Raw genomic sequence first — 56,908 nt, 5'->3', positions numbered from 1 at the left:
GCCGATCCTGGGCAACGTGCCGGGCTCGTACGCGCTGACGGTGTTCCGCGACCGGCACCCCGTCCTGATCGAGCAGGTCAGGCAGGCCCTGCCCTGGACGCCCGACCGGCACGGCGCGCTGGACCGGCTGCTGGACGAGGTCGTGTGCGACGTCATGAAGCCGCTCGACCCGTCGGAGCACGACCACGCCGCGTGGGCCGAGTGGGGCCGGGGCAGGCTCGGCGGCCGGTACGTCGACGCGCCGTTCCTGTGGGCCGAGAGCTACTTCTACCGCAAGCTGCTCGACGCCACCGGCTACTTCGGCGACGGCCCGTGGCGCGGGGTGGACCCGTTCGGGCCGATGAAGCAGGCCGAGCTGGCCGGTTCCGTGGTCGACGGCGAGCTGGCGGCCCTCGACGAAACGGCCGCGCTGCCCGCCGCGGAGCGGGCCGCGGCGCTCCTGCTGGGCTCCCTGTGGGGCAACCGCGCGGACCTGTCGTTCGCGGTCACCCTGACGGACGACGACCACGACGAGCGCGCCGACGGCCTCGTCGTCGACGACACCGAGCTGCTCTGGTCGCTGCTGCGCGGCCGGCCGCCGGGAACGGTCGTCATCGTGGCCGACAACGCGGGCCGGGAACTGCTGCCCGACCTGCTGCTCGCCGACCACCTCCTCGCCGAGGGCCTGGCGGAGCGGGCGGTGCTGCACGTCAAGCCGCAGCCCTACTTCGTGTCGGACGCCACGCCGGCCGACGTCGCGGCGGGCCTGCGGCGGCTGGCCGACGCCCCGGGCGAGGCGGGCAAGGCCGGCGGCCGGCTGTGGGCCGCGACGGGCTCGGGGCGTCTCGCGCTGCGTGCCCATCCGTTCGCGTGCGCCCCGCTGCCGTACCGCGACATGCCGGACGACCTGCGTGCCGAGTTCGCCGCGGCGTCCCTCACCATCACCAAGGGCGACCTGAACTACCGGAGGCTCGTCGGCGACCTGATGTGGCCGGCCTTGACTCCGTTCGCCGAGGTCACCGGCTATTTCCCCGGACCCCTGGTGGCGCTGCGCACGCTGAAGTCGGACGCGCTCGTCGGTGTGCCCGAGCCTGTTCTCGCGGCCCTCGACGCGGCCGGCCGCCCCTGGCGTACGACCGGCACCCACGCCATGATCCAGGGACGGCCTTGATCACGGCGGGTCAGCCGTCGCCTCAGGGCCCCAGCAGGTCGGCGGCGAGCTCGTCGAGGCTCCGGATGACGGTGATCCCGTCGATCCCCGCGATCTCGTCGAGCCCGTCGAGCCCGTCGATCACGCCGAGCGCCGTCCGGTCGATCCAGTAGGGCCGCAGCCCCGCCGCCAGCGCGCCGAGCGCGTCCACGTCGAGCCGGTCGCCGACGTACGCCACCTGATGGGGCGGCAGCCCGAGCAGGGCGCAGCCGGTCAGGAAGATGCCGGGCTCGGGCTTGGGCACGCCGTGCTCGATCGAGCAGACGATCGCCTCGCCGAAATGGCCGAGCAGCCCCACCGTCCGCAGCTTGCGCCGCTGGTGGGCGAGCGAGGAGTTCGACACGACGCCGAGCCGGAAGCGCGTGCCGAGCTTCCGCAGAACGGGCTCGGCGTCCGGGAACGCCGCCCACGCCGCCTCACGGAACCCCACATACCTGGCGAACCAGGCGGCCGCCTCCGCGTCGGACAGCCCTCCCTCGGGCAGCCGCCCGATGTGCGTGAGAAAACGCCTGGTCCGGACGAGCTGCTGCTCCTCGAACGTCATCTCGCCGGCCAGGCATCGGGTGTACTCCTCGTCCATGATCTGCCGCCAGATCACGACCGCGTCGTCCGGCGTGGGGAACCACTCCAGCAGTCCCTCGGCCGCCAGATGGCCGACCAGGCCGGTCCGCTCGGAGGCCGAGTAGTCGAAGATCGTGTCATCGATGTCGAACAGCACCCCGCGGATCGTCACCGTCCCACTGTGCCATCCCGGCGGAGCACCGGGTCCGCCGGCCTGTCAGGCGTAGGCCTCCGCGAGCGCGTGGAAGACTTTCTTCGGCTCCTGCCGGCCGTCCTTCCCGATCCGCACGACGCCGTACGAGGCCATGTCGAGGTCGAACCGCGCGTCCGGGTCGTGGGGGAGGCCGAACCCGGCGAAGGTGAACCAGAAGGCGGCGTCCACCCCCTCCTCGTCGAACACGGCGAGCGACTCGCGCAGGTAGCGCACCTGCTCGTCCTCGTCGCGGACGTAGTCGCCGTTCAGCCGCGGCCGGTCGGCGGCCCAGTCGACGATCGTCCAGGCCAGCCCGCCACGTGTGCCCGCCCCTGTGTAGGCGCACGTGCCGAACTCGGTGACCGCGAGCGGCTTGCCGTGCCTCGTCCGCGACCGCAGCTCATCGCCGTAGGTGGCGGCATTGCGCTCGTCGCGGTACGCGTCCACCGACACGATGTCGAACGGACTCCAGTCGATCTCCTCCCACTCCCCGGAGGCGTACGTCACCGGCCCGCCGAACACCCCGCGGACCGCGCCGGAGGTCTCGGCGAGGAAGGCGTTGAGCCGGGCCGGGAGGTCGGCGAGCTTGGCGTACACCTCCGGATTCCCCGACAGGGCCGCCTCGATCCGGTCGAAGGACGTCTCGCCCGGGATGAACCCGGAGGCGAACAGGCTCATCTCGCAGCCGGTGACCAGCACCACGTCGGCGCCGTCACGACGGATCGCCTCCGCGCGCTCGGCGCAGTCGGCGAAGAACGGGAGCAGCTCGGCGGGGGTCATCTCGCAGGGGAACGGCGCGAACCACACCTCAAGTCCCGCGTCGGCGGCGTGCCGGGCCGCCACGGCGATCCTCCCGGGGTCGCCGCCGGTGATCCGTACCGCGGTGCAGCGCAGGTCGCCGGCGATGACCCGCATCTCGCGCCGCACCGCGTCCGGGTCGAACTCCTCCCGGGTGTTCCGGCCGCCGGGGAAGAACCCGGTGTCGTAGTTGATGCCCTTCGCGCGCATGTGCCTTCCTTTCCGGCCGGCGGTCTCAGCGGCGCTCGGCCCTCATCATGGCCAGGATCGGGTTGACCGCGAATCCGCTCACGACGAGCCCGAACGCGGTCGCGACAACGAGGATCACCGTCGACATCCACACCATGGTGGACACCGGCAGGACGTAGGCGAGGACGATCCGGGCGCAGCACTCCACCGTCAGGGTCACCCCCCAGATGCCGGTGTGGAGCCGCGTCATCCGCAGGAAGCGCGAAGACTCGGCGGACAACCGGTCCCAGGCGTCCTCCCGCGCGGGGTTCCCCCTGGTGATCCAGAGTCGCAGCGCCGTTCCCATGAGGGGACGCGCGGTGAACGCGGAGCCGAGCATGCCCAGGCCGACGATGCACGTCAGGGCGGAGTCCTTGGCGATCATCATGCGGGCGTCGCCGGTGACGAAGCTGAGCGCGATGCTGAGGACGTTGACCGCCAGCACCAGTCCGGCAAGTCCGTTGACGCGACGGTTCCAGACCAGTTCCGTCACCGTGCGGACCGCCGGGACGAGCGAGGTGAGGGCCAGGGCGAGCACCTCGCTCAGCCCCAGGGCGCCGTGCAGGAGGTAGTAGCCGCCGATCGGCAGGGCGATGTCGACCGCCAGCGCCGCCAGCGTGCGGCCCGGCCCGCCGCCCGTCCGGACGGCCCGCGGAGTGGCCGGGGAAGCGGCCGGGGGAGCGGCCGGGGGAGCGGCCGGGGGAGCGGACAAAGGAGCGGTGGCGGAGGAGGAGGTGGTGGTCGTGGTGCTGTCGGCGGTGGCTGCCTGCGCCATCGGGGGACCTCCTGAACGGACTCGGCGATGTGTCCAGACTCCCCGAGACCCCGGCGATCGGGTAAGGATCAGGCATCCTGTTCTCGCCGGTACAAATGTCATGCCTAGAGCTTCTTGGCCCCCTCGGTGGTGAGGGCGGCCACGGCGCCCAGGCCGAGGTAGACCACGCCGCTGCCCACGTCGAGCCGCCTGCGGACCCGGGCCGACGAGCGCATCCAGCCGGCCAGCGCCGAGGACAGCAGGGCGTAGGAGCCGTCGCTGGCCATTCCGAGGATCACCCAGATCAGGCCGAGCAGCACGATCTGCGGCGCGAGCGGGCCCCTGGACGGGTCGGTGAACTGCGGCAGGAACGCCAGAAAGAAGATCGCGGTCTTCGGGTTGAGCACGTTGACGACGAAGCCCTCGCCGAACAGCCGGGCGGACGAGGCCCGGCTGATCTCGGCCGGCTCCGCCTCCTGCCTGGTCATGAGCTTGCGGACGCCGAGGTAGACGAGATAGGCCGCGCCCAGATACTTGACCAGGGCGAACGCGGTGGCCGACGCGGCGAGCAGCGCGCTGACACCGAGGGCGGCCGCCGCGATGTGGACGAGTGACCCGGTGTGCACGCCGAGGACCGATACGAGCCCGGCCGTACGGCCCTGGGCGACGCTGCGGGTGACGATGTAGATCACGGCGGGCCCGGGGACCAGCAGGAGCGCGAGTGTGGCGATCGCGAACAGCGCGAGACTCGTGGGTGAGGGCATGCCGCGATGGTACGAACGCGTCCGGTCGTCGCGCCACGCGGTTTTCACCGCCCGGCCGCGGGCCGCCGGACGACGTCGGGAGACCCGGCCACGAGGGCGGCGACCAGGGCGGCGGTGGGGGGCGGGTCGGGTGGCTCGCCGTACGTCGCGGCGAAGACCCGCCGCGTCGATCCCGGCACCTCCGTCACCCGGAGGCCGGGACGCAGATGGGCCGACAACGCCAGCCCCGGGAGGAAGGCCACGCCGAGGCCGGCGGCCACCATCGCCTGCACGGCCACGTAGTCGTCGGTCGTGAACGAGATCCGCGGCGTGAAGCCCACCTCGGCGCACACGTGGAGCAGGTGAATGCGGCACCGTTCGCAGCCCGCGATCCACCGTGACGACGTGTGCCCGGCGAGCCCCGCTCTGTCCTCCTGCGCGGGCCCGTCGGCGGGCGTGACGAGATAGCCGGGATCGTCCAGCAGCGCGGTCATCCGGACGCCATCCTCTTCGGGGCCGGTCTCGCCGTACGAGAACACGACGGCCACGTCCACCTCGCCGTCGCGCAGCATGCGCAGGGCCTCGGGCGGCTCCGCCTCGGCGAGCCGCAGGTCGAGCCCGGGGTGCGCGGCGGCGAGCCGCACGGCCGCGGTGGGCACGAAGGTGCCGAGGGCCGACGGGAACGCCGCGAGCCGCACCCGTCCCGCCCGCAGCCCGGCGTGCGCGGCGAGCTCCGCGGCGGCGGAGTCGAGCCGGCCCATGATCTCGGCCGCGCGCTCGGCGAGCAGGAGCCCGGCGTCGGTCAGCCGGATGCCCCGGCCGGCCCGCTGGACCAGCTTGGCGCCCGTCTCCGCCTCCAGCCGGGCCAGGTGATGGCTGACCGACGGCTGGGAGTAGTGCAGTTCCCGCGCCGCCGCGGTCACCGAACCGGTGCGCGCCACCGCGACCAGCACGCGCAGCCGTCCCACATCCAGCATGTCCGCAATTTATCAATCACGTCTATGGGTTGACGAGCGAAGTTGAGTTGGACTTATGGGCCGGGCGGAAGCAGGCTGAACGGCATGACGGACATGCGTGACGTGCTTGAGGCCCGGCGGCTGCTGGCCTCCCACCTTCCCGAGACGCCCATGTGGTCCTATCCGGTGCTGAACGCCGTCGTCGGGGCGCGGGTGCACGTGAAGCACGAGAACGTCCAGCCCACCGGGGCGTTCAAGGTCCGCGGCGGGATCACCCTGCTGGCCCGCATGCCCGATCGCGAGCGCGGCGTCGTCGGATACTCGACCGGCAACCACGCCCAGTCGCTGGCGTACGCCGCCCGTCTCTTCGGAGTGCCCTGCTCGATCGTCATGCCCGAGGACCCGAACCCGGCCAAGGTCGCCGCCGTCGAGGCGCTCGGCGCCGAGGTCGTCATCGCGGGCGCCCACCTGGGCGAGTGCGCCGGCCACGCCCGCGAGCTGGCCGAGCGGCGGGACATGCGGCTGGTCAGCCCGGCCGACGAGCCGGAGATCATCGCCGGGGTGGCCACGCTCTACGCCGAGATCCTCGCGGCCAGGCCCGGCATCGAGGCGGTGTTCGTGCCCATCGGGAGCGGCAGCGGGGCCATGGCCGCCTGCCTGGTGGCCCGCGCGATCGCGCCGTCGTGCCGGGTGATCGGCGTCCAGTCGGCCCAGGCGCCCGCCGCGTACGACTCGTGGCGGCTCGGCGAGTTGGTGACCCGGCCGGTGAAGACCGTGGTGGACGGCCTGGCGACCGGGGCGGGGTTCGCGTCCACGCAGGCGGTGCTCCGCGGCGGTCTCGACGACTTCACGCTGGTGGACGACGACGAGATCCTCCGCGCCCAGCGGATCCTGCTGACCGAGGCGCACACCCTGGCCGAGGGGGCGGGCGCCGCCGCCCTGGCCGCCCTGCTGGCCCGCCGCTCGGAGTTCGCCGGGCGCGAGGTCGCCGTCGTCTGCACCGGCGGCAACGCGGGCCCGGCCGAGCTCGACCGGCTCCTGGCCGCCTGAGCGGGCCTGGGCAGGCGTTCGGCACACACCCTCCCCGACCACGACGGCGACGTGCCGTCATCGCCGCATCGGCGGCCCCTGGAACCGGCTGGGAAGACTCCGACGATAGTCGGATCGTCCAGCCGGTTCGCCGGTTCCACCATTCCTGTCACCTCCGAGCTGGGCTCATAGTTACTTCACGCGAGCGGTCGCGTCTCAGTGAAGTCCATTCCTCTCCCCAGCCGGAGGCCAGATGTCGCACGGTTCAGGGCGACGACGACTCCCGCCCACCCCGTCGGTGATCACCGAGACCCGGGTGGCGGATTCCGGCACGGCACCGCCTGCCCCTGTCGTCGAAATGTCACTGCGAAAGCCCATATGGCCACTTATGGTCTGGCCGATACCGTCATCGATATGTGGCGGTCGCTCGCCACACACGCATGCCCGCCGCACCCGATGGAGAACCAGGTGACCGACGAAGCAGCTTCCGGGCCGGTGACGGCCGAGGGCGCGGTGAGCGCCTGGATCCGGAACGCGGACAACGGTGTCTCGCTCACCGTCACCTGGAACGGGACGCGCGTGCTCGACGAAGTGCCGCTCGGCTTCGTGGCCGGCGGCACGGAGTTCGGCGCCGATTCCGAGCTCGTACGGGTCGCGGAGCACACGGTCCGCGACCGCTTCCGCGCCCACTCGGGCAAGGCCGTGGGCGAGCACGGTTACGAGCACCGCGAGGTCGTCCACGCCTTCCGGGAGGCCGGCGGCGCCGAGTGGCAGGTCATCATGCGGGTCGCCCGCGACGGAGTCGCGATCCGCTACGCGTTGCCCGCGCTGGACGGCACCGTCCGCGTGACCGGTGACCGCACCGCCGTCACCCTGCCCGCCGGGTCGAGGAGCTGGGTGCTCGACTACCAGACCTGGTACGAGACGCCCCGCTACGGAGCGGGAACGGCCGAACTGTCCGCCGGCGCGTACGGGCTTCCCCTCCTCACCCGGCTCGACGCGGAGCGGCACGTCCTGATCACCGAGTCGGCCATCGACGGGCGGTTCGCCGGGGCGCACCTCCGGGCGGGCGAACCCGATGCGGACGGCGGGCGGACACTGCGGTTCACATTCGCGGACGACGCCGTCGAGGTGGCCCGCGGCCCCGTCACCCCCTGGCGGGTCTTCCTCGTCGGGACCCTGCCGCGGCTGGTGTCCTCGCTGCTCGTCGAGGAGCTGGCGCCGCCCGCCTCGCCCGAGCTGGAGGAGGCGGCCTGGGTCCGCCCGGGGCGCGCGGCGTGGTCATGGTGGTCGGACTTCTACTCGGGCGCGCAACTGGAGAAGCAGAAGCACTTCGTCGACGTCGCCGCCGGCCTCGGCTGGGAGCACCTGCTCATCGACTGCGGATGGGACGAGACGTGGGTGCCGGAGATCGTCGCCTATGCCGGCCGCCGGGGCGTCCAGGTGCATCTGTGGGCCGTCTGGCGTGACCTCAACGGCCCCGAGGCTCTGCGGAAGCTCGCGCTGTGGCGGTCGTGGGGCGTCGCCGGGATCAAGGTCGACTTCATGGAGTCGGAGTCCAAGGACCGCTACCGCTGGTACGACACGATCCTCACCGAGACCGCGCGGCTCGGACTCATGGTGAATTTCCACGGTTCGGTCATCCCGCGCGGCTGGGCGCGCACGTGGCCCCAGGTGATCGGGTACGAGGCGATCCGCGGCGCCGAATACTACGTGTTCTTCGAGAACCAGGCGCTCACCGCCGCGCACAACGTCATCCAGCCGTTCACCCGCAACATCGCCGGGGCGATGGACGCCACGCCGGTCGCCTTCGGCGCCGGGAACCGCACGACCAGCGACGGCCACGAGCTGGGACTCTCGGTGGCGTTCGAATGCGGGATCACCCACTTCGCGGGCCACGTCGACGCCTACACCGCCCGCCCGCCCGCCGCCCGGTTCCTGGCCGAACTGGCCCCGTACTGGGAGGAGACGGTGCTGTTGTCGGGCGACCCCGACAGCCACGCGGTCGTCGCGCGACGGTACGGCGACCGGTGGTTCGTGGGAGGCATCGCCACCGGGCCGGCCAGGACAGTCCACGTGCCGTTCGCCGAGCTCGGCGTGGGACCGGCCGCCCAGGTCTGGATCGTCGGCGACGCGTCACCGGCCGGCGACGAGGTCCCGGCGACGGGGCTCGCGGAGACCACGACGACCGCCGGCCACGGGGTGGACGTCGAGGTCGCCCGCGACGGCGGCTTCGTCGCCATCGTGGCGCCGGCGGACGCCGACCTGTTCCGGTCCGCGGCGCGGCCGGTCCGTCCGGCGCCGGCCGTGCGACCGGCCGTGGCCGAGGTCGGACCGGACGGGGTGGCGTCGCTGACCACCGACGCCGACGCCCGGCTGCGCCTTCCCCCCGGATGGACGGCGCGGCGCGCCGGCGACACCGGATGGGCGGTCCGCCCCGCCCCCTCTCTGCCGCCCGGCCACCTCGGCGTCGTGACCGTCGAGCGGGACGGCGACGGCGTGGTTCCGGTGATCGCGCACGCTCGGGTGGTGCGCCCGCTGGAACCGGGGAGCCACGCGCTGTCCGGCCTGCCGATGCTCGCCTTCGTCAACGACGACGGCCCCGTCGAGCGCGACCAGTCGAACGGCGGCGGCAACCCCGGGGACGGACGGCCCCTGCGCGTCGCGGGTCAGGGATTCGACCGTGGTCTCGGCACGGCGCCCTACTCCGAGGCGCGATTCCATCTCGGCGGGCACGCCACGACGTTCACGGGCGCGGTCGGCGTGGACGACGAGTCGGCCGGCCGGGCGGCGGTCGCCGTCCTGGCCGACGACCGCGAGATATTCACCGCCGTGGTCGAGGCGGGCAAGCCCGTCACCGTCTTCCACCTCGACGTCCGAGGTGCTCAGACCCTCTGCCTGCGGAGCGAGTCGGCGACCCCGGCCGACACCGGTGTGCACGTCGACTGGGTCGACACGACCCTGCACGTCACGCCCCCAATCCGGTAACCCGCGCCGGTCACCGCGACCGGCGCGCAGCACGATCAGAGGAACACCATGAAAAGCAAGTGGACGGCCGCCGCGGCGCTGGCCGCGGCGACGGCACTCCTCACCGCCTGCTCGGGTGGCGGGTCCGGCGCCCCGCCGACGGAGAAGATCACCCTCACCTACGCCAACTGGAGCGAGGATCAGTCTCCGGCGATGGAACAGATCGCGGCGGAGTTCGAGAAGGCCAACCCGAACATCGACATCAAGATCCAGACGCTGCCGTGGACGGAGTACTGGTCGACGCTCCAGGTCGGCGCCGCGGGCGGCACCGCGCCCGACGCGTTCTGGATGCTCGCCGACCACTTCCGCGAGTACGCGAAGGGCGGTCAGCTCATCGACCTGTCCGGCACGGTGAAGGCCGCCGGGATCGACATGAGCGTCTATCCCAAGGCCGTGTCCGACTCCTACACCTACGAGGGCAAGATCTTCGCGCTGCCCAAGGACTTCGACACCAACGGCATCTGGTACAACAAGGCGCTGTTCGACGCCGCCAAGGTCGCCTACCCCGACGACACCTGGACCTGGAAGAACGTGCAGGACGCCGCGAGGAAGCTCACCGACAAGGCCAAGGGCGTGTGGGGCATCGCGGCGCCGATCGACCCGCAGGGCGGCTACTACAACACGATCCTCCAGGCCGGCGGGCAGATCGTCGACTCCCAGGGCACCGCGTCCGACTTCGCGAGCCCGGCCGGCGTCGCCGGTCTGAAGTTCTGGACCGACCTGCAGGCGGCCGGCGTCTCGCCGACGCTGAAGCAGTTGTCGGACACCGAAGCCGTCTCGATGTTCGAGAACCAGAAGGTCGCCATGTACTTCTCCGGCGCCTACTGGGCGCTGCGCTTCCACAAGAACCCCGACCTGCAGGGCAAGATCGACGTCGCGCCGCTGCCCCAGGGCGTGAAGCGCGCCACGGTCACCAGCGGCATCGGCAACGCCGGGTACGCGGGCAGCAAGCACCCTGAGGAGCTGAAGAAGTTCCTGGCCTTCCTCGGCGGCACCCGGGCCGCCGAGATCCAGGCGGCCACCGGCACCGTACTGCCCGCCTACAAGGGCACCCAGGAGCCGTGGCTGAAGGCGATGCCCGAGTTCCACCTGCAGGTCTTCATCGACGCCGTCGACTACAGCGTGCCGCTCCCGGTCGCCGGCAACGCCTCCGAGTGGCAGGGCCTCGCCGCCCAGTACCTCACGCCCGCGTGGAACGGTGAGAAGCCGGTGGAACAGGCGGCCAAGGAATACCAGGACGCGGTGGACAAGGTGCTCGCGGAGAAATGACGTCCCCGACGACTCCGCCCGCGCGGCGGCCGGCCGGCCGCCGCGCGGGCGCCAGCGAACCAAGCGGCTGGTGGGCGGCCGTGTTCGTCGCCCCCGCGGTGCTCGGCCTGGCCGCCCTCTACGTGTGGCCGTTCCTGTCCACCTTCCTGAAGAGCTTCGAGGACGTCCCGGCGTTCGGGCCCGCGACCTTCGTCGGGATGGACAACTACACGGCCCTGCTGCACGACGAGGAGTTCTGGAAGGCGTTCGGCAACTCCGCCCTCTACACCGTGATCATCCTGCTCGGCGTCCCCCTCGCCGTGGTGCTGGCCGCTCTGATCGAGCAGGCCGGCCGGGGCCGTGCGATCTACCGGGTGCTCTTCTTCCTCCCGGTGGTCACCTTGCCGGTCGCCGTCGGCATGGTCTGGCGGTTCGTCTACAACGGCGACTTCGGGCTGCTGAACACCGTGTTGTCGTGGTTCGGCGTGTCCGGGCAGTTCTGGGTGGCCGACCCCCGGTTCACGATCTACGCGTTCGGCGTCGTCGGCCTCTGGATGAGCCTCGGCATCAACATGATCATCTTGGGTGCCGGGTTGCGGGCCATCCCCAAGGACCTCTACGAGGCCTCCGCCCTCGACGGCGCCGGCCGCGTCCGCCAGTTCGTCCACATCACCGTGCCGCTGCTCACCCCGAGCATCTTCTTCGTGACGACCCTCAGCGTGATCGCCGCCCTGCAGATGTTCGACCTGATCTTCGTCATGCTGCGCGGGGTGAACAACACGGCGCTCGCCGACTCGAAGACGATCGTCTACCTCTTCTACGAGAAGGCGTTCGTCCAGTTCCACCAGGGTTACGGCGCCGCGATCGCGATCGTGCTACTCCTCGTGATCATGCTGGCCACGGCCCTGCAGTTCCGGCTCCAACGATCGTGGGTGTTCTATGGCTGAGCCCGCCGCACGTGCCCGACGGCGTCCCGGCCGCCGCGTCGGGCCGGTCACGCGCTGGCCGATCCACGTGCTTCTCATCGTCGCGGCGGTCGTCATGGTGGTGCCGTTCGTCTGGCAGATCCTCACCATGTTCAAGACGACCGCCGAGGCGACCAGGTTTCCGCCGACGGTCCTGCCGGAGACCTTCAGCCCGCACGCGTTCGAGACGTTCTTCTCGACCGTGCCGTTCTGGTCGATGTTCGGCGTCTCGGCGGGCGCTCTGGTGCTGCGGGTCGCCGGCCAGCTGGCGATCGCCTCGCTCGCCGGGTACGCCTTCGCCCGCATCCCCTTCCGGGGGCGTGAGCCGCTGTTCGGCCTGTTCGTCCTCATGCTGATGGTGCCGAGCCAGCTCTTCCTGATCGGCCAGTACGAGCTGATCCGCGGTCTGAAACTGCTGGACACGCTGCCGGCGCTGGCGATTCCCGGCCTGTTCTCCGCGTTCGGCACGTTCCTGATGCGGCAGGCGTTCCGGACGATGCCCAAGGACTACGAGGAGGCCGCGCGGCTGGACGGCGCCAACCCCTTCCAGGTCTTCTGGCACGTCATGCTGCCGATGGCCAGGCCGACGCTCGCCGCGCTCGCCGTGCTGACCGGCCTGTATTCGTGGAACGACCTGCTCTGGCCGCTCATCGTCTCGCCCTCGGGGGAGAACCGGCCGCTGCCGGTCGGGCTGGCGGGCCTGCAGGGGCAGTTCGGCACGGACTACCCGACCCTCATGGCCGGCGCGTTCGTGTGCTCGATCCCGCTCGTGATCGTTTTCCTGGTGCTGCAACGGCAGTTCTTCGCGGGCATCACGAGCAGCGGACTCAAAGGATGACGGGCATGACGGGCATGACGGAGATAACCGTGGACGAATCGGTGACGAACGACGGCCGGCCTGTGCCGGTTCACCTGCGCGCGGGAGGCACCGGCCTCGTCGTCGCCGTCGACGACCGCAGGCTGCCGCGCGTTCTCTACTGGGGACCGGACCTCGGCGCGCTCACCGATGTGGCGCTCGCCGACCTGCGGCGGGCCGCGCTGCCCGCCGTCGGCGACAGCGTGGTCACCTACCCCCAGCCCGTGCCGGTCCTTCCACAGCTCGCGGAGGGCTGGCTCGGACGGCCGGGACTCACCGGCGACGGCGACGGCCGCCGCTGGGCTCCCAGGTTCCGGCACGCGGCGTACCACCTCGACGCCGTCGCGGACGGCGGGCCCGTACTGCGCTGCGCCGCCCGCGACCCGGAGTACGAACTGGCCGCCGAGATCGAGATCCAGGTGCTCGCCGCGAGCGGGCTCGTGCGCCAGCGGATACGCGTACGGAACGACGGCGCCACGCCGTACCGCGTCAACGGCGTGGAGCTCGCCCTGCCCGTGCCGCCGGAGGCCACGGAGATCCTCGACCTGACCGGCCGCTGGGCGCTCGAACGCGTGCCCCAGCGGCGGCCGTTCCACGTGGGGGAGTGGGTGCGGGCCTCGCGCGGCGGCAAGCCCGGGCTCGAACACACGCTGCTGCTGGTCGCCGGAGAGGAGGGGTTCGGGTTCCGGCACGGGCAGGTGTGGGCGACGCATCTGGCTTGGAGCGGCAACCAGGTGCTCACCGCCGAGCGGACCCCGGCGGGCACCCGGCACCTCGCGGCGGGGGAGGCGCTGCTCGCCGAGGAGGTCGTGCTCGGCCAGGGCGAGTCGTACCGGAGCCCGTGGCAGTACGGGTCATGGGGCGTCGGGCTGGACGAGCTCGCCGCACGCTTCCATCGGCACCTGCGGTCGCGGCCGGAACATCCCCGATCGCCCCGCCCCGTCGTGTTGAACACCTGGGAGGCGGTCTACTTCCGGCACGACCTGGACACCTTGACCGCGCTCGCCGAACGCGGCGCGCGGATCGGGGCCGAGCGGTTCGTCCTGGACGACGGCTGGTTCCTGGGCCGGAGAGACGACACCAGCTCGCTGGGCGACTGGACGGTCGACCCCGCCGTATGGCCCGGCGGTCTGGAACCGCTGGTCGCCCGCGTGCGGGAGCTCGGCATGGACTTCGGGCTCTGGTTCGAGCCGGAGATGGTCAACCTCGACTCCGAACTGGCCCGCGCCCACCCGGAATGGATCTTCGCCGCCGGGCACGGACCCGGGCTCCCGTCCCGCTACCAGCATGTCCTCGACCTGGGCCACCCCGGCGCCTACGCTCACGTCTTCGAGCGGATGAGCGCCCTGGTCGGATCGCTCGGCATCGCCTACATCAAGTGGGACCACAACCGGTATCTGCTCGACGCCGGGCACGGCCCCGATGGACGGCCTGGAGTGCGCCGGCAGGTCGAGCAGGTCTACCGGCTGATGGCCGCCCTCAAGGCCGCGCATCCGGGGCTGGAGATCGAGTCGTGCGCCAGCGGCGGCGGGCGTGCCGACCTCGGCGTGCTGGAGTTCGCCGACCGGATCTGGCCGAGCGACTGCAACGACCCGCACGAGCGCCTGGAGATCCAGCGGTGGACCGGCCTCCTGGTGCCCCCTGAGATGCAGGGCACCCACATCGGCGCCGCGGAGTCGCACACGACCCACCGCGTTCATCCGCTCGACTATCGGGCGGAGAAGGCGCTGTGGGGCCACCTGGGCGTCGAGGTCGACCTGCTGACCGCCGACGACGAGACCCTGGCGGGGCTCGCGCGGTGGGTGGCGTTCCACAAGGAGAACCGGGCTCTGCTGCACTCGGGAGAGGTCGTGCACGCCGACCTCGCCGACTCGGCCCTGCGCCTGGAGGGCGTCGTCGCGGCCGACCGGAGTGAGGCGCTCTACGCGTTCAGCGTCGTCGAACGGCCCTCGACGTGGCCTCCCGGGCGTATCCGGCTGCCGGGGCTCGACGACGAGCGCCTCTACGCCGTCCACGCCGTGCATCCCGGGTCGCCGCCCGCGCCGGGCGCGATGCTTCCGCCGTGGCAGCGCGACGGGGTGATCCTGCCGGGACGGGTGCTGCGGCTCGCGGGCGTCGAGGCGCCGTCGCTCGACGTGGACCGGTCGGTGCTGCTGCGCGCCGTCAGCCCGCCGCCGGCCGCGTGACCGGCCGCGTGACGGGCCGCGTGACGGGCTGCACCACCGGCTGTGACCCGGGCCGGCGGACGTGCCCGGGTCACCCCTTGGCGCGGTTGCGGTAGTCGGTGGGGCTGGCCTCGTGCATCCGCTTGAAGTGGCGGGAGAAGTAGAACGGGTCCTGGTAGCCGACCTCGTGGGCGATGCTGGCCACGGTCGCGTCGGTCGTGTCGAGGAGGTTGCGGGCCTGCGCCATCCGCAGGGCCGTGTGATGCGCGAGCACCCCGCCGCCGGTCGCCCGGCGGAACAGCGCGCTGAGGTGGGACGGCGAGACGCCCACCAGTGCCGCCAGTTCGGAGACCCGCACGGTGCTGTCCAGCCGCTCGGCCAGGTAGGCCATGGCGCGCTGCAGCGGGTCGCCCGGCGCGGGCATGGCGCGGTCGACCACGATCTGGGTGAGGAGTTTCCACGCCGCGCCCGCCGCCCCCATGAGGCTCGCCGGCGAGTGGTCGCGCTCCAGGATGGTGACGATCTCGTCGAGCAGCGCGATCGCCCGGTCGGGTCTCCGGATCTGGATCATCGGCCGGGCCGGGCTCGCCCCGATCTCACGGATCAGCTCGGGTAGGTCACCGCCGCGCAAGTGACACCACCAGATCGTCCAGGGTGTGTCGGCGGACGCGCCGTAGGAGTGTGGGGCGCCGCGAGGGATCACCAGGGCCGCGCTCGGCCCCACGCGGTGCTGGACGCCGTCGACCTCCGCCCACCCCGAACCGGTCACACACACGATGAGAATGGTCTCCTCGGTGCCGTTTGGCCTGTTCATCAGGTGATCTGTGGCGTTGGGGTAGTAGCCGCAGTCGGTCACCACCAGACGCCTGGTCACCGGGCGCGACTGCGCGTCGGCGAGGACGCGGCGCGGGACGACGGTCAGCCGCTGATTGCGGAAACCCTCCTCTATCGGCATCGGCACAGTATGGCACACACCATCGGATCGTCCAGGTAGTCCCGAGCTTCGGACATTCCCCGCGGCCGTCCCAGCCGGTTGACTGATCGCGATGAACGACGACGCACGAGCCCGGCCGACCGTGGAGGCCGTCCACAGGGACGGGCTTCGCACCATCGGGGGGACATAGATCATGGGACGTGGATTGCTGCGGGGAAAGGTCGCGGTGGTGACCGGCGCGGCCTCCGGCATCGGCGCCGCGGTGGTGGACCGCTTCCTGCGCGAGGAGGCGCGGGTGATCGCCGTCGACGTGGCCGAGCAGGACGCCGGCCGGCCGGGCGTGCTGGCGATCGGCGGCGACGTCGCCGACGCCGCCACCTGGCGGCGCGTCGCGGCGGCGGCGCGCGACGAGTTCGGCCGGCTGGACGTTCTGCACAGCAACGCCAGCGTGGTGGTGCGGGCTCCCGCCCACGAACTGGCCGAGGGAGACTGGGACCGGCAGATCGCGGTGAACCTCACGGCGACGTATCTGGCGGTCAACGCCTGCGTCGGGCTCCTGCGGGACAGCCGGGGCGCCGTCGTGCTGAGCTCTTCGGTGCACGCGCTGGCCGGTCTGCCCGCCCACCCCGCCTACGCCGCCGCGAAGGGCGGCCTGGTCTCGCTGGGCCGCCAGCTGGCCGTGGAGTACGGCCCCGAGGTGCGGGTCAACACGGTGCTCCCCGGGCCCATCCTCACTCCCGCGTGGAACGGCATCGGCGAGGAGGACCGCCGTCGAAGTGTGGCCGGCACCGCCGCCGCGCGGTTCGGCCGCCCCGACGAGGTGGCCGCGGCGGTGACCTTCCTGGCCTGCGAGGAGAGCTCGTACGTGACCGGGGCCTGCCTGGTCGTGGACGGCGGCTGGAGCGCGATGAAGGACTCCGCGTGACGGGCCGGGACACGGCGGGCGACCTGGATCGGAGGCCGCGGTGAAGATCACCGGTGTCGAGACGTTCCTCGTGCCGCCGCGGTGGCTCTTCTGCCGGGTGCAGACGGACGAGGGAGTGGCCGGCTGGGGCGAGCCTGTCGTGGAGGGCCGCGCCGAGGCCGTCCGGGCCGCGGTGCACGTGCTCGCGGAACACCTCGTCGGGCAGGACCCGCTGCGCGTCGAGGACCACTGGCAGGTCATGGCCAGGGGCGGTTTCTACCGCGGCGGGCCGGTGCTCTCCAGCGCCCTGGCCGGCCTGGACCAGGCGCTGTGGGACATCGCCGGCAAGGTGCACGGCGCGCCCGTCCACGTGCTGCTCGGCGGCCCGGTCCGCTCCCGGGTGCGCATGTACGCCTGGGTCGGCGGCGACGAGCCGGGCGAACTCGCCGACGGCATCGCCGCCCGCGTAGAGGCCGGCTTCACCGCCGTCAAGATGAACGCCGGCGGTCGCATGCCCGCCCTCGCCACGGCCGCCGACATCGGCCGGGTGGTCGACCGGGTGGCGCTGGCCAGGGAGCTCCTCGGGCCGCACCGCGACGTGGCCGTCGACTTCCACGGGCGGTTCACGGCGGCGGACGCGCGGCGCGTCCTGCCGCTGATCGCCCAGTTCCACCCCATGTTCGCCGAGGAGCCCGTGCTTCCCGACCGGCCGCAGGTCCTGCGCGACGTGGTGACCGCCGCCGGCGGCGTCCCGATCGCCACCGGCGAGCGGCTGTACTCGCGGTGGGATTTCCGGCCCGTGCTGGAAGCGGGGGTCGCGGTGGTGCAGCCCGACCTGTCGCACGCCGGCGGCATCTCCGAGACCCGCAGGATCGCCGCGCTCGCCGAGGTGTGGGACGCGCAGTTCGCCCCGCACTGCCCGCTCGGCCCCCTCGCGCTCGCGGCCAGCCTCCAGGTCGCCTTCGCCACCCCCAACTTCCTCATCCAGGAGCATTCGATCGGCATCCACTACCACCAGGGGGACGACCTGCTCGACTACGTGCTCGATCCGGAGGTGTTCCGGTTCGCCGACGGGTACGCCTCCCGCCCCACGGGACCCGGCCTCGGCGTGGAGATCGACGAGGCGGCCGTACGGCGCGCGGACAGAGCCGGGCACGCCTGGCGCAATCCGGTCTGGCGGCACGACGACGGGGGATTCGCGGAGTGGTGACGACGACACGCGTTCCGCTGCGCCCCCGGTTCGATCTGGCCCACGGCGGCAGATGGACGTCACTCGCCGGCGGAGGCCGCGAGTGGCTGTGGTCGCGTCCCGATCCCGCCCGGCGGACGGTGGTCCCCGGCGCGGAGTTCGTCGACGCCGGCGGCCTGGAGGAGTGCCTGCCCACGGTGCGTGGTCTCCCCGACCACGGCGACGTGTGGAGCCGCCCGTGGTCCGGCTCGGCCGGGGAGAGCTCCGTACGCGGCGACGGCTTCGAGCTGGTTCGCCGCGTCGCCATCGACAACGACGGCGCGGTGACGGCCGACTACCGCCTGTCCGCCGAACCCGGATACCCGTTCGTGTGGGCGGCCCACGCGCTGCTCGACGTGGGCGAGGACGCCCGGCTCGTCGCCCCCGAGGGGACTCCCACCAGGGTCTATCCCGAGGCGGCGTGGATGCTCGACCGTCCCTGGCCCCCCGGCGTTCCCTACCTGGAGGGCCGCTGGCCCGCCCCGCTCGGCCCGCCGCTCGACCGGCTCGGCCGCAGCGACGGCACCTCCGCGGGAGCCGTGCTCCGCTGCGCCGCCGTCCGCGTGGTGGACGGCCCCGACGTCCTGACCCTGCGCGTCGAAGCGCCTCCGGAGGTGCCGGTGTCGACCGCTCTGTGGCGCAACCTCGGCGGCTTCCCAGCGGACGCTCCTTACCGCAGTATCGGCGTGGAGCCCATGCTCGGCGCCGTCTTCGACCAGACCGAGGCGAAAGAGGGGGACACGGCGGTCGTGCCCGCCTCCGGTGAGCTGACCTGGCGGCTGATCCTGGCCGCGGAACGGATGAGTGATGACTGAGACATCCAGCGGCGAGACATCCAGGGGCGAGACATCCAGGGGCGAAACATCCAGGGGCGAGGCGCTCGTGGGCGAGGCGCGGGAGGCGCGCTTCCTGGAGGCACTGGCCGGGCGGCGCCTGATGGCGATCGTCCGCGGCCGGGACGCCGGCGCGGCCCTTCGCACGGTGCTCACCCTCACCGAGGAGGGCGTCGATCTGGTAGAGGTGTCGCTCGTGACCAAGGACGCGCCTGCCGTCATCCGCGAGGCCCGCGCCGCCCTCGGCGACGCGGCCGGTCTCGGCGCGGGGACGGTCCTCACCGCGCACGACGCCGCCGTCGCCGCCGAGGCGGGCGCCTCCTACCTCGTCACTCCGGCCGTCACGGAGGCGGTGGCGGAGGGCGGCCGCCTCGGGCTGCCCGTCCTCGCCGGCGCGTTCACGCCGACCGAGGTGGTGGCCGCGCTCGGCGCGGGAGCCGCCGCCATCAAGCTGTTCCCCGCCTTCCTCGGCGGCGAGGCCTACCTGCGCGCGCTGCGTGAGCCGTTTCCCGGAGTCGCGTTCGTGCCGGTCGGCGGGGTGAATGCCGCCGCCGCGGCGGGCTACCTGAAGGCCGGGGCGGTCGCCGTCGGCGCCGGCTCCCCGCTGGTCGGCGACGCCGCCGACGGCGGCGACCTCGACTCGCTCAGAGAACGAGCAAGGGCCTTCAGGGAGGCGCTGTGACAGACGTGGCGACCTTCGGCGAGACGATGGCGGCGCTGCGGGCGGACGGCCCGATCAGGCTCGGCGGGACGATGCGGCTGTCCGTCGCCGGGGCCGAGTCCAACGTCGCGATCGGCCTCGCCAGGCTCGGCCACCGGGTCCGCTGGACCGGGCTCGTCGGCGACGACGAGACCGGCGAACTGGTCCTGCGCACCCTGCGCGCCGAAGGAGTCGACGTGACCCACGCCCGGTCCGACCCCGGTGGGCCCACCGGGCTGATGCTGCTCGAGGAGCGGGCCGGCGCGCTCACCAGGGTGATCTACCACCGCGCCGCCTCCGCGGCCTCCCTCCTCGAACCGGCCGACGTGCTGCCCGCGCTCGATCCGCAGCCGAAGGTGGTGCACGTCACCGGCATCACGCTCGCGCTCGGCCCCGGCCCCGCGGCGGCGGTGAGCGCGGCGGTGCGCGCGGCGGCGGGGTGCGGCGCTCTCGTCTGCCTCGACGTGAACCACCGCTCCCGGCTGTGGGGACGGGACCGGGCCGCCGAGGCGCTCCGCCCGCTGGCTCCGCATCTCACTGTGGCCGTCGCATCAGAGGACGAGCTCGAACTCCTCGCCCCGGCCGAGGCGGCGACGGAGGAGCGACGCGTGTCGGCGCTGCTCGCCGCCGGTGTGGCGGAGGTCGTGGTCAAGCGCGGCGCCGCCGGGGCCAGCGTCTACACCGCGACGGATGCGGTGCACCGCCCGGCACGACAGGTGCCGGTCGCCGACACCGTCGGAGCCGGGGACGCCTTCGTCGCCGGCTATCTGTCAGGCCTCCTGGACGGGCTCGGCCTCGCCGCCCGCCTCGACCGGGCCACCACCACGGCGGCGTTCGCCGTCGCCTCGCGGGGCGACTGGGAAGGGCTGCCCTCACGGCGCGAACTGGACCTGCTCGACTCCCTGCCCGGTTCCACCCTGCGCTGAGACAGGAGTGATGGCGTGAACGTCTGGTGTCCGGACTCGTGCGAACTAGGTGAAGGGGCACGATGGGCCCGCGGGCGGCTGATCTTCGTCGACATCCTCGCGGGCCGATTGCTGGCCGCCCCCACAGGCGGGCCGGGGCCCGCGGAGGAACTGGCCCGCGTGGACGTGCCGCTGGGCGCCGTGGCCCCGGTCGCGGGCGCACCGACCCGGTGGCTCGCCGCGGCGGGCCGGGGCATCGCGCTGCTCGATCACGCGTCGGGGACGCTCGACTGGATCGCCCGCCTGCTGCCCGCCACTTCGCGTATGAACGACGGGGTCTGCGACCCGGCCGGCCGGTTCTGGGCTGGCAGCATGGACTATGACGCGGTCAAGGGCGCCGGCGTCCTCTACCGGGTGGACCGCGACCTGACGGTGACAGTCGTCCGGTCGGGGCTGACCATCCCGAACGGCCCGGCGTTCACCGCCGACGGGCGCACCATGTATCTGGCCGACACCGGCGAGGGCCGCATCGACCGGCACCCGGTCGACCCGGTCACCGGCGACCTCGGCGCGCCCTCGGTGTTCGCCAGGATCGCCGGAGGCGTCCCCGACGGGATGACCGTGGACGACGAGGGCCACCTGTGGGTGGCGGTGTGGGGCGCGTCCGCCGTGCACCGCTACGCCCCCGACGGCCGGCTCGACCGCGTCGTGCCGGTGCCCACCCCGCAGCCCACCAGCGTCTGCCTCGCGGGAGGCCGCCTCTACGTCACCACGGCCGCCCACGGCCTCGCCCCCGTTCCGCGAGGAGCCGGCGCCCTGCACGCCCTTCCCACGTCCTCCCAGGCTCCGCCGACTCCCCTGTTCGCGCTCGGGTGACTGACCGTACGCGGCGGGGGCCCGGCGGGAGGCTCGGTCAGGGGGCGAGATCGCGGCGGGTGACCTCCTCGATCTCGTGCAGGCTCTGCCGGGTCAGTTCCAGCTCCGAGGTGAGCTCGTCGAGCGACGCCGCGCCGCCGTCCCCGTCGGGGGAGGCGGCGGCCATGGCGGACACCTCGACCGCGCGGGCCACCAGGCCCTCCAGGCCGATCGCGCCCGACTCCAGGCGGGCCAGGATCCGCTCGCGTGTCGCCGACAGCCGGTCGTGGACCTCACGCTGGGCCGCGAGCGCGCCGATCGACCGGTCGAGCTCGCCCGCCACCTCGCCGTGCGCCCGCTCCCTGGCGTGGATGAGCCGCAGCCGCTCCTGTTCGAGGAAGCCCGGGTCGAACCGGGCGAGCGCCGAGCCGGTGACCGACGCCTGCTCGGCGAGCCGCCGCAGGGTGGCCACCGTGTCGTCCACCTGGGGCCGCATGACCGCGACGCGGTCGAGCAGCAGCCGGCCGCGCATCTCCGCCGTCAGGTGGGCGAACGCCGCCGCGGCGCGTTCGGCCCGCCGCAGCGAGGCGTCCTCGGCGCTGCCCCGGGTCACCCGCGGCTCCTCGGCTTGGCCGGGGTCGCCGGTGGGGCCGGTGGACTGCCACGCGGCGGCGAACGACTTGACCAGCCACACCACCACCCCGACGGCCGCCGCCCCGGCCGGATGGACGTGGACGGCCCAGGCCGCCCCTCCGGCCGTGGCGCCGATGAGCACGCCCCAGGGGTCGCGCAGTTCCTCGGTGAAGCGGGACAACGGAGGCTCCTGGCTCAGAAGTTGGAGATCACGGCAGTGAACACCTGGTCGATGCTCCCCGGCTCCCGCGAATCGTAGGCCGCCGCGTCGGTGGTCTGCGAGATCTTCTTCAGCACGCCGAGGTCGGCGTCCCGGCCGTAGGCGATCGTGAAGATCCGTACCGTGTCCTGCCCCGGCTCGGTCTTCAGCCGGCCCAGCAGCCGGTCGAGGGAGATGGAGGCGTTGTCCTCGTTCTTGCCGTCGGTCAGGAAGACGACCGCGTTGATGGCGTCGCCACTCCGGTGCTCACGCACGTAGTCGTACGACGCGAGCGCGGTGTCGTACAGGCCGGTGCCGCCGCCGGGCACGAGGCCGTCGATGCGCGCCCGGAGTTTCCCGCGGGTGTTCCGGGCCATCGGGACCAGTTCGCGGTAGTCCCTGTCGCCGTCCTGCTTGACCGAGAACAGCCACAGGCCGACCCGGTCGTTCGGGCCGAACTGCGGCAGAGCGCCCGTCGCCGCCTGCTTGGCCAGCTCCAGCTTGGTCTTGCCGGTGCCGGGCACCGCCGCGCCCATCGAGCCGGACACGTCCATCACCATGAGCACGTTGGCCGGCTTGCGCAGGTCGGCCCAGCTCTTGAGGATGCGGTCGAGCACCTGCGGGGCCGGGACCCCGAGGGTCGTCGCCGGTTCCTTCGGGTCGAGCCCGTTCGCCGCCGTGATCAGGCTGCCCGGCTTTCCGTCGAAGCCGCGGAAGGCGTACTTCTCGAACCGCCGCTGCCGCTCGGGCGCGCGCAGGAACTTGAGGAAGTCCGCCGCCGCGGCCGCCTTCGCGCCGGTCGCCCAGGACAGCACGGCGTACGGGTGGTCCGACAGGAGCGTGCCCTCCTTGGGGTAGACGGCGACGAGCGGCACCTTCGGCTTCGCGTGCTCGCCGAGCGTCCCGGGGTCTCCGGTGGGGTTGCCCTGGTTGTAGTCCCAGACGGACTTCTCCTCGACGGTCACGGCCGAAATGTACGACATCGCCGTGCCCTCGTCGTCCGCGTGCTGGAGGTTGGACAGGAACGTCAGCGTCGTGTCGCCGTAGTGGACGATGGAGCGCTCGACGCCGCGCACGAACTGCCGCGCCCGCGCCGAGGCGACGTCCTTGTCGGTCAGGTCGCCCGACAGTCCGGTCGCGGCGAAGTACGCCCCCACCGTGGCGTTGAGGCCGGAGGTGGAGAAGTTGGGGTTCGTCTTGCCGAGGCGGAACGGGCCCCACTCGGGATGGCCGTACCGGGACCAGCCCTTCGGGTCCTCGGCCAGCTTGAGCACGTCAGACCAGCCGATCTTCTTCGAGGGCCAGCCGAGCGCGCTCGCCATGGGCTTCGGCACCGCGATGACCAGCGGCGACGTGGCGATGGAGGGGTTGTCGGCGGCGGCGGGGCTGGTCCGGTCGGCGGCCTGGGCACGCTGCTGGAGCAGGGTCACCCAGCCGGCGCTCGCCGGCGTCCACACGTCGGGCCGGGGGCCGTCGCGCCGCGCGTCCCATCCGCTGGCGAGCGCCTGCATGGCGGCGCCCGAGGCCACGGTGTTCACCACGACGTCGACGCAGTGGCCGCCCACCTCGTGGCCGTTGTATTCATTGGCCATCGCGCGCAGCAGTTCGGCCTTCTCGCTGGACGCCGCGACGGTCAGCACGGTGCCGTCCTCGCCGCAGGCGCGTCGCTGGGCGACGGCCGCGCCCGCGCTCCCGGCACCGCCCGCGGCGCCTCCGGTCGAGTCGCGCCCGTCCACGACCGTTCTCAGCACGACGATGAGCGCGCCCGCGACGATTACGGCGACGATGAACGGCGCCGCCCTGCGGCGGCGCCTCTGCGGGGGTGGGGGGTACACGCGTCCTCCAGAGCCAACGGTTAATGCCGGCATTTATCCCGACGAACGGCGGATCGCGTTAGTTGCCGAGCCCCAGTCGCCGAGCTCGGCGGCCGAGCCCGGTCACCGAGCGTGGGGATCCCCGGAGATCCTGCCGCGGGCCGGCCGAGACGTGATCTACGCCACCTGAATCTTTCAACGGCCCCTCGTCGTTACGGCGGGGCTCGATCAGGCCGGACGGGCGGACGGCCCGCGCCCACGGGCCCGGCGGCCGGAGACGGGCGTTGACCGCCCTCCGGGGGATACGTACCTTGAACGGCATCGTTCGTAAACATGAATGCCGTTCATAAACGTGAACGGCTGCGGGGCCAGGAGCGGCTGTTCCGCCGTGTGCCCGGTCAGGGGTCCTGCCTCACCAGGGAGGAGAGGTGCCTTGAGAAGAAGGAGATTCCGGTCCGCGGTGCTCGGCGTCGTCTCGGCGGCCGTCACCGTGGCCGCCGGAGTCGCGGTGGGGACGGCCGCCGCGGCCGCGCCCGCCGCCGGGGCGTACCGGCTGGTGAACGCGGCCAGCGGGCTGTGCCTGGAGGTGCCGGGCGGCAGCACGTCGGACGGCGTGCAGCTCGACCAGCGCGGCTGCGCGAGCGTGGCCGACCAGACCTGGAACCTCACGGCGCAGGGCGGCGGGTTCCGGCTCGCCGCCGCGCACAGCGGCAAGTGCGCGGGCGTCAAGGACGCCTCCACGTCGGCAGGGAAGGCGGTGCAGCAGGAGTCGTGCACCGGAGCCGCCTCGCAGACCTGGCAGCTCACGCTCGTCAGCGGTTCCACCTACCAGTTCGTTAACGCCAACGGCGGCAAGTGCCTCAACGTCAAGGACAGCTCAACCGCCGTGGGCGCGCTGGTCCAGCAGAACTCCTGCGATTCGGTGACCAGCAAGCGCTGGACGCTGCAGTCCGCGGGATCGGGGCCGAGCACGAGCCCCTCCGCCACCCCCACCCGCACGCCGACGGCCACACCGACCCCGCCGCCATCCGGCTGGCCGACTCCGAACGGCTCACAGATGGTCACCAGCACGATCGGGGTGTCCGGCACCTTCGACGGCGGGATGCGGCGTTACTACGCCGGCGGCGACATGGGCGACGGCGGCCAGAGCGAGAGCCAGGACCCGATCTTCGAGCTGTCCGCAGGCGCGACGCTGCGCAACGTGATCATCGGGGCGCCCGGCGCCGACGGCATCCACTGCCTCGGCACCTGCACCCTGCAGAACGTCTGGTGGGAGGACGTCGGCGAGGACGCCGCCACCCTGATGGGCAGCTCGTCGTCGCAGACCATGACGATCGACGGCGGCGGCGCGCGGAGCGCCTCCGACAAGGTGTTCCAGCACAACGGGCCCGGCACCATGTACATCAGGAACTTCCAGGTGCAGGACTTCGGCAAGCTCTACCGGGCCTGCGGCAACTGCTCGACCTCCTACCAGCGGCACGTCGTCATCTCCAACGTGACCGCGACGTCCCCGGGCAAGGCCCTGGCCGGCATCAACACCAACTGGGGCGACACCGCCCGCTTCTCGAACATCACGATCGTGAACGACCCAAGCCACAAGATCTCGATCTGTGACAAGTATCAGGGCGTCCCGAAGGGCAGCGAGCCGACGAAGATCGGCAGCGGCGCTGACGGCGTCAACTGCATCTACTCCGCGTCGGACATCACCTACAGATAACCCGGAGCGGGTTCCATGAGGAGAGGCCCGGCGGTCACAGTCCCCCCAGACCGCCGGGCCGCTTCCCATGCGCACTTCCCGTGCCCGCTTCCCCGTGCTCGCTTCCGTGCTTGCCTCCGGGGCCCCGGCTCAGCGCGCCGCCGCGCCGTACTCCGCCAGGAAGAGCGCCTCGGTGGCGATGACGCGGCGCAGCTCGCCGAGGTCGACCCGCTCGTTGGGGGCGTGGATGGCGGCGCCCTCGTCCTCCGCGCCGTACAGGAGGATCTCGGCCTCGGGGAACTGCTCGGCGAGGGTGGCCACGAGCGGGATCGACCCGCCCTGGCCCACCTGGCGCGGCGCCCGGCCGAACGCGCGCGCCATGGCCGCCTCGACGGCGGTCCTGGCCGGGCCGCTGGAGGTGGCCTGGAAACCGGAGCCGATGACGAAGTCCCCGAACGTCACCTGCGCGCCCCAGGGGGCGACCTTCTCCAGGTAGGCGGTGACGGTGTCGAGGGCGGTCTTGGAGTCGCCGTCCGCGGGGATGCGGATCGTGACCCGGGCGCGGGCGACGGCCTGCACCGCGTTGATCGCGCCCATCACGGTCGGCACGTCGAGCCCGGTCACGGTGATCGCGTAGGACGCCCAGAGACGGTCGGCGAGGGTGCCCGTGCCGACGAGCGAGACGCCGTCGAGCACCCCGGCCGTCGCCCGGAACGTCTCCTCGGAGCCGCTCTCGCCGGGGAACACGCCGCGGGCCAGGCCAGGCACCCGCACGTCGCCCTGGTCGTCGTGCAGGGCGGTCAGCATGCGCATGAGCGCGGACAGGGCGTCCGGCGCGGCGCCGCCGAACGCCCCGCTGTGCAGGGGGTCGGTCAGGGTGCGGACCTCGACGGTGAACGCGGCCATCCCGCGCAGCGACGTGGTGAGCGCCGGGTCGCCGACATGGGGGTTCCCGCAGTCGGCGATGACCATCGCGTCCGCGCGGACCAGTTCGGGGTTGGTCTCGACGAACTCCTGCAGGCGTTCCCCGGCGTACTCCTCCTGGCCCTCCACGATGACCTTGATCCCGACCGGGAAGCGGCCCTCGAAGACGCGCAGCGCCGACACGTGCGTGATCAGGCCGCTCTTGTCGTCGGCCGCGCCCCGGCCGTACAGGGCTCCGTCGATCTCGGTCGGCTCGAACGGCGGGGTGCGCCAGAGGGCGGTGTCGCCCGCGGGCTGCACGTCGTAATGGGAGTACAGCAGGACGGTGGGCGCGCCGGGCGGCGCCGGGGCCTCGGCGAACACCACGGGGAAGCTGCCCTCGACGGGGATCTGCCGGACCTCGGGGAGACCGGCCGACCGGAGCAGGCGTTCCGTCAGTGCCGCGGCCTCCAGCACGGGTGCCTCGGGATGCCCGGGGAAGGCCACCGACGGGAGGACGACGAGCCTTTTGAGGTCGTCCACCGTCTGGGCCATCCCGGCGTCCACGGCGCTTTCGATCTCCTCAGGTGTCACGGTGGTTTCTCCCGGATCTGCGTCGTTCGCGTGATTGCGATGGCTGGTCGGACCCCATTGCACCACAGCTCGCGGCCCGCGGCGGGCGGGCCGAGGGGAGGGAGGCCCGATTAGGGTCCGCACGGATTTCGTCGCTGTTACAAGTCGATATCGCGAAATTCGAACTTCAATCAGAGTGTAGCTACGTAATCACTTGGCAAAATGCCGAACTGGCGTGCACACTGTCCAGAGCACGGATCACCGAGGGAAGGTTTCGATGACGCGCCCCGACGTTCTCAAGGCCGCACAGGACAATCTCTGGATGCACTTCACCCGGCACGGCTCGTACGAGGGTGCCGAGGTGCCGATGATCGTGCGGGGTGACGGGGCCTACATCTACGACGTCCACGGCAAGCGCTACCTGGACGGGCTCGCCGGGCTGTTCGTGGTCCAGGTGGGCCACGGCCGGGCCGAGCTGGCCGAGGCCGCCGCCAAGCAGGCCCAGGAGCTCGCGTTCTTCCCCCTGTGGTCGTACGCGCACCCGAAGGCGGCCGAGCTCGCCGCCCGGCTGGCCGAGCTCACCCCTGGCGACCTCAACCGTGTGTTCTTCACCACAGGCGGCGGCGAGGCCGTCGAGTCGGCGTGGAAGCTGGCCAAGCAGTACTTCAAGACGCAGGGCAAGCCGCTGAAGACCAAGGTCGTGAGCAGGTCGATCGCCTACCACGGCACTCCGCAGGGCGCCCTGTCGATCACCGGCATCCCGGCGCTCAAGCAGATGTTCGAGCCGCTCGTGCCCGGCGCGCTGAAGGCGCCCAACACCAACCTCTACCGGGCCGACGACATCTCCGGTCTCCCCGGGATGGAGAAGGACCCCGAGGCGTTCGGCCGCTGGGCCGCCGACCAGATCGCCAGGGCCATCGAGATGGAGGGCCCGGACACCGTGGCCGCCGTCTTCGTCGAGCCCGTGCAGAACGCCGGCGGCTGCTTCCCGCCGCCCCCCGGATACTTCCAGCGGCTCCGCGAGATCTGCGACCAGTACGACGTGCTGCTCGTCAGCGACGAGGTCATCTGCGCGTTCGGCCGGCTGGGCACCATGTTCGGCGGCCAGAAGTTCGACTACGTGCCCGACATCATCACCTGTGCCAAGGGCCTGACCAGCGGTTACGCCCCCATCGGCGCCATGATCGCGAGTGAGCGGCTGTTCGAGCCGTTCCGGAGCGGCACCGGGATGTTCGCGCATGGCTACACCTTCGGCGGCCACCCGGTAGCCTCGGCGGTGGCACTGGCCAACCTCGACATCTTCGAGCGTGAAGACCTGCTCGGCCACGTCACGGCCAACGAGCCGGTGTTCCGCCGCACGCTCGAAAGACTCCTCGACCTGCCGATCGTCGGCGACGTCCGCGGCTCGGGCTACTTCTACGGAATCGAGCTCGTCAAGGACCGGTCGACGAAGCAGACCTTCAACGAGGAGGAGTCCGAGCGGCTCCTGCGCGGTTTTCTGTCCAAGGCCCTCTACGAGGCCGGGCTGTACTGCCGCGCCGACGACCGCGGAGACCCGGTCGTCCAGCTCGCCCCGCCGCTGATCTGCGGCCCCAAGGAGTTCGACGAGATGGAGTCGATCCTCCGATCGGTGCTCACCGAGGCGTGGGCCCGTCTCTGACCCAACTCGCCCGGTGGGGGACCGGGCGAGGGATGTGAAAGGACCTGTCCCATGAAGATCGGCGTACCTGCCGAGGTCAAGAACCACGAGTACCGCGTCGCCGCGACACCGGCGGGCGTGCACGAGCTCGTCCGCCACGGCCACGACGTGACCGTCCAGGCGGGGGCCGGGCTCGGCTCGCAGATCGCCGACGAGGAGTACCTCGCCGTCGGCGCGAAGATCGTCGAATCCGCCGACGACGTCTGGGGCGAGTCCCAGATGATCCTCAAGGTCAAGGAGCCGATCGCCGAGGAGTATCACCGCCTCCGCGCCGATCTGATCCTCTTCACCTACCTGCATCTCGCCGCGTCACGCCCGTGCACCGACGCCCTGCTCGAAGCGGGCACCACGGCCATCGCGTACGAGACCGTCCAGGCCGCCGGCACGCTGCCGCTGCTCGCCCCGATGTCGGAGGTCGCCGGACGGCTGGCCCCGCAGGTGGGCGCGTACAACCTGATGCGGTTCAACGGCGGCCGCGGCGTGCTGCCCGGCGGCGTCCCCGGTGTCGCCCCGGCCAAGGTCGTCGTCATCGGCGGCGGCGTCTCCGGTCTCAACGCGGCCCAGATCGCCGTGGGCATGGGCGCGGACGTCACCATCCTCGACGTCAACGTCGACCGGCTGCGTTTCATCGACGCCATCTACCAGGGGCGTCTCACGACCCTCGTGTCCACGTCGTACGCCATCGAGCGGGCCGTCCTCGACGCCGACCTGGTCGTCGGCGCCGTCCTCATCCCCGGCGCCAAGGCCCCGACCCTCGTCTCCAACGAACTGGTCTCCCGCATGAAGCCCGGCTCCGTGCTGGTCGACATCGCCATCGACCAGGGCGGCTGCTTCGAGGACTCCCGCCCCACCACGCACGCCGACCCCACCTTCCGGGTGCACGAGTCGATCTTCTACTGCGTCGCCAACATGCCCGGCTCGGTCGCCAACACCTCGACGTACGCGCTGACCAACGCCACCCTGCCGTACGCGGTGAAGCTGGCCGACAGGGGCTGGCGGGACGCGCTGCGGGCCGACGAGGCGCTGCGGCTCGGCCTGAACGCCCACGCCGGTGTGCTGACCAACGAGCCGGTCGCGGTCGCGCACGGTCTGCCGTACACCCCGGCCGACCAGGTGCTCGCCGCCTGACACCCGGCGGCCTGAGGGCGTGGGCTACCTCAGGCCGAGACGCCGGCGCAGGTCGCGTGCCGTGCCCAGCACGTGGTCGACCTCCGCGGGGGTGGGCCAGGGCGACCTGCCCGGGCAGAGCAGCGTCGCGCACACCGCGTCGAGGTGCTCGACGGCCGTGGCGTGCAGGCCGCTTGTCGCGACCAGCCAGGCCACGGCGTCCGCCGGGCCGGGCAGGTCACGGGTGACCAGATCCCACGTGCCGAGGATCTCCATCAGGTCCGCCGCGTCCGGGGCCCGGTCGCCGCGCCGCCCGGCCGACGCCACGGCCAGTTCGGCGCGCGCCGCCGCGCCCGGTTCCGCGGGGCGGTCCCAGTACGGCGCGGACGGCTCGGGGATCTCCTCGTCCCAGTCCGGCCGCCCGGTGAGCGACAGCAGCGTGCGCAGCTCCATCGCCGCCCGGTAGTGCCCGCGCGTGGCGGCCTGGCGGAACCAGTGCCGCCCGCCCTTCAGGTCGTTGTGCTCGGCCACCAGCAGCAGGCCGAGGCTGTAGGCGGCCTCGGGGTCGCCGACGCCGGCCGCCCGGCCGTACCAGTGGACGGCCGCGAGCCGGTCGCCCAGCTCGACGCAGACCACCCCGGCCATCCGCTGGCCCTCGATGTGGCCGGCGTGCGCCGCCTGCTCGAAACAGGTCCTGGCCGCGCGGACGTCGCCCCGGGAGAGGACCAGCTGACCCAGCCGGAACGACGCCCCGGGGTGTCCGGCCCGGAAACCGAGGCGGTAGGCCGCCTCCGCGCCCTTCTCGTCCCCGTCGGCGTGCAGGAGCAGGCCGAGGTGGTGTGCGGCGGCGGCGTGACCACCGCGCGCGGCGAACTCCCACCAGTGGCGGGCCTCCTCCTCGTCTCCCGAGGCGTAGCCGAGGAAGCCCAGGTCGTGCGCGGAGCGCAGGTCGCCTTCGAGGGCGGCCTCCCGGTGCCAGCGCCGCGCCTCCGTGCCGTCGCCCAGGTCTTCGCAGAGCAGGGCCAGCCGGTGCGCCGCGTGCCGCGACCCGCTCTCGGCCGCGCGCTCGAACCAGCGCCGCGCGCCGGTCACGTCGCCCTTCCGGTCGAGCAGCAGCGTGGCCAGGTGGAGCGCGGCCTCGCCGTCGCCCGTGCCGGCGGCCCGCTCGAACCAGTCGATCGCCTCGCCGCAGGTGCCGTGCCGCTCGTGCCACACGCCGAGGTTGTAGGCGCTGTCGACGTTCCCGCTCCGCGCCGCCCGCTCCCACCAGTGACGGGCGGCCGAGCGCTCGCCGCGCTCGGCGCACAGCCGGCCGAGGAGGTGTGCCGCGTCGAGGTCACCCTCGGTGGCGGCGGCCAGCAGCCGCGCCTCCGTGAAATCCCCGGGCTCGGCGACGCGGGGGACGGGGATGCCGGGCCACGTCGTGGCCGTCTCCATAGCTCCCACCAAAGTCATGGGACACAGAGTCGCACGTGACCATGCCGTCACGGAGCGTTATTGCGAAGAGCTTTGGGGTCCGCGTACCGGCTCGAAACTGATGAAACCGACGAACATTCCCATGCCGCAGGCGTACCGGAGGCGTCCGGCCGGCTGGGGCGGCAGTCGTACGGTCACCTCGCCGGTGACGGGCAGGACCACGTCGCGGTCGCCGATGACGACGCTCCGCGTACACCCGTCGTTGCCGTTCGTGCGGAACACGAGATCGGTGGGCCGGCCGGCCGCGGCGGTCACCAGGCCGGGGCGGAATCCCTCCCGGGTGGCCCAGACCGTGACGCGCTGGTAGCCGCCGGACGCGCCGGTCGCGGTCGCCCGCGGAACGCCCGTGGAGGTCGCGGCCGGGGCCGCCTGGGCTTGGGCGTCGGCGGGCGCGACCGCCGGGGCCGGGGCGGCCGCGAACGCCCCCGGTTCCGACAGCCATCCGCCGAGCCGCAGGCCGGAGACCACCGTTATGGCGCCCGCGGCGAGTGCGACGACCCCGGCGACGGCCGCCAGGCGGGCCGAGGCCAGTCCCCGCAGCAGGAGACCGAGTGCGGCGAACGCGGGAGTCGTGCCGAGGGCGAACCCGCCGAGGATCGCCGCGCCGTCCAGCGCGCTCCCCGTCGAGACGGCAACCACCTCAAGGCTCACCGTCACCCCGCAGGGGACGAGGATCGTCGCGAGGCCGAGGGCCAGGGCGCGGGACAGGTTCCGGTGGCGGGGAAGAGGCCGGTCGCCGGTTTGGGGCGAGGCTTCGGTGTGGGCGTGGAGAGAGGTGTGAGGGCCCGCGGCATGGGTTCCGCAGGCGGAGGCGCGAGGCTTTCCGAGGAGGCGCAGGGCCATGATGAGCACCGCGACCCCCGCGGCGACGAGCAGAGCGGCTCGCGCCCGGGGGCTCGGCTGCACGGCGGAGCCCACGAGCCCCAGCAGCGCTCCCGCCGCGATGTGGGCGCCGAGGCGGCCCGCGACGAACGCTCCCACGGCCGTGACGGCGGACCCCGATCTCGTGACGCCGACGAGGAGGCCGCCCTGAACCGCGGCGCACGACGTCGTACCCGCGGCGATGCCGGCGGCGATCCCTCCGGCGAACAGGGCGGCCAGATTCATCGGTCAGCGTGCGAGGGCCAGGTCGTCCAGGTGGTCCAGATCGTCCAGCACGCCGTTCTTCGCCGCTTCGACGAGCGAGCTGAATTGATCGAGGCTCATCTGGACCTTCTGCCCGAAGTCATCCGTGATGACGACCTGTTGCTCAACCGGAGCGGTCATGTCCACGAACAGCTCCGGGCATCCGCAGTTGCAACTGCCGCAGAAACGCGCGATGGATTTCACGCTGTGCTCCTCCCATAGGGGCCTTTCTCGCAACGTACGGTGGCGGACCGACGGCGACCAGTGACATTCGGGTGCGTCGCGGAGACAGTCGCCTGTCCCTACGCCCGCCGGACGCGCCCGCCGTCGCCGCCGGCCGCGGGTGAACCGGCTTCCGAGGTCAGAGCCAGCCGGGCCGGACCAGGCCGGACTCGTACGCGATGACGACGAGCTGGGCCCTGTCGCGGGCGTGCAGCTTCGTCATGATGCGGCTGACATGGGTTTTCGCGGTGGCCGGGGACATGAACAGCTCGCCGGCGACCTCGTCGTTGGTCATGCCGGTGCCCACCAGGCAGAGCACCTCCCGCTCCCGCTCGGTCAGGAGGTCGAGCCCCCGGGCGGCTCGGCTCGGCTCCTTGGCCCTGGCCGCGTATTCGGCGATCAACCTGCGCGTGACGCCGGGCGACAGCAGCGCGTCTCCCGAGGCGACGACCCGGACGGCCTGGATGAGCTCGGCGGGCTCGGTGTCCTTGACGAGGAACCCGCTCGCGCCGCCGCGGAGGGCCTCGAAGACGTACTCGTCCAGCTCGAACGTGGTCAGCATGATGATCCGGGTGCCGTCGAGGTCGGTGTCCTCGGCGATGCGCCGGGTCGCGGTCAGCCCGTCCACGCCGGGCATGCGGATGTCCATCAGCACCACGTCGGGCCGCAGGCCGCGGGCGAGCCGCTCGGCCTCGTCGCCGTCGGCGGCCTCACCCACCACCGTCATACCGTCCTGCGCGTCGAGCAGGGCGCGGAACCCGGCCCGTACGAGGGCCTGGTCGTCGGCGAGCAGTACACGGATCACGTGGGCTCCTTGTGGCGTTACGGACGATCGTCGGCGGGGAGGGGAAGAACGGCGCGAACGGTGAAGCCGCGGCCGGGCCGCGGGCCCGCCGACAGGGTGCCGCCGAGGGCCGTGGCCCGCTCGCGCATGCCGGGGATGCCGTTGCCGCCGCCCAGGCTCGGCTCGGCGGGCGCGGCCCCCACGCCGTCGTCGGTCACGACCACCACCAGCTCCTCCGGGCCGTACCGGACCTCCACGGTGACCGAGGAGCCGGGCGCGTGCCGGGAGACGTTGGTCAGAGACTCCTGCACGATCCGGTAGCCCGCCCGGTCGATCCCCGGCGGCACCGGCCGCACATCGCCGGTGATCTGGAGCCGGACGCGCAGCCCGCCGCGCTCGGTCAGCTCGACCAGCTCGGGCAGGCGGCCGAGGCCCGCGGTCGGAGAGCGCGGGGCCCCCTCCCGCAGGAGGCTCAGCACGCCGCGCATCTCGGTCAGGACGTCCTTGGACGCCTGCTTGATCGTGGCGAGAGCGGTCCTGGCCTGCTCCGGGTGATCGTCGAGCAGGTGCAGGGCGGTGGACGCCTGGACGTGGATGAGCGAGATGTTGTGCGCCAGCACGTCATGGAGCTCCTGCGCCATCGTCAGCCGCTCCTCGCTCGCGTGCCGCCGCGACTCCTCCTCGGCCACGCGGTCGCGCTCGGCCAGCCGCTCCCGCCGTGTCCTGCGGAACTCGGCGAACATCATGGTGAGCAGCAGGTAGGCGGCGATCGCGGTGTGGTGAAACAGCCCGAGAGGGTGGGGGATCAGCCAGGTGGCGTACGCGACCAGGAAGAGCAGGAACCCCCCGGCGGACAGCCAGGCCTCCAGGCGGTGGCCCGATCCGACCGCGCTGACCAGGACGATGATCGGGCTGAGGAAGACCGGGCCGTAGGGGAAGTCGAGCGTCAGATAGCAGGCGGTGGCCGCGAGCGTGACCAAGAGGGCGGGCACGGGGTACCGGCGGCGGAACGCGATCGCGGCCGGACCCACCAGCAGCAGGACGTATCCGCGCCAGTCGAGCGGAACCCGGCCGAGCTCGGCGGCCCGCAGCTGAGCGTGCTCCGCGACTTTGGACAGCGCGACCTGGACGACCCACACGGTGAGCGGCAGGACGAAGTCGGCTCGGGAATACCACGTGGAACCGGAACGCACACTCGCACGCTAGGACAGGGCCGTTCATGAGCGCATCCTCCGGGTGCAGGACCGGCTGCTACGCCGGCCGGAGTAGCCGGTCGCGTCCAAATGTGGACAACACGGCGCCACTTCTGACTTCTGTGAGTCATGCTGGGTTGATCCCGCGTGGTGGAGGTCATGGCATGAGGAGCGTCGTCGCGTCGCTGGGGATCGTCACGCTGGCGGGCCTGCTCGCCCCACCCGCCAACGCCGAGAACGTCCACGCCGAGAACACCCGCACAGGGCAACACGACGTCAAGCGGCCGCTGGCCGAGGGTTACGGCGGCGCGGTCGCGACGGTCGACCTCGACGCGAGCCGGGCCGCGCTGCGGGTGCTCCGGCAGGGCGGCAACGCCATGGACGCCGCGGTGGCCGCCGCCGCGACCCTCGGGGTCACCGAGCCCTACTCGGCCGGGCTCACCGGCGGCGGGTTCATCGTCTATTACGACGCCCGCGCCCGGCGGGTGACCACGATCGACGGCCGCGAGACCGCGCCCAAGGCCATGACCTCGACCGTCTTCGAGGGCATCCCGTTCGACGACGCGGTGACCAGCGGGCTGTCCGCGGGCGTGCCGGGCACCGTGGCGCAGTGGGACCTGGCGCTGCGGAAATACGGCACCCTCTCCCTCGCGCAGGCGCTCCGGCCCGCGATCGAGACGGCCGAGCGCGGCTTCGTCGTCGACCAGACGTTCCACGACCAGACCCAGCAGAACGCGGCCCGCTTCGCGGACTTCACCTCCACCGCCGCCCTCTATCTGCCCGGCGGGAAGCCGCCGGCCGTCGGGTCCGTCTTCCGCAACCCCGACCTGGCGCGGACCTACCGCGAGCTCGGCGTGCGCGGGCCCTCCTGGCTGTACGGCGGTGAGCTGGGCAGGGAGATCGTGGCGACGGTCAAGAAGCCGCCGGTGACCCCCGGCTCCACCCGGACGGCGCGGCCCGGCCTGATGGAGCTGTCCGACCTGCGCGCCTACCGGGCCGTCGAACGGCCGCCCACCAGGGTCGCGTACAAGGGACTCGACGTGTACGGCATGGCTCCTCCGTCCTCAGGGGGATCCACGGTCGGCGAGGCGCTGAACATCCTGCAGGCACTGCCGCGGGTGGGGCCGCACGAATATCTGGAGGCGTCCCGGCTGGCGTTCGCCGACCGCAACGCCTATGTGGGCGACCCGGGACAGGTGGACGTGCCGCTCGCGCAGCTGCTCTCCGACGGCTTCGCCAAGGAGCGGGCCTGTCTGATCGGCCCGCGCGCCCTGCCCAACCCGGCCGCGCCCGGCACACCGGACGGGACGTACTCCCCGTGCCGCCCACCGTCGGCCGGTGCCACACCCGCCGCCAAATCAGACAAATCCGGTGAATCGGATAAGCCTGAGGGTCCGGAGACCACCCACCTCGTGGTCACGGACCGGTGGGGCGACGTGGCGGCCTACAACATCACCATCGAGCAGACCGGCGGCAACGGCATCGTGGTGCCGGGCCGGGGCGTCCTGCTGAACAACGAGCTCACCGACTTCACCTTCGGACCGGCCCCCGGCGACCCCAACCTCCCCGCACCGGGCAAACGGCCGCGCTCGTCGATGGCCCCCACGATCGTCATGAAGAACGGCAGCCCGCTGCTGGCCGTCGGCTCGCCGGGCGGCGCCACGATCATCACGACCGTCCTGCAGGTCCTGCTCAACCGGCTCGACTTCGGCATGACGCTGCCTGAGGCGGTCGCCGCTCCCCGGGCCTCGCAGCGCAACACGGCGGCCACCCAGGCCGAACAGGCGTTCATCGACCGGTACGGCCAGGACCTGACCGCCCTCGGTCACACGCTGACCCTGGCTCCCGGCCCGCCGGTGGGCGAGATCGGGGCGGCGACCGGGCTGGAGTTCCTCGGCGGCGGCAAGATCCAGGCCGTGGCCGAACCCGTACGTCGGGGCGGCGGATCGGCCCTGGTCGTCAGCCCGGAGAAGGGCCGCTGACCGGCCGCGGGCGCATGACAAAGCCGCCGACGGGCGCGGACGTCGGCGGCTGGCAGGTGGATGTCAGCGGACGAGGAGATACGCCGCCACCGCGAGCACCACCACTACGGCGGCCGACGCGGCGATCCATATCGGCAGGCGGGACGTCTGCTCCTCCTTGGCGGAGGTGGGGTCCTGCTGCTGGGCGAACGCCCGGAACGCCTGGGTGTTCTGCGCCGGGTCGATCTGAGGGTCGGACATGGCGCAAACTCTAGCGACACATGAGGCGCCACGAAGACGATTTGTCGGATTTTTCGGCAGAGCTGGCGTCCTGGCTGGTGGAACGGTGGGAGCCGGGCTCCGCCTGCGCCCCCGGCCGTACCGGCGGATAGCGTGTAGCCATGCTCAGGACCCTGTTCGCTCCCCGGCTGGTGGCCCTGCACCTGCTGGTGATCGGCGTGCTCGTGTCCTTCACCCTGCTCGGCCGGTGGCAGCTCGGCGTCTTCGAGAGCTCGGGGAAGCCACGTCTCCTGGCCGACCCCGCGCCGGTGGCCGTCGCCACCCTCGCGCAGGTCGGACGGCATCTCGACGTGGGCGCGATGAGCAGGAAGGTGACGGCCGACGGCGTGTTCGACGCCTCCCGGCAGCTCCTCGTGGCAGGCCGGGCGGCCGACGCCGGCAGCCCCGAGGGCACGGGCTTCTGGCTGCTGACCCCGCTGCGCCTGGCCGACGGCACGGTCATCCCGGTGGTACGCGGCTGGGTGGCCTCGCCCGCCGATCCGGCGGCGGCCGTTCCGGACGGGTCCGTAACCGTGACCGGGAGGCTTGAGGCGTCCGAGCAGGGCGACGACGTCGCGCGGCGCGGACCGCTGCCCGACGGGCAGGTGGCGACCGTCTCGACGGCCCAGCTGATCAACCTGTGGCCGGACACCCGGGTGCGGGACGGGTTCGTGGTCGCGAGCACGCAGGCTCCGCCGTCCGCCGCGACACCTGTCACCGTGCCGCCGCCGACCGAGGGCGTGGGCTTCAACTGGCGCAACCTCGCCTACGCGGCCCAGTGGTGGATCTTCGCCGCCTTCGCCGTCGTGATGTGGTTCCACTTCGTGCGGGAGAGCGTGCGGAGGGACCGGGCCGGGGACGATGCGGACGACGCGGACGATCCGGAGCCCGCCGCGGTGATCAGGACGTAGGCCCCGGGCCGGGCCCTTACCCGTGCCGCCGCCGGACCCGGCCGGGCGCGGCGATATCGTGTGGTGACGTCTCCCAGCAGAGGTATTGATCGACGTGGCATCCGCGCTCAAGTTCTACCGTGTCATGGCCTACATCGTCGGCGTGATGCTGCTCGTGCTGTGTGCCGGCATGGTGGTCAAGTACGGCTTCGGCGACGACACCATGGTCGCCGTCGTGGGGCCCATCCACGGGTTCCTGTACATGATCTACCTGGTGGCGGCGCTCAACCTGGGCATGAAGGCCCGCTGGCGCCTGCCCTACCTGGTCCTCGTGCTCCTGGCGGGCACGATCCCGTTCCTGTCCTTCGTCCTGGAGCGGAACGTCACGGTCGAGATCCGGCAGCGGATCGCCACCGCCTCGGCCTGACCTCCTCACCTGCATATTCCGGCAGGCACTGATATCTCGGCGCTGATATCCCGGCGCTGATATCCCGGCGCTGATATCCCGGCGCTGCTACCCGGCCTGCGGGCACGCCGGGACGCGTGCCCGGCGGGCCGGGCACGCGTCCGGTTACGCGGTGCTACCTGCTGTGGTGCGGCGTGCTGCTGCGTGCTGCGGTGTGTACGGCGCTGTGTGCGGCGGGCCCGGGTCAGCCGCCGATCTGACGGCGGCGGATCCGGCGCAGCCGGGCCCGCTGCGACTCGTCGAGCATGAAGTACGCGACCACCGGCGCGCCGAGCACGCCCAGCACGACCAGCCAGGTCAGGATCGTCGGAATGGGGAGCACGATGGCGAGCACCGCCACGATCCCCGCGCCTACGTAGTACTTGCCGAGTGGCGACATCGTCGGGCCTTTCCAGTCGGAGCCCCCGGGGCGGGGAGCCGGTGACGCCTACCGCGTGGCAGCCCACGCGATACATCTCCTTCTACCTCGTCCAGGAGAACGTGCCCACCCGCGTCCGAGTTCCGCGTCCGCTGCGGCCGACCTCCGCCCGCTCCGCGCGCCGGTCGCTCAGCCCTGGCCCGACTCCGACTTGCCCATCGCCTTGCGGATCACGTCACGGGCCCGGTCCATGACGGCCATCGGCGGGCCGAGCAGCAAATTCTTGGCGGCCGACTCGGTGCCGGGGTGCGGATGAGTCGGCGCCATGGCCTCCGCGGCCTTGACCCCAACGGCCATGGCGCGCCGCTCGCCCTCGCTCGTCGCCGCCTTGAGCTCGGAGAACTCGTAACGCTCCTCGGCGGCGGCGTGGGCGAAGACGGCGGTCCTCAGCCGGTTGAGCTCCTGGGCGAACTCGGGCGTCGTGACGTCCATGTCGTCGAGGCGGCAGAGCATCTCCTTCGCCTCGCGCTCCTCCTCCAGGCGGCTGTCCACGATGTCCGCGCCGTCGACCAGCTTGCGCCGGGCGTACGGGTGGACGATCTCCTCCTCGGCCGTCTCATGGACGGCCAGCAGGCGCACGAGGCGGCTGAAGACGCGCTTGCGCTCTTCGCCCTGGTGCCGGTCCACCTCGTCGAACAACTCCCTGATGATCGTGTGCTGACGCAGCAGGAGATCGATGACGTCGTTTTCCTTCATCACTTCCGGTGTCGGCTGGCGGTCCATTTGTTCCCCCTTCTAGTCATATTTGTGGCTACCCGTAAGGACGGCGCGAAACCGTCTACCTGCGGTTTCGACGGCAAAGACGCAGCCGTGGAGCAGCCTCGGAACTGGAAGGGAGCCGCGGGGAGACCCGCCAGTCAGTCGTTCGTCAGACGCCGGCCCGATCCCCGAGCCAGCGCGTGTGCGCGGACCACAGGCGGTCCCAGAGGGCGTCCCGCTCCGCGCCGGAGACCTCGTCGAGCGTGATCCCGAAGACGTCCGCGAGCGCGGCGAAGTAGTCCTGCCGTCGTTCCAGGACGATCGGCGAGTCCACGGCGGGCACCGGCTCGGGGCCGAGCCGCTTCAGGACGAGCCCGGTCAGCGTGTCGACCCCGGCCGCGTCGCGCCGCTGCACGGTCGCCACCTTGACGAACGACGACTCGGGGGACGTCGACAGGTGGCGGTGCCGATCCAGGAAGTCCTCCATCACACAGCCCTCCGGCCGCATGTCCATGCCGACGAACGAGCCGCGGAGGTCGTGCTCGAACCGCCAGCCGCCGGGCTCGGCCTCGGAGGCGCGGAGGCGATAACGGAACGGGCCCTGCGCGTAGTCGCCCTCCACCAGCGGCAGCGGCTCGTGGATCGCGTCGCCGAGCCCGGTGTCGACCAGCCAGGCCCCGCCGGGGTTGCCGTCCGAGGGCAGCCCGGTCACGCTGAGGGCGAGGTGGTTGCCGGTGGCGCCGGGGGAGGCGCCATGTCCCTGCACGCCCGCGTAGTGGCGGGTGACCTGATATCCCAGCCTGCTCAGCAGGAGGGAGAACGCGCCGTTGAGGTGGAAGCAGTAGCCGCCGCGTCCCGTCACGATCCGCCGCCACGACTCGGCCGGGTCGACGGTCGTCGGCCGGCCCAGCCAGATCTCCAGATTCTCGTACGGCACCCGCTCGACGTGTGCCGCGTGCAGCCGGAAGAGCTCGGCGACGCTCGGCGCCGCCGCGTCGACGCCCAGGCGCCGCAGGTACCCCGTCACAGTGATCATCCCGTCCACGCCGCAACGGTAACCCAGCCGGCCGACATTGTCCGGTGCACCGTTTCTGCACACATCTGCACGGAAGGCCTGCACCTTGGGGTTCTACGCTGTCGTTCCATGGCTATCCCGCAGCAACGGCGCGTTCTCGTGGTGGAGGATGACGCGACGATCGCGAGAGCGGTGCAGCTCCGGCTGGTGGCGGAGGGCTTCGACGTCCGGGTGGCGGCCGACGGGGAGGAGGCGCTCGCCGCGTACGCGCGGGCGGAGCCCGACGTCGTGGTGCTCGACCGGCTGCTTCCCGGCCTGGACGGGCTTGAGGTCTGCCGCCGGATCCAGGCCGCCCGCCCGGTCCCCGTGCTCATGCTGACGGCGCTCGGCGAGGAGACCGACGTGCTGGTGGGGCTGGGAGTGGGGGCCGACGACTACATCACCAAGCCGTTCAGCATGCGGGAGCTCATCGCGCGCATCCACGCGCTGCTGCGCCGGGTCGAACGGGCGAGCCTGCTCGCGCACGAGGACAGCGTGATCCGGGTCGGCGACGTCGAGATCGACATCGCCGAGCGCCGCGTCTTCGTGCGGGGGGCGGAGGCCCAGCTCACCCGGACCGAGTTCGACCTGCTGCGGCGGCTCGCCGAACGGCCCGGCCAGGTGTTCGAGCGGGAGCAACTGCTCTCCGACATCTGGGGCTTCTCCGAGGCGGCGGCCACGAGGACCGTGGACAGCCACGTCCGGGCCCTGCGCCGCAAGCTGGGCTCCGAGGTGGTGCGGACCGTGCACGGCGTCGGCTACGCCCTCGTCCGGTCGTGACCGCCACACCGGCCCCGAAACCGGCCCAGAAGAAGGTCCAGAAGAAGGTCCAGAACAAGGTCCAGCAACCGGCCCCGCAGCGAGCCCAGCAGCGAGCCGAGCAACCGGCCCAGCAGCGAGGCCAGCAGCCGGGCCGGACGGCGGAGCAGCGGGCGGCGGAGCAGCGGGCGGCGCGAGAACCGGTCCGGCGCCCCCTCGACTTCCTCGGCCGGATCAAGGTGAAGCTCGGGCTGGTGATCGTGCTCGCCGTGGTGACGGCCTTCGCGGTGAACGAGGTCGGCCTGATCGAAAGATGGTCGAGGGACCTCAGGATCGGGATCGCCGTCGCGCTCGCCCTGATCATGGTGCAGGTGCTCGCCCTCGGCATGACGCGCCCGCTCAGGGAGATGGCCGCCGCCGCCCAGACGATCGCCAAGGGCCGGTACGGCCTGCGGGTGTCGGCCACCTCCCGGGACGAGGTGGGCGAGCTCGCCCGCGCGTTCAACGCGATGGCCGCCGACCTCGCCGAGGTCGACCGGCAGCGGCGCGAACTGGTGGCCAACGTGAGCCACGAACTGCGGACGCCGATCACCGCTCTGCAGGCCGTGCTGGAGAACGTCGTGGACGGCGTCTCGCCGCCCGACCTCGACACGCTGGGCACGGCCCTGGCCCAGACCCAGCGGCTCGGCCGTCTGGTGACCCAGCTGCTCGACCTGTCGCGGCTCGACTCGGGGGCCCGGCTGATCGAACCCGAGCCGGTCGACCTCGCGTCGATGTGCCGTCAGGCGGCCTCGGAGGCGTCCCTCGCCCGTGACGACGTGACCGTGCGGAGCTCGGCCCCGGCGATCGAGATCCTCGCCGATCACGCGCTGCTCGCCCAGGTGCTCGCCAACCTGCTCGACAACGCGGTACGGCACAGCCCGCCCGGCGGCACGGTCCGGCTCGACGCCCGCCCGGTCCACGCCGACCTGGAGATCAGCGTGACCGACGAAGGTCCCGGCATCCCGCCGGGCGAACGGGCCCGGATCTTCGAGCGCTTCTCCCGGCTGGACGCGGGCCGGGCCGCCGACGCCGGGGGAGCGGGGCTCGGCCTCGCCATCGCCAAGGAGATCGTCGAGCTGCACGGCGGCTCCCTCAGGGCGGCCGATCCCCTGGCACCAGCGAGCGGCGGGCGTCCGCAGGGCTGCCGCATGGTCGTCGAGCTCCCCGGGTCCGTCCTCACAGCGAGCCCGCGCACCCCGGTTCCGGCGGCGGTGACTCCAGGTGTCGCGGTCGCGGATGTCACGGCCGCGGGTGTCACTTTTACGGGTGTCGCGGTCGCGGGTGTCACGGTCTCTGACGGAGTCCTGCCCGGTGACGGCGGGGGTCCGGCCGCGCGAACGGGCGACGACGTGCCCGGCGCGCTCTCGTCCGGCATCCTCTCGTCCGGCGTCTCGTCGTCCGGTGTCTCCTCGTCCGGCGTCCTCTCGTCCGGTGTCTCCTCGTCCGGCGTCTCGTCGTCCGGCGTCTCGTCGTCCGGCGTCCCTTCGTCCGGTGACGCCGAGGCGTGGGGCGGCCCGTTCGGTGACCGCCGGTCGGCGGCGACGGCCATCCGGGCGGGCCTCGGCGCCGGCCTTGGCATGATCGTCGGGTTCGGCGCGGGCCTGTTCTGCTCGTTCTACCTCGGCTATCTGCTCGGCGGCTTCGCGGGGCTCGTCCTGATGCTGCTGCTCACCTCCGGCGGGGCGGTGGCGGGCGCGGTGGCCGGCTGGTCGCTTCCGCCCCGCGTGTTCCGCTCGTTCGGGTCATTCGGATCGTTCCGCACGCCCCGCCCGGCCGGCGGGGACGGCCTGAACGCTGTGGACGGCGAGGATCCTGTGGACGGCGGGCCCGCCCCGCCGGGTGGGCGGCCTACCGATCCGCTCGTCTACGTGCCGCCGCCGCTCTTCCCCCGGCCGGAGCTGCCGCCGGCCCCCGCGTGGCTGCTGCCGGCCGCCGCCGCCGTGGGCATCCTGGCCGCCGTCGCGCTGCCGTACGCTCCGGTGGGGCTGGGCGTGGCGGTGACCGCGGTGGCGATGGGGGCGGCCGTCCTGCCGGCCCTGCCGAGGGAGAGGTTCACGCCCTGGACCGTGTCGGCCGGCCTGCTGGCGTACGCCCTGGTGTCGGTCGCGCTGTTCAGGGACGCCGACTGGCTGGTGGCCCCGGCGCTGCTGCTGGGATTCTGCATCGCCGCGCTCGCCCTCTCGGGCGGCGGGCGGAGCTGGCCGGGCGTGATCAGAGGAGGGGTGGGCGTCGTCCTCGCGGTCTTCCCGCTGCCCTGGTTCCTCTCCGGGCCGTTCGGGCGGCTGGCCCGGCGCAGGAAACCGGTCCGCGCCCTGGTCAGCGCCGTGGTCACCGTGGTGCTGCTCGGCCTGTTCGGCCTCCTGTTCAGCGCGGCCGACGCCGTGTTCTCGTCCTTCGTCCACGGACTGATCCGGACGCCCGGCTGGATGACCACGCTGCCTACTCGGCTCGTGCTGTTCACGGGCTTCGCCGTCCTGGTCGCCGCGTCCGTCCTGGTCGCGCTCCGCCCGGTGGCCGAGCCGGAGGCGCCCGACCTGCGGATGCGCATGGGCAGAGCCCTGTGGGCGATCCCGCTGCTCGGCCTCAACGGGCTGTTCGCGGTGTTCGTCACCGTGCAGATCGCGGTGCTGTTCGGTGGAGATCGGCAGGTTCTGTCCACCGCCGGGCTCACCTACGCGCAGTACGCGAGGACGGGCTTCTTCGAGCTCGTCGCGGTCAGCGTCCTCGTGCTCGGCGTCGTGGCCGCCGCGGTGGCCCTGCTGCGGCTGCGGACCAGGGCCGAACGGCTGCTGCTGGCCGCGCTGCTCGGCCTGCTGTGCGCGTTCACGCTCGTCATCCTGGCCTCGGCGCTGCACCGCCTCGGGCTCTACACCGACGCGTACGGGCTGTCGCGGCTGCGGGCGGCGGTGGGGGCGGCCATCTGGTGGCTCGGCGCGGTGTTCGTACTGGTCCTGGCGGCGGGCGCGGTGCGGCTGTGGGGCCGGCGGACGGCCTGGCTGTTCCGGACCCTCGTGCTGGTCACCGGGACGGCCGTGCTCGTGTTCGCCTCGTGGAACCCGGACGCCCGGGTCGCCGAGACCCAGGTGTCGATCCGGGGGGTCGCCCTGCTCGACCGTGCCTATCTGACGTGGCTCAGCGCGGAGGCCGTGCCGATGCTCGACCGGCTGCCCGAGCCGACCCGGACCTGCATCCTCCGCGACGTCGTCACGCGAACGCGCCTCAACGTGCCCGACGGCTGGAGCGGCTGGAACCTGGCCCGGGCCCGCGCCCGCGCCCTGCTCGACCGGCGGCCCCTGGAGAGCGGGGCGATCTGCGCCGGCCCGTCATGATCTCTCCCCACCGCCCGTCCCGCCCTGGTGTGAGAAGGTGGCGGTGTTTTCGGTGGTCGGCGGCGACGGTGTCGTGGCTGATTTGATCACTGCGTGTTTCTGACGATTTCTGACGACGTGATTTTCGCAGGAGCGGTGCAATGGGTGGAAAGCGGGAGATCCGGACGTCTGAGGGGGCGTCGCACATCCTCGTCGAAATCGACTTCATGGCGGGCAAGGGCCGTTGACCATGGACAGCGCTCTGTACGTCTTCGTCGAGGACCTGCGCGGCGAGGGCGTGGACAAGGTCCTCGACCGGGTCTCGGCGTACGGCGTGAAAGGCGTGACCGTCACCGCCGCCTACCACCAGGCCAGGGACGTGACGCCGCACGGCGCCACCCGGCTGACGCTGCGCGGGGACGGGGTGCACTTCCCCCCTCCGGACGAGCTGTTCGCCGATCTCCGGCTGACGCCGCCCGTCCAGCCCTGGGCCGGGGAACGGCCACTCGACGAGATCCGCACGGCCTGTGCCGAACGCGGCCTGCGACTGCACGGCTGGACGGTGTTCATGCACAACCCCACCCTCGGCCTGGCCAATCTCGACCTGACCGTGCGCAACTGCTTCGGCGACCGCGGGTCACCGGCCGATCTGTGCCCCTCCCAGCCCGACGTGCGGTCGTACGCGGTGGCCCTCGCCCGCGCCGTAGCCCGGCAGGGGGTCGACTCGGTGGTGGCCGAATCGCTCCACTTCGCGCCGTTCGGGCTGGGTGGACGCCATGAGCGCTGCCTCGTCGCCCTCGGCCCGATGGACGCGTTCCTCTTCGGGCTGTGCTTCTGCGACGCCTGCATGCGCCGCGCGGCCGACCTCGGCGTCAACCCGGAGGCGGCCCGGCAGGAGTGCGCGAGGATCGTCTCCGGCGTGCTGGACGGCGACCCGCCGGCCCAGGGCGAGGTGACCCGAGCGGCCCTGACCGCGTACGCCGGGCCCGAGGTGGTGGCCTACGCGAGGGCCCGGTCGGAGAGCGTCACCTCGCTCGTGGGTGAGGTCTCCTCCGTGGTGGCCGCCGAGGGCTCCACGCTCACCTTCATGGATCCCACGGGGGCCTACAAGGGCCATGCCGACGGCCGTCCCTCCGCGGGCCTGGCCGCGCACGACGCCTGGCAGTCGGGCGTGGACCTGATCGCGCTCGGCGACCTCGTGCCGTCGTTCGCCGTGCTCGCCTACGCCAGGGATCCGGCGAGGGTGGCCGAGGACGCCGCCGCGTACCGCCGGTCCATCGGCAAGAACCGGGAGTTACGCGTCGTCCTGCGGCCCGGCGTGCCGGACACCGACTCCGGCGAGCGGCTCGCCGCCAAGGCCCGCGCGGCGCGTACGGGCGGGGCGCAGGCCGTCGACTTCACCGCCTACGGCCTGGTCCCCTTCGACGTACTCGACCGGATCCCCGGCGCGCTCGGCTGACGTTTCACGCCTGCGACGTCACGCCGGTCGCGTCTCACCCGGCCGGGTCTCGTTCGCCCGCTTCTCGTTCGGCCGGCTCTCGTTCGGGCGGCTCTCGTTCGGGCGGCTCTCACTCGGTCGGTTCGATGGTCTCCGGAGGTGACTCCGGGCCGCTGGGGGCCATCGACCCCTCCGGCCCAGACTCCGGCGGAGGAGCCGGCTGGCCGGGCGGCGGTGGCGTCGGCTGCGTGGGCGGCGACGGCTGCGCCGGGGCGGTGCCGCCTCCGGTCGCACCCGGCCACTGTGGCCGGCTCACGTCGACGAGGAGCATCGCCCTCGGCGGGTTGCCCTGCGGGGTTCCGACGACCCAGACCGTGTCGCCCGACTTGACGCCGTTGAGACCGCCGGGTCCGGCGAACACGCGGGTGTTCTCGTCGACGGCGTAGGTCCGGCTGCCGCCGTCGCCCGTCACCGTGATCGAATTCTGCTGGACGGCCGAGACGGTCCCGGTCTGGCTGGTGAAGGTCTGGTAACTCCCCGGGCCGCCGTTCGGTCCCGGCGACGGCTGCAGGTGCTGCGCCGTGGCGTGCTGGGGCTGCCCAGAGGTGGCCGCGGTGGTCACCCCGGCCCCCGTGGCGACCGCCAGTGCCGCGGCGACGCCCAGCATCAGCCGCCGCGGAGATGGGCGCAGGTCGCCCGGAAGGTGCGGACGCAGTCGTGGATCGGTCATCGGATGCTCCCTCCGCTCGTCACCGGTGCCGCCGCTTCCGGCGGCAGGAGGGCTCACGGGCGCCGCGCCAGTTTGGCCGGAGGCGCGGCGCGCATCGTCGCCGACGGTGCACGGCACCTGTCGCGAAGCATGCGGAGCCGCTCGGCGGCGCGGCGTCAGCCGCTCCACGCCGGGACGAGGACGTGCTCGCTCAGCGAGATGAGAAAAGGCGATGCGGGCGGGCGGACGGCCCGCTCGTCCGGTGGCCGCCAGGGACACTGCTGGCCGGCCGACCAGGTCGATCCACGGTGGTCAGCCGCCGCGCGACGCCGGTCGGCCTGCTCCGGGACCCTTCTGCGCCCTACCCCGGCGGACATCATGTTCCACCGCCGGGCCGGTAGATCGTCGTTCAGCTTCGCTCGCGTCGCGACGCGCCGGAGCGTCAGGCGCCGGCCTTCGCGAGATCGTGCACTATCTCGATCAGTTCGGCGGGGTCGAAGGGCTTCGTGAGGTAGGCGTCCACTCCGATGTCGAAGCCCCGCCGCCGATCTTCGTCCTGGGCCCGTGCCGTAATCAGAACGATCTTGATGTGGCGGGTCTCCGGGTCGTGGCGCAGCCGGGCCGCCGTCTCCCAGCCGTCCAGCCGCGGCATCATCACGTCGAGAGTGACCAGCACCGGGTCGACCTCACGGATCCGGTCGAGGCAGTCCTGCCCGTCGGACGCGGTGTGCGCCTCGAACCCCTCAAGGGTCAGATTGACCGTGATGAGCTGCCGGATGACCTCGTCGTCGTCGACCACCAGCACACGACCCAAACGCTCGCTCACGGCGGCAAAGCTAGCCGGTGCCGGGCCTCGGGCGCGCGGTTTTGCCCATCCGGGCCGAGGAGAGATCCATCACGATCAATTGATGTGACGAGAGCCCCCCAGGTGCTGGTAGCCTTTATCTGCGGTTGAGCCCCCTTAGCTCAGGGGATAGAGCACCGGCCTCCGGAGCCGGGAGCGCAAGTTCGAATCTTGCAGGGGGCACCAACAGATCCGCGCTACGGGCATCCACCCTCATATCGGGGCAAAGGGTGCCCGTTTTCGCGTCCGCGGGATCGTTTGCCGGGCTGCCATCAGAGGTCGAGGCCATAGGCGGGCAGGCATGCTCGCGGTCACCTGAGCTGGTGACGTCACCGAGCACGGATGCTTGGGGCCTGTCTGACGGTGACGGGTTGCCTACTACCCTCTCGCTCAGGGCTGACGATGTCACTGACCGTGTCGCTGTCCAGCGTGACCCTGATCAGGGCGGTGTTCGCGCGGGCGTCGTAGCGGACCTCCAGGTGGAAGACCTCGAACAGCTCGCGCTGGAGTTCCTCAGGAGCGTCCGCGAGGTCGGCGGTCAGGAGGGGGAGTCGGTCGAGCGACTCTTCCGCGTGGTCCTGCCGCGGTGGTTGCGCCTCCAGGATGGCGAGCTGCTCACGTTTGGCCATGCGCTCGCCTTTGAGCCGCCTAAGGAGAGCTCACCACGTACCAGGAGGACGACCTGTGAGCATGTCAGTCCATCGCGGGCCGACTCGGCGATACAGCCAGCGCGCGCTGCAAATCCGCCATCTCGCGATAGAGCACCCCCGTCATGCCGAGAGCGACCGCTGCTTCCACGTTCTCCGCCCGGTCGTCGACGAACAGGCACCGTTGCGGGCTGGCCCCCGCCCGTTCGGCCGCGATCTGGTAGATCCGCGGATCCGGCTTGGCCAGCCCGACGCGCGCGCTGCTGACAACGTCATCGAAGAAGTGGGCCAGCCCGAGCCCGACCAGGTCCTCCTCCAACTGGAGCGTCGCGTTCGATACCAGAACCACGGGGACATGCGTCTGAGCCTGGCGCAGCTCGTCAAGGACGCTCTGATCGGCCCAGAACGGCGCCCCGGCGAACGCTTCTGCCAGCTTTCGGGCCTGCTCGGACGGAACCTGCGTGGCGAGTTCGGCAATCACCGAGTCCGCCCACTGCTCCACGGTGGCCTTCCCCAGCAGCGCGGGACCGTCTATGTGTGGCGCGAAGGCGACCCTCGCCGTCACGCCCGGCTCAACACCGAAGGTGCCTTCCAGCTCGGCCACCTCGGCTTGGTCATAGAAGCGGATCACACCGTCGAAGTCGCACAGCACAGCATCGAAGGGCAGATACACGCGTCCTCCCGGTCAGACCCGCAGCCGCTGACGCCACGGGTGATCGCCGTGTTCGACCGCGAGAGCCTCATCCAACCAGCGACGCCGTACGCCGTCGAGCGCGGGCAGGACTTCGGCGAAGTCAACCTCGTCCTTGGGCCGCCGGCCCGCGCCAACGCGATGTCGCCGTCACACGGTGATGACCTGCCATTCCTGGTTGGTGCCGCCGTTCTCGCGCCATTGGATGATCCGGGCGCCGTCGGCGGTGGAGCCGCCTTCGACGTCCGCGCATAGTCCATTGCCGACGTTGACGAGCCGGTAGTAGCCGCTCGTGGCCGCGGGAACGAGTTTCCACCGCTGGTTCGTGCCGTTGGTGTCGGTCATCTGGACGAGGGCGGTGCCCTGGTTGGCGTTCGGGCTGGTGAGGGCCTTGCTGCTGCCAAGGCCGGTCAGCCGGAACGAGCCGTCGGAGTTCTGCGTCATTCGCCACTGCTGGTTGGTCCCGCCGGTCCAGGGCCACTGGACGATGGCGGCGCCGTCGGCGGTGGAGCCGCCGTAGACGTCCAGCACCTTGCCGCTGTTGCGGTTGACCAGCCGGACGACGCCGGTGGACGGGCCGCCGGCGCCCAGTTCGATGGCGATCTGGGTCGTCGTACCCGCGGTCAGTGACACCTGCCGGGCATGGCTGCCCAATGGTGAGGTGGCGACGCCTGCGCTGGTGGTCATGGAGGTGATCCCGCGCCGGCAGATCAGCGTCACGGTCTGGGTGATGTCGGAGACGACGGTGGCGGTGACGGTCCGGGCGCCGATGTCCCAGGTGAGCGACTCGATCCGGATGCGGTTGCGGCCGCGCACGCCGGTGATCGTGCCCTTGGCGAACTGGTCGGGCAGCGCGGGCAGCAACTCAAGGATGCCGGGCCTGGTGTAGACCAACGCCTCAGCGAGGATCGCGGGCAGCGAGTTGGCGGCGTCGGCGTTGTAGATCGACAGGTTCGGGTTGTGCGAGGTCATCAGCGACCGGAAGACCATGTTGTTGCCCAGGATCTTCCGCAGGTTGCCGTAGACACCGGCGCCGTCCTTGAGCCGGGCCCGGGCGAGGCTGCGGTGGATGGCCCCGTGGGCCTCCCCTCCCTCGTCCCCCCGCAGATCCAGGGCGCGGCTCGCGTAGCGGATCAGGTCGGGCTTGTCCTCGGGGTTGATCTCGTGCAGCGGCCAGACCGGGTACATGTGCTGTACGTGACGGTGGTTGTACCGGTCGGTCAGGCTGGGCCACGACCATTCCGCGAGCGCCCCGTCGCCGTTGATCCGATAGTCGGGCATCTTGGCCAGCAAGGCGGTCCAGCGCTGCACGCCCTGGCCTGCGCCCTGCTCGGTGCCGAGGAAGTTGGCGGCCTCGATGGCGGCCTGCAGCGCGTGCTTGCCTGCGGCGATCTCGCCGGTCGCGTTGATCGACAGTTGCCTGCCGGTGTTGCCGGGGCTGTTCTCCATGGAGAAGCACGGTACGAAGACGACCTTGCCGTTGGCGTCGGTGCGGGTGAGGAAGTCCTCATAGAACAGCGCGAGCTCGATCAGGACCGGGGCGAGCTTGGTGCGGTAGAAGGTGGCGTCGCCGGTGACCTGGTAGTACTCAAGCAGCGGATAGAGCAGCCAGTCGGCGCCGCCGATCCAGGTGTGGCCGGGGAACCCGCCGTCGAAGTGCAGCATCTTGCCGTACTCGCCGTCCGTCCGGGAGGGAGCGAGCAGGCCGCGGGTGCCGTAGAGGTTTCTGGCGTTGGTGCGCCAGTCGTCGATCTGGCCGAGGATCAGGTTGAAGTAACCGTCCATGGCTTCGGTGAGGGACAGGATGTTGCCGGCGGCGACCTGGAAGTTGACGTTGGCGTCGGTGGTGAAGTCGCCGGCCCACGCCGCGTCCCAGGCGCCCGTCCACAGACCGGTGAGCCGCGGCGGCAGGACGCCGCTTGAACTGAGGAACAGGTAACGGCCGGAGTCGTACATCCGCTCCAGCAAGGCGGGGTCGATGACGTTGCGGTTGGAATTCTGCCGGCCGATCAGCTCGCTGGTCGACAGTTGCCGATCGGCGGCGCTGACGTTCAGGTCGAGGCGTGAACGGTCGTACAGCGGGGTGTGCAGGGCGGTATGCCGCGCGAGCAGCGCCGCGTAGTCGGCGCTCAGCGCGGCCAGCGCCGTGTGCAGGGGTTTCCCGTCCCAGGCGGTGGACGACTCGTAGCGGTCGAGCTTGGTCAGCAGCACGAGCTTGGTCGCCCCGGCCACGACGATGGTCGACCCGCTCGCCCGTACCGAGCCGCCGGTCGCGACCACCCGGGTGACGCCCTCGTAGCCGAACGCCCCCTGCCCGGCGGGGTATGTGCCCCGTAGGTTCAGGTAGCCGTCACCGTTGCCGACCGTGGCCAGGGTGGTGAAGCCGACGGACCCCGGCACGCCGCTCAGGGCCGTGTTGACGCTCAGCGTGGTGTCGATCGTCCGCCCCGGCGCGGGAGTGAGTTCGTGAACGATGACCCTGTCGGCTCGGGAGGCGAAAGCCCGGCGCGTCCACCCGCCATAACTGTCGGTCCAGGTCGAGGTGACCTCCCCGGTCCGGAAATCGGTGATCCGGCCGTAGTTGTTGACGGTCGTCATCCCCGGGGTGCTGATCTGCAGCTCATAGCCCGGATGGAAGGTCTGGGTCCAGCGCAGCGACCAGCCCGAAGTGAAGTCGCCGGTGGCACCGTTGAAGTCACCGGCAAGCGCCTTGTCCCTGACCCCCGCCAGCCGGCCCGACAGCACCGGCGGAGCCAGGTTGCGGGTGCCGTTCGGCAGCACGAACCGATGATGCGTGAAGACGACCTTCTCCAGGGCGGGCGCCCCGTAGAGCATGGCCCCGTACTCGCCGTTGCCGGTCAGGAAGGCATCGGTCCAACTCGTGGCGGCGGCCGTGTCGTAGATGCCGCGCTGCGGCAGCGTCAGCTGCGGTGGCACGGCGGCGGCCGCTCGGTCAGAGAAGATCGCTGAAGGAAGCGCGGCAGCGCCGACGGTCGCCGCCGTGGTGGCGATGAAGCGTCGACGGTTCAGCGGCATGTTCATCGAAGCTCCTGTGGCGGGTTGAACCGATTCGATTTGTCGGGGAAACATCCCATGAATGGGGCTCGTTCGGTGCAACGTAAGACGTCATTTGTCTTGCGTCAAGGAACGATCACGAACGCCGCGTAGTCTGGTCCCGGTCTCCAGGACGGCCGACGATGCTCTCGGGGGGTCGGTGAAACTTTCATCAGCAGGAAGGTCGGCGCGGCGACCGTAGGCGCGCCCCTGGCTGCCGGGGGAGTCATCCTATCTTTGGGCGGTCGTTCGGCCCTCAGTGCAAGATCGCGGCGGCGAGGGTCTCGTTGATCCAGCGCTCCCACGCATCGGGCGTCCACCCGCGTACGCCGGTGAGTAAGAGGTAGACCTCGAAGCTGACCACGGTGAAGATGACGTCGGCAGCCTCCTCGGTCGACAGGTCCGGGCGCAGGGCCCGCTTGTCGGCGAGTTGCCGCGCGAGAGTGTGGTGGGCGAGGAAACGCTGGTTCTGATTGGTCTCCCACTGCGCGGCCATCTCGGCGTCGGCGCCGGCGGCGTCGCGGACGACCTTCATGATCGGTGCCACGCGGCCGAAGATGACGCGACTGTTGGACAGCCAGATCGCCAGCGCCCGTCGGCCGTCTGGTTCGTCGCGTACCTGCTGCACCCAGGGCCGCTCCAGCATCGGTATCGGCTCGTCGTCGCCGGCCGACAGCACATCGACGATCTCTTTGAGAACCGTGGCCTTGTTGCCGAAGTGGAAGTACACCGTCTGCACCGCGACCCCGGCCGCCGCGGCGATCTGATCCAGGGTGGTCGACGCGTACCCCTGCCGCAGGAACAGCTCCCGCGCGGCGTCGGTGATCCGCCTCCGGGTGGCGCGGGCCTGAGCGGCTCGGCGGGTGCCCTGTCCGGTCGCGCTCTTGACAGGATCGCTCATTCGCTAGAGCCTACTACAGAGAAACTCACTAGAGACAACTCTAGTGAGACCCCCCCGGAGGTGCCCATGGCGGCGACACTCAACGGCTTCCATCACGTCAAACTCCCCGTAACCGACGTCGAACGCAGCCGAGACTGGTACGAGCGCGTATTGGGCCTGCGCGTCTTCATCGAGTTCGTCGAAGACGGCACGCTCATGGGCGTCGCCCTCCGCGACGCGGACGACGTCGTCGATGTGGCCCTGCGTCAAGACCCGGTACGGGCCGCCGCGATGGCCGGATTCGACCCGATGGCCTTGTGCGTGCCCACCCTGCGTGACCTGAAGGACTGGCAGCAGCGACTGGACGACCTGGCCGAGCCGCACGGCGGCATCGTCACAGGACACGTGGGCCAGGTGCTGGTCGGCCTGCACGATCCCGACGGCATCGAGATCCGCTTCTACCACCCAGCCCAGGACGACCCCGAGGACGCCTGATGAGCTTCGACCCCACCGGCTATTTACTCACCCCTGCCGACGGTTCTCACCTGTGGTTCCTGGACACCCGCATGACCGTGAAGGCCGGCGCGGACCAGACCGGCGGCGCCTTCACCCTCATCGAGTGGTCGGCCCCCGCCGGCTTCGGGCCGCCTCAGCACATCCACGACCGCGAGGACGAGGCGTTCTACATCCTCGAGGGCAGAATCACCATCGACTGCGGCGATCACCACTGGACCGCCGGACCCGGCGACTTCGCCTTCCTGCCCCGCCGCATACCGCACTCCTTCATCGTCGCCGACGGGCCCGTGCGCGGCCTGCAAATCACCACGCCGTCGGGATTCGAGCAGTTCATCGCCGAACTCGGCCGCCCCGCCGAACACCCCGGCCTGCCCGCCCCCACCCCGCCCGACGTCCCCCGCCTGATCGAGGCCGGCCAGCGCTACGGCCACCAGATCCTCGGCCCGCCTCCCATGTGACCAGCCGCGACGCGCCCCTGAGCGCGCCGCGGCCTTGACCGTGTCCGGTTCGGCACTCGCCGGGGCAGGGCGGCCTCAGATGCCGAAACGCCGGAAGAACCGCTGGGCCGCCTCGATATCTCCGGTCGCGGTCACGTCACCGGAATCGGCCGCCTCGACAACCGTGCGGTCGGTGAAGATCAGGCTCAACAGCGTGGGCACGCTGCCGCGCACCGTCGCCTGGACGGCGCCTTGCCCGCCGCGAACGACAGTCACCGCGGACGGCGTCACGACGATGTCGAAGGTGTCGACGGCGACCGCCAGGCGGATGGCCAGTTCGGAAACGTCCCCTGCCTGGGGGCGATGGAGGGCCTTCAGCAACAGCATGAACGCGTCGGTGCTCATCGTCGCGCCGTCCGGCTCCGGCTGGTGCGCGCCCCAGCGCGCCAGGGCGATCAGCACCGGCTCGAGGTCGCGGCCCCGGTCGGTCAGCTCGTAGACGTGGGCACTGACCGGCGGCCCCAGCTCCACGCGCCGGACCACGCCATCGCTCTCCAACTCGCGCAGACGCTGGCTGAGGACGTTCTGGCTGGCGTTGGGGAGGGCTCTGCGAAGGTCGCGGAAACGCTTCGGCCCGAAGATCAGCTCCCGCACGACGTGCAGGGCCCATCGTTCCCCGATGACATCGAGCGCCAGCGCGGTCCCGCAGGAGTCCTCATAGCTTCGCTGTGACACAGAACAACTTTACATGTCAGGACCAGCTGATACTGTGCGAGGACCAACTGGTCCTGATTTAGGAGTGGTAATGAACGACCTGGTCTCTCGCGTCCTCGAGGCACACGGTGGCCTGGAGCGCTGGAAGAATCTCTCGACCCTCACCGCGCGCATCGCGTACGGCGGCCCCTTCTGGGAGTTCAAGGGGCATGCCGATTTCGTCGGCGACGACCTCGTCGAGGCCGACCTGCAGAAGGAACGCCTCGTCCAGCACCAGCAGTCGACCGGCCGCACGGTGGTCTTCGACCGCGAGCAGGACCGGGTCACCGTCACCGGGGCCGACGGCGACGTGCTGGCCGACCTGCACCGGCCGCGCTCCGCCTTCACCGGCTACACGCCCGAGACTCCGTGGAACCTCGGCCAGATCGCCTACTTCCGCGGCTACGCGACCTGGCACTACCTTGTCGAGCCGTACATCTTCACCTGGGCCGGCGTCGAGGCGCACGAGATCGAGCCCTGGACGGAGAACGGCGAGAAGTGGCGGGTCCTGAGCGTCACGTACCCGCCATCGATCCACACGCACAACGCCACCCAGCTGTACTACTACGACGACTCGGGGCTGCTGCGGCGGCTCGACTACCAGCCTGACGTGAACGGCCAGACCCCGGTCGCCCACTACATCCGGGCCCACGAGGTCGTCGACGGCATCCCTGTCGCCACCAAGCGGCACATACACACCCGTAACGAGGACGGCACGCCGGATCTCTCCTGGGTCCCGATCACGGTCGACCTGTCCGACATCACGATCAAGTAGTCGCCGGAGGCCCTCCGGGATCGAGGGTGGTGCCCGGCTGCTTCGCCGGCCGGGCCGCCCACCCCCGTCGGGCGGCTCGGCCGGTCGTACCGGCGGCGACGTGGATCAGGGCGGGAAGATGATCGCGCGCGGTGCGTCACCATCCGCCTTCGAAGAAGGCCAGGAGCGCCGGCGCCGGGTCCGCCGCGGTGGTCGTGTTCGCCACGGCGATGACCACCACGACCAGCGACAACAACGCCGAGAGAACACCGAACGACGCCAACACGCGCCTCGTCCGCCTGTCGGAGGACCGCGTTCTCGCGAACCTCTTCCACCACACCGCGCTCAAGCCGATGAGGACGACCGCCACGATCGCCGCGACCACGGCCATCGCCACGTGATATCGGGAGAAGTCGCTGATCATCACATCGAGGGCGGGCAGGGTTCGGTCACCCGCACTCATGGGGTGAGCCAGTCGCTGCCTGACTTGATCGAGCGTATCGGCGAGCTTTCCGTCGGATGCGGCGACCGGCAGCATCGGCAACAGCGAGGCGAAGGGCGCTACCGCCCCCTGGACGTTGGCCATCACCACCACCAACGAGAACACCGCGAGCACCGTGACGAGAACGCCGGCCGACGCGAGGGCGGCTCTCCTTCCCGGCCTGAGACCGCTGTCTCTCAGGAACGCCGTCCAGAAGAGAACGCCGAGCACGACGAGCACGATCAACAAGATCGCAGCGATCGCGCCCTTCGCGACGTGGTAACGGAACCAGTAATCGACAACCCTCTCCAAGCCCGGGGAGAAATCCCGGTTGCCGGAACTCCAATAGTCGACGAACGCCTCACGGAGGGCTTCGATGAGGTCGCGTTGACCGGCGTAGCCGCCGCTCGGCCTGATCGCCGCCAGCGTGCGCGGGGCGACGACGAAGGCGGCGACGAGGAACACGGCGAGGGCGACGAGCACGGACCCGCGAGCCGTGCCGGGCTCGCGCGCGGGCGCCGGGTGTGATGGTGCTGCCATGCGGACCACTGTTCCGCAGCGGAGCGGCCGGGTCATCGGGGTGTGCCGCACACTTCGGGGTGGGGCTGGCCCTACCCCGAAGTGTGCGGCGGGTCCCGGCCGGCGGCCGAGGTGGCGGACCAGTTCACCGGGGAGGTCGGGCGTGGCAGGATAGGCGATCACGAGGATCTTGTGGTGAGACGCCCTCTACTGGAAGCTCCGCGCCTATTTCTGGGGGTAGCTGTTCGTCCGCGTGTCCGCCCGAACGTGGTCGCTTCTGGCGAGGAATGCCCTACTGCCCGAGTCCGGTCACGCTGAGAAACATCAATGTGTCCTGGGTGTGTTCAGAGTCGTCCTATCGCAAATGAGGCCGGGATCGTGGACCAAGGTAAGCGGGGCGCCGGGCACGATGACAACATCGGGTTGCTCGGGCGGGTGGCGGAGTGCGCTCTTCTCGATCAGATGATCGCGGCTGTCCGCATGGGAGAGAGCCGCGTGCTCGTCGTGCACGGCGCGCCGGGGGTCGGGAAGTCGGCGCTGCTGGAGTATGTGGAGAGCTCGGCGACCGGCATGCGGGTGCTGCGCGCGGCCGGTGTCGAGTCCGAGATGGAACTGGCCTTCGCCACCTTGCACCAGTTATGCATGCCGCTGCTGGATCGGTTGAAGGGGCTTCCCCTGCCGCAGCGTGAGGCGCTGGAGACGGTGTTCGGGATGCGAGGGGGAACGCCGCCTCAACGGTTCCTGGTCGGGCTGGCGGTGCTGAGTTTGCTGTCGGACGCTTCGGAAGGGAGTCCGCTGCTCTGTGTGATCGATG

At 71.7% G+C, this 56,908-nt stretch carries 52 protein-coding genes and 1 tRNA gene (1 of these 53 cut by a window edge); 27 read left to right on the top strand and 26 right to left on the bottom strand.

Going from position 1 to position 56,908, the window contains the following annotated elements:
- A protein-coding gene (locus JOL79_RS19170; RefSeq protein WP_210157219.1) for a damage-control phosphatase ARMT1 family protein crosses the window boundary here: on the top strand, positions 1-1,150 show its 3' portion. 38 nt of this gene lie to the left of the window's left edge; the window shows 1,150 of its 1,188 coding nt (coding positions 39-1,188); its start codon lies beyond the left edge, outside the window; the stop codon is at positions 1,148-1,150.
- A 22-nt stretch (positions 1,151-1,172) separates the two neighbouring features.
- On the opposite strand, the gene JOL79_RS19165 is transcribed toward JOL79_RS19170, so the two are convergent.
- The 5 genes from JOL79_RS19165 to JOL79_RS19145 all read right to left on the bottom strand — a co-directional run bounded on the left by JOL79_RS19165 (position 1,173) and on the right by JOL79_RS19145 (position 5,443).
- Entirely contained in the window at positions 1,173-1,922 is a 750-nt protein-coding gene (locus tag JOL79_RS19165; protein WP_210157218.1) for an HAD family hydrolase, read from the bottom strand.
- Positions 1,923-1,967: 45 nt separating this feature from the next.
- Positions 1,968-2,951 (bottom strand): glycoside hydrolase family 113 protein, encoded by a 984-nt coding sequence (locus JOL79_RS19160; protein ID WP_210157217.1) that lies wholly within the window; start codon positions 2,949-2,951, stop codon positions 1,968-1,970.
- A 25-nt stretch (positions 2,952-2,976) separates the two neighbouring features.
- Positions 2,977-3,744: a VC0807 family protein gene (locus JOL79_RS19155; RefSeq protein ID WP_210157216.1), complete on the bottom strand. Its 768-nt coding sequence runs from the start codon at positions 3,742-3,744 to the stop codon at positions 2,977-2,979.
- A 104-nt stretch (positions 3,745-3,848) separates the two neighbouring features.
- Positions 3,849-4,487: a LysE family translocator gene (locus JOL79_RS19150; RefSeq protein ID WP_210157215.1), complete on the bottom strand. Its 639-nt coding sequence runs from the start codon at positions 4,485-4,487 to the stop codon at positions 3,849-3,851.
- A 44-nt stretch (positions 4,488-4,531) separates the two neighbouring features.
- Positions 4,532-5,443, bottom strand: coding sequence for a LysR family transcriptional regulator (locus tag JOL79_RS19145; RefSeq protein ID WP_210157214.1), 912 nt, complete (start codon positions 5,441-5,443; stop codon positions 4,532-4,534).
- 84 nt (positions 5,444-5,527) lie between these two features.
- Here JOL79_RS19145 and JOL79_RS19140 point away from each other — a divergent pair, with 84 nt between their 5' ends.
- From JOL79_RS19140 to JOL79_RS19115, 6 genes are all read left to right on the top strand, one after another.
- Positions 5,528-6,472, top strand: coding sequence for a threonine ammonia-lyase (locus tag JOL79_RS19140; RefSeq protein WP_210157213.1), 945 nt, complete (start codon positions 5,528-5,530; stop codon positions 6,470-6,472).
- 447 nt (positions 6,473-6,919) lie between these two features.
- Complete coding sequence (locus JOL79_RS19135) at positions 6,920-9,439, top strand: glycoside hydrolase family 97 catalytic domain-containing protein (RefSeq protein WP_210157212.1); 2,520 nt, start codon at positions 6,920-6,922, stop codon at positions 9,437-9,439.
- A 48-nt stretch (positions 9,440-9,487) separates the two neighbouring features.
- Positions 9,488-10,747 carry an ABC transporter substrate-binding protein gene (locus JOL79_RS19130; RefSeq protein ID WP_210157211.1) on the top strand — a complete coding sequence of 420 codons (1,260 nt, stop codon included), beginning with the start codon at positions 9,488-9,490 and terminating at the stop codon, positions 10,745-10,747.
- On the top strand, positions 10,744-11,673 hold the full coding sequence (locus JOL79_RS19125; protein WP_210157210.1) for a carbohydrate ABC transporter permease: 930 nt from the start codon (positions 10,744-10,746) through the stop codon (positions 11,671-11,673). Before JOL79_RS19130 ends, JOL79_RS19125 begins: the two co-directional genes overlap by 4 nt.
- Entirely contained in the window at positions 11,666-12,529 is an 864-nt protein-coding gene (locus tag JOL79_RS19120; RefSeq protein ID WP_210157209.1) for a carbohydrate ABC transporter permease, read from the top strand. The genes JOL79_RS19125 and JOL79_RS19120 overlap by 8 nt, the downstream gene beginning before the upstream one ends.
- Positions 12,530-12,534: 5 nt before the next feature.
- The gene (locus tag JOL79_RS19115; protein WP_307848611.1) at positions 12,535-14,733 is read left to right on the top strand and encodes an alpha-galactosidase; all 2,199 of its coding nucleotides are present in this window, start codon (positions 12,535-12,537) and stop codon (positions 14,731-14,733) included.
- Positions 14,734-14,803: 70 nt separating this feature from the next.
- On the opposite strand, the gene JOL79_RS19110 is transcribed toward JOL79_RS19115, so the two are convergent.
- On the bottom strand, positions 14,804-15,667 hold the full coding sequence (locus tag JOL79_RS19110) for an AraC family transcriptional regulator (protein ID WP_210157208.1): 864 nt from the start codon (positions 15,665-15,667) through the stop codon (positions 14,804-14,806).
- A gap of 172 nt (positions 15,668-15,839) precedes the next feature.
- Between JOL79_RS19110 and JOL79_RS19105 the strand changes: the two genes are divergently transcribed.
- The 6 genes from JOL79_RS19105 to JOL79_RS19080 are packed head-to-tail and all read left to right on the top strand — an operon-like array spanning position 15,840 to position 21,092.
- Complete coding sequence (locus tag JOL79_RS19105) at positions 15,840-16,571, top strand: SDR family NAD(P)-dependent oxidoreductase (RefSeq protein ID WP_210157207.1); 732 nt, start codon at positions 15,840-15,842, stop codon at positions 16,569-16,571.
- Between the two features lie 40 nt (positions 16,572-16,611).
- Positions 16,612-17,760, top strand: coding sequence for a galactonate dehydratase (gene dgoD / locus JOL79_RS19100; protein ID WP_210157206.1), 1,149 nt, complete (start codon positions 16,612-16,614; stop codon positions 17,758-17,760).
- Positions 17,757-18,593 carry a hypothetical protein gene (locus JOL79_RS19095; protein WP_210157205.1) on the top strand — a complete coding sequence of 279 codons (837 nt, stop codon included), beginning with the start codon at positions 17,757-17,759 and terminating at the stop codon, positions 18,591-18,593. The genes dgoD and JOL79_RS19095 overlap by 4 nt, the downstream gene beginning before the upstream one ends.
- Complete coding sequence (locus tag JOL79_RS19090; RefSeq protein WP_210157204.1) at positions 18,586-19,293, top strand: bifunctional 4-hydroxy-2-oxoglutarate aldolase/2-dehydro-3-deoxy-phosphogluconate aldolase; 708 nt, start codon at positions 18,586-18,588, stop codon at positions 19,291-19,293. Before JOL79_RS19095 ends, JOL79_RS19090 begins: the two co-directional genes overlap by 8 nt.
- Positions 19,290-20,237, top strand: coding sequence for a sugar kinase (locus tag JOL79_RS19085; protein WP_307848610.1), 948 nt, complete (start codon positions 19,290-19,292; stop codon positions 20,235-20,237). The genes JOL79_RS19090 and JOL79_RS19085 overlap by 4 nt, the downstream gene beginning before the upstream one ends.
- A gap of 15 nt (positions 20,238-20,252) precedes the next feature.
- Entirely contained in the window at positions 20,253-21,092 is an 840-nt protein-coding gene (locus tag JOL79_RS19080; protein WP_210157203.1) for an SMP-30/gluconolactonase/LRE family protein, read from the top strand.
- Between the two features lie 37 nt (positions 21,093-21,129).
- Here JOL79_RS19080 and JOL79_RS19075 read toward each other — a convergent pair whose 3' ends face one another.
- Positions 21,130-21,885, bottom strand: a complete 756-nt coding sequence (locus JOL79_RS19075; protein ID WP_210157202.1) for a hypothetical protein — start codon at positions 21,883-21,885, stop codon at positions 21,130-21,132.
- Positions 21,886-21,899: 14 nt separating this feature from the next.
- Positions 21,900-23,738 carry an extracellular solute-binding protein gene (locus JOL79_RS19070; RefSeq protein ID WP_307848609.1) on the bottom strand — a complete coding sequence of 613 codons (1,839 nt, stop codon included), beginning with the start codon at positions 23,736-23,738 and terminating at the stop codon, positions 21,900-21,902.
- A gap of 412 nt (positions 23,739-24,150) precedes the next feature.
- Between JOL79_RS19070 and JOL79_RS19065 the strand changes: the two genes are divergently transcribed.
- Positions 24,151-25,434 (top strand): pectate lyase, encoded by a 1,284-nt coding sequence (locus tag JOL79_RS19065; protein ID WP_230985074.1) that lies wholly within the window; start codon positions 24,151-24,153, stop codon positions 25,432-25,434.
- 129 nt (positions 25,435-25,563) lie between these two features.
- Here the strand turns inward: JOL79_RS19065 and JOL79_RS19060 are convergent, their stop codons facing one another.
- Positions 25,564-26,910: a M20/M25/M40 family metallo-hydrolase gene (locus JOL79_RS19060; RefSeq protein ID WP_210157199.1), complete on the bottom strand. Its 1,347-nt coding sequence runs from the start codon at positions 26,908-26,910 to the stop codon at positions 25,564-25,566.
- A gap of 256 nt (positions 26,911-27,166) precedes the next feature.
- On the opposite strand from JOL79_RS19060, the gene JOL79_RS19055 reads away from it, so the two are divergent.
- Together JOL79_RS19055 and ald are read left to right on the top strand one after the other, a co-directional pair.
- Positions 27,167-28,549: an aspartate aminotransferase family protein gene (locus JOL79_RS19055; RefSeq protein ID WP_210157198.1), complete on the top strand. Its 1,383-nt coding sequence runs from the start codon at positions 27,167-27,169 to the stop codon at positions 28,547-28,549.
- Between the two features lie 51 nt (positions 28,550-28,600).
- On the top strand, positions 28,601-29,716 hold the full coding sequence (gene ald, locus JOL79_RS19050; RefSeq protein ID WP_210157197.1) for an alanine dehydrogenase: 1,116 nt from the start codon (positions 28,601-28,603) through the stop codon (positions 29,714-29,716).
- Positions 29,717-29,740: 24 nt separating this feature from the next.
- On the opposite strand, the gene JOL79_RS19045 is transcribed toward ald, so the two are convergent.
- From JOL79_RS19045 to JOL79_RS19025, 5 genes are all read right to left on the bottom strand, one after another.
- Positions 29,741-31,150, bottom strand: coding sequence for a tetratricopeptide repeat protein (locus JOL79_RS19045; RefSeq protein WP_210157196.1), 1,410 nt, complete (start codon positions 31,148-31,150; stop codon positions 29,741-29,743).
- A gap of 39 nt (positions 31,151-31,189) precedes the next feature.
- Positions 31,190-32,278 (bottom strand): sulfite exporter TauE/SafE family protein, encoded by a 1,089-nt coding sequence (locus tag JOL79_RS19040; protein ID WP_210157195.1) that lies wholly within the window; start codon positions 32,276-32,278, stop codon positions 31,190-31,192.
- 3 nt (positions 32,279-32,281) lie between these two features.
- Complete coding sequence (locus tag JOL79_RS19035) at positions 32,282-32,500, bottom strand: hypothetical protein (RefSeq protein WP_210157194.1); 219 nt, start codon at positions 32,498-32,500, stop codon at positions 32,282-32,284.
- Positions 32,501-32,657: 157 nt separating this feature from the next.
- Positions 32,658-33,323, bottom strand: coding sequence for a response regulator transcription factor (locus JOL79_RS19030; RefSeq protein WP_210157193.1), 666 nt, complete (start codon positions 33,321-33,323; stop codon positions 32,658-32,660).
- Positions 33,324-33,340: 17 nt separating this feature from the next.
- The gene (locus JOL79_RS19025) at positions 33,341-34,495 is read right to left on the bottom strand and encodes a sensor histidine kinase (RefSeq protein WP_210157192.1); all 1,155 of its coding nucleotides are present in this window, start codon (positions 34,493-34,495) and stop codon (positions 33,341-33,343) included.
- Between the two features lie 164 nt (positions 34,496-34,659).
- On the opposite strand from JOL79_RS19025, the gene ggt reads away from it, so the two are divergent.
- Entirely contained in the window at positions 34,660-36,477 is a 1,818-nt protein-coding gene (gene ggt / locus JOL79_RS19020; RefSeq protein ID WP_210157191.1) for a gamma-glutamyltransferase, read from the top strand.
- Positions 36,478-36,540: 63 nt separating this feature from the next.
- Here the strand turns inward: ggt and JOL79_RS19015 are convergent, their stop codons facing one another.
- Positions 36,541-36,717 carry a hypothetical protein gene (locus JOL79_RS19015; protein WP_210157190.1) on the bottom strand — a complete coding sequence of 59 codons (177 nt, stop codon included), beginning with the start codon at positions 36,715-36,717 and terminating at the stop codon, positions 36,541-36,543.
- Positions 36,718-36,857: 140 nt separating this feature from the next.
- Here JOL79_RS19015 and JOL79_RS19010 point away from each other — a divergent pair, with 140 nt between their 5' ends.
- Positions 36,858-37,646: an SURF1 family protein gene (locus JOL79_RS19010; protein WP_210157189.1), complete on the top strand. Its 789-nt coding sequence runs from the start codon at positions 36,858-36,860 to the stop codon at positions 37,644-37,646.
- A 94-nt stretch (positions 37,647-37,740) separates the two neighbouring features.
- Positions 37,741-38,052, top strand: a complete 312-nt coding sequence (locus JOL79_RS19005; protein WP_210157188.1) for a DUF3817 domain-containing protein — start codon at positions 37,741-37,743, stop codon at positions 38,050-38,052.
- Between the two features lie 223 nt (positions 38,053-38,275).
- Here the strand turns inward: JOL79_RS19005 and JOL79_RS19000 are convergent, their stop codons facing one another.
- The 3 genes from JOL79_RS19000 to JOL79_RS18990 all read right to left on the bottom strand — a co-directional run bounded on the left by JOL79_RS19000 (position 38,276) and on the right by JOL79_RS18990 (position 40,244).
- On the bottom strand, positions 38,276-38,470 hold the full coding sequence (locus JOL79_RS19000) for a tail-anchor membrane protein (protein ID WP_210157187.1): 195 nt from the start codon (positions 38,468-38,470) through the stop codon (positions 38,276-38,278).
- Positions 38,471-38,638: 168 nt separating this feature from the next.
- Positions 38,639-39,232, bottom strand: a complete 594-nt coding sequence (locus JOL79_RS18995) for a hemerythrin domain-containing protein (RefSeq protein WP_230985073.1) — start codon at positions 39,230-39,232, stop codon at positions 38,639-38,641.
- A gap of 145 nt (positions 39,233-39,377) precedes the next feature.
- Positions 39,378-40,244, bottom strand: a complete 867-nt coding sequence (locus JOL79_RS18990) for an arylamine N-acetyltransferase family protein (protein ID WP_210157368.1) — start codon at positions 40,242-40,244, stop codon at positions 39,378-39,380.
- 108 nt (positions 40,245-40,352) lie between these two features.
- Between JOL79_RS18990 and JOL79_RS18985 the strand changes: the two genes are divergently transcribed.
- From JOL79_RS18985 to JOL79_RS18975, 3 genes are all read left to right on the top strand, one after another.
- Complete coding sequence (locus tag JOL79_RS18985; protein ID WP_210157186.1) at positions 40,353-41,042, top strand: response regulator; 690 nt, start codon at positions 40,353-40,355, stop codon at positions 41,040-41,042.
- Positions 41,039-44,392 (top strand): DUF4153 domain-containing protein, encoded by a 3,354-nt coding sequence (locus JOL79_RS18980; protein ID WP_307848608.1) that lies wholly within the window; start codon positions 41,039-41,041, stop codon positions 44,390-44,392. The genes JOL79_RS18985 and JOL79_RS18980 overlap by 4 nt, the downstream gene beginning before the upstream one ends.
- 229 nt (positions 44,393-44,621) lie before the next feature.
- Positions 44,622-45,830, top strand: coding sequence for a hypothetical protein (locus JOL79_RS18975; RefSeq protein WP_210157185.1), 1,209 nt, complete (start codon positions 44,622-44,624; stop codon positions 45,828-45,830).
- A 109-nt stretch (positions 45,831-45,939) separates the two neighbouring features.
- Here JOL79_RS18975 and JOL79_RS18970 read toward each other — a convergent pair whose 3' ends face one another.
- Together JOL79_RS18970 and JOL79_RS18965 are read right to left on the bottom strand one after the other, a co-directional pair.
- Entirely contained in the window at positions 45,940-46,539 is a 600-nt protein-coding gene (locus JOL79_RS18970; protein ID WP_210157184.1) for a hypothetical protein, read from the bottom strand.
- Positions 46,540-46,960: 421 nt separating this feature from the next.
- Positions 46,961-47,344: a response regulator transcription factor gene (locus JOL79_RS18965; RefSeq protein ID WP_307848607.1), complete on the bottom strand. Its 384-nt coding sequence runs from the start codon at positions 47,342-47,344 to the stop codon at positions 46,961-46,963.
- Positions 47,345-47,473: 129 nt separating this feature from the next.
- Between JOL79_RS18965 and JOL79_RS18960 the strand changes: the two genes are divergently transcribed.
- A tRNA-Arg gene (locus JOL79_RS18960) sits at positions 47,474-47,548 on the top strand.
- 143 nt (positions 47,549-47,691) lie between these two features.
- Here the strand turns inward: JOL79_RS18960 and JOL79_RS18955 are convergent.
- From JOL79_RS18955 to JOL79_RS18940, 4 genes are all read right to left on the bottom strand, one after another.
- Positions 47,692-47,991: a hypothetical protein gene (locus JOL79_RS18955; RefSeq protein ID WP_210157183.1), complete on the bottom strand. Its 300-nt coding sequence runs from the start codon at positions 47,989-47,991 to the stop codon at positions 47,692-47,694.
- A gap of 64 nt (positions 47,992-48,055) precedes the next feature.
- The gene (locus JOL79_RS18950; protein WP_210157182.1) at positions 48,056-48,682 is read right to left on the bottom strand and encodes an HAD family hydrolase; all 627 of its coding nucleotides are present in this window, start codon (positions 48,680-48,682) and stop codon (positions 48,056-48,058) included.
- Positions 48,683-48,850: 168 nt separating this feature from the next.
- Positions 48,851-51,742, bottom strand: a complete 2,892-nt coding sequence (locus JOL79_RS18945) for a glycosyl hydrolase family 95 catalytic domain-containing protein (RefSeq protein WP_210157181.1) — start codon at positions 51,740-51,742, stop codon at positions 48,851-48,853.
- Positions 51,743-52,010: 268 nt separating this feature from the next.
- Positions 52,011-52,655 (bottom strand): TetR/AcrR family transcriptional regulator, encoded by a 645-nt coding sequence (locus tag JOL79_RS18940; protein ID WP_210157180.1) that lies wholly within the window; start codon positions 52,653-52,655, stop codon positions 52,011-52,013.
- A 66-nt stretch (positions 52,656-52,721) separates the two neighbouring features.
- On the opposite strand from JOL79_RS18940, the gene JOL79_RS18935 reads away from it, so the two are divergent.
- Positions 52,722-53,129: a VOC family protein gene (locus tag JOL79_RS18935; RefSeq protein ID WP_210157179.1), complete on the top strand. Its 408-nt coding sequence runs from the start codon at positions 52,722-52,724 to the stop codon at positions 53,127-53,129.
- Positions 53,129-53,608 carry a quercetin 2,3-dioxygenase gene (locus JOL79_RS18930; RefSeq protein ID WP_210157178.1) on the top strand — a complete coding sequence of 160 codons (480 nt, stop codon included), beginning with the start codon at positions 53,129-53,131 and terminating at the stop codon, positions 53,606-53,608. Before JOL79_RS18935 ends, JOL79_RS18930 begins: the two co-directional genes overlap by 1 nt.
- 75 nt (positions 53,609-53,683) lie before the next feature.
- Here JOL79_RS18930 and JOL79_RS18925 read toward each other — a convergent pair whose 3' ends face one another.
- A complete protein-coding gene (locus JOL79_RS18925; protein WP_210157177.1) occupies positions 53,684-54,322 on the bottom strand; it encodes a winged helix-turn-helix transcriptional regulator in 639 nt (212 codons plus the stop codon).
- Positions 54,323-54,392: 70 nt separating this feature from the next.
- Here JOL79_RS18925 and JOL79_RS18920 point away from each other — a divergent pair, with 70 nt between their 5' ends.
- The gene (locus tag JOL79_RS18920; protein ID WP_210157176.1) at positions 54,393-55,115 is read left to right on the top strand and encodes a hypothetical protein; all 723 of its coding nucleotides are present in this window, start codon (positions 54,393-54,395) and stop codon (positions 55,113-55,115) included.
- Positions 55,116-55,251: 136 nt separating this feature from the next.
- Here the strand turns inward: JOL79_RS18920 and JOL79_RS18915 are convergent, their stop codons facing one another.
- The gene (locus tag JOL79_RS18915; protein ID WP_210157175.1) at positions 55,252-56,058 is read right to left on the bottom strand and encodes a hypothetical protein; all 807 of its coding nucleotides are present in this window, start codon (positions 56,056-56,058) and stop codon (positions 55,252-55,254) included.
- A 414-nt stretch (positions 56,059-56,472) separates the two neighbouring features.
- Between JOL79_RS18915 and JOL79_RS18910 the strand changes: the two genes are divergently transcribed.
- A partial coding sequence (locus tag JOL79_RS18910; RefSeq protein WP_307848606.1) for an AAA family ATPase occupies positions 56,473-56,908 on the top strand: 436 nt, incomplete at its 3' end.

The sequence above is a fragment of the Microbispora oryzae genome, assembly GCF_017896165.1.
Taxonomy (GTDB): domain Bacteria; phylum Actinomycetota; class Actinomycetes; order Streptosporangiales; family Streptosporangiaceae; genus Microbispora; species Microbispora oryzae.
This window is presented reverse-complemented; position numbering and strand designations above follow the sequence as displayed.

Excerpts from the sequence above, each read along its gene's own strand:
- JOL79_RS19160 (WP_210157217.1), bottom strand. The coding sequence starts at position 2,951 with ATGCGCGCGAAGGGCATCAACTACGACACCGGGTTCTTCCCCGGCGGC.
- JOL79_RS19155 (WP_210157216.1), bottom strand. The coding sequence starts at position 3,744 with ATGGCGCAGGCAGCCACCGCCGACAGCACCACGACCACCACCTCCTCC.
- JOL79_RS19150 (WP_210157215.1), bottom strand. The coding sequence starts at position 4,487 with ATGCCCTCACCCACGAGTCTCGCGCTGTTCGCGATCGCCACACTCGCG.
- JOL79_RS19145 (WP_210157214.1), bottom strand. The coding sequence starts at position 5,443 with ATGCTGGATGTGGGACGGCTGCGCGTGCTGGTCGCGGTGGCGCGCACC.
- JOL79_RS19140 (WP_210157213.1), top strand. The coding sequence starts at position 5,528 with ATGACGGACATGCGTGACGTGCTTGAGGCCCGGCGGCTGCTGGCCTCC.
- JOL79_RS19130 (WP_210157211.1), top strand. The coding sequence starts at position 9,488 with ATGAAAAGCAAGTGGACGGCCGCCGCGGCGCTGGCCGCGGCGACGGCA.
- JOL79_RS19125 (WP_210157210.1), top strand. The coding sequence starts at position 10,744 with ATGACGTCCCCGACGACTCCGCCCGCGCGGCGGCCGGCCGGCCGCCGC.
- JOL79_RS19120 (WP_210157209.1), top strand. The coding sequence starts at position 11,666 with ATGGCTGAGCCCGCCGCACGTGCCCGACGGCGTCCCGGCCGCCGCGTC.
- JOL79_RS19115 (WP_307848611.1), top strand. The coding sequence starts at position 12,535 with ATGACGGGCATGACGGAGATAACCGTGGACGAATCGGTGACGAACGAC.
- JOL79_RS19110 (WP_210157208.1), bottom strand. The coding sequence starts at position 15,667 with ATGCCGATAGAGGAGGGTTTCCGCAATCAGCGGCTGACCGTCGTCCCG.
- JOL79_RS19105 (WP_210157207.1), top strand. The coding sequence starts at position 15,840 with ATGGGACGTGGATTGCTGCGGGGAAAGGTCGCGGTGGTGACCGGCGCG.
- JOL79_RS19090 (WP_210157204.1), top strand. The coding sequence starts at position 18,586 with ATGACTGAGACATCCAGCGGCGAGACATCCAGGGGCGAGACATCCAGG.
- JOL79_RS19055 (WP_210157198.1), top strand. The coding sequence starts at position 27,167 with ATGACGCGCCCCGACGTTCTCAAGGCCGCACAGGACAATCTCTGGATG.
- ald (WP_210157197.1), top strand. The coding sequence starts at position 28,601 with ATGAAGATCGGCGTACCTGCCGAGGTCAAGAACCACGAGTACCGCGTC.
- JOL79_RS19045 (WP_210157196.1), bottom strand. The coding sequence starts at position 31,150 with ATGACTTTGGTGGGAGCTATGGAGACGGCCACGACGTGGCCCGGCATC.
- JOL79_RS19040 (WP_210157195.1), bottom strand. The coding sequence starts at position 32,278 with ATGAATCTGGCCGCCCTGTTCGCCGGAGGGATCGCCGCCGGCATCGCC.
- ggt (WP_210157191.1), top strand. The coding sequence starts at position 34,660 with ATGAGGAGCGTCGTCGCGTCGCTGGGGATCGTCACGCTGGCGGGCCTG.
- JOL79_RS19015 (WP_210157190.1), bottom strand. The coding sequence starts at position 36,717 with ATGTCCGACCCTCAGATCGACCCGGCGCAGAACACCCAGGCGTTCCGG.
- JOL79_RS19010 (WP_210157189.1), top strand. The coding sequence starts at position 36,858 with ATGCTCAGGACCCTGTTCGCTCCCCGGCTGGTGGCCCTGCACCTGCTG.
- JOL79_RS19000 (WP_210157187.1), bottom strand. The coding sequence starts at position 38,470 with ATGTCGCCACTCGGCAAGTACTACGTAGGCGCGGGGATCGTGGCGGTG.
- JOL79_RS18995 (WP_230985073.1), bottom strand. The coding sequence starts at position 39,232 with ATGGACCGCCAGCCGACACCGGAAGTGATGAAGGAAAACGACGTCATC.
- JOL79_RS18990 (WP_210157368.1), bottom strand. The coding sequence starts at position 40,244 with ATGATCACTGTGACGGGGTACCTGCGGCGCCTGGGCGTCGACGCGGCG.
- JOL79_RS18985 (WP_210157186.1), top strand. The coding sequence starts at position 40,353 with ATGGCTATCCCGCAGCAACGGCGCGTTCTCGTGGTGGAGGATGACGCG.
- JOL79_RS18975 (WP_210157185.1), top strand. The coding sequence starts at position 44,622 with ATGGACAGCGCTCTGTACGTCTTCGTCGAGGACCTGCGCGGCGAGGGC.
- JOL79_RS18970 (WP_210157184.1), bottom strand. The coding sequence starts at position 46,539 with ATGACCGATCCACGACTGCGTCCGCACCTTCCGGGCGACCTGCGCCCA.
- JOL79_RS18955 (WP_210157183.1), bottom strand. The coding sequence starts at position 47,991 with ATGGCCAAACGTGAGCAGCTCGCCATCCTGGAGGCGCAACCACCGCGG.
- JOL79_RS18945 (WP_210157181.1), bottom strand. The coding sequence starts at position 51,742 with ATGAACATGCCGCTGAACCGTCGACGCTTCATCGCCACCACGGCGGCG.
- JOL79_RS18940 (WP_210157180.1), bottom strand. The coding sequence starts at position 52,655 with ATGAGCGATCCTGTCAAGAGCGCGACCGGACAGGGCACCCGCCGAGCC.
- JOL79_RS18935 (WP_210157179.1), top strand. The coding sequence starts at position 52,722 with ATGGCGGCGACACTCAACGGCTTCCATCACGTCAAACTCCCCGTAACC.
- JOL79_RS18930 (WP_210157178.1), top strand. The coding sequence starts at position 53,129 with ATGAGCTTCGACCCCACCGGCTATTTACTCACCCCTGCCGACGGTTCT.
- JOL79_RS18920 (WP_210157176.1), top strand. The coding sequence starts at position 54,393 with ATGAACGACCTGGTCTCTCGCGTCCTCGAGGCACACGGTGGCCTGGAG.